52 protein-coding genes and 1 riboswitch (2 of these 53 only partly in view) are annotated in these 56,868 nt (G+C 63.2%); of the genes, 24 read left to right on the forward strand and 28 right to left on the reverse strand.

The genetic code is table 11. The features are described from left to right. Together N7568_RS05175 and N7568_RS05180 are read left to right on the forward strand one after the other, a co-directional pair. Window positions 1–290, forward strand: the 3' end of a protein-coding gene (locus tag N7568_RS05175; protein WP_261608829.1) for an FG-GAP-like repeat-containing protein. The gene continues 1,612 nt to the left of window position 1, outside the view; 290 of the gene's 1,902 nt are visible here — the last part of the coding sequence; its start codon lies off the left edge, out of view; it ends in the stop codon at window positions 288–290. 140 nt (window positions 291–430) lie between these two features. Next, complete coding sequence (locus tag N7568_RS05180; RefSeq protein WP_261608830.1) at window positions 431–1,888, forward strand: recombinase family protein; 1,458 nt, start codon at window positions 431–433, stop codon at window positions 1,886–1,888. A gap of 146 nt (window positions 1,889–2,034) precedes the next feature. Here N7568_RS05180 and N7568_RS05185 read toward each other — a convergent pair whose 3' ends face one another. Beyond that, window positions 2,035–2,634 (reverse strand): recombinase family protein, encoded by a 600-nt coding sequence (locus tag N7568_RS05185; RefSeq protein WP_261608831.1) that lies wholly within the window; start codon window positions 2,632–2,634, stop codon window positions 2,035–2,037. Between the two features lie 173 nt (window positions 2,635–2,807). Here N7568_RS05185 and N7568_RS05190 point away from each other — a divergent pair, with 173 nt between their 5' ends. Further along, a complete protein-coding gene (locus N7568_RS05190) occupies window positions 2,808–3,287 on the forward strand; it encodes a hypothetical protein (protein ID WP_261608832.1) in 480 nt (159 codons plus the stop codon). A gap of 2,228 nt (window positions 3,288–5,515) precedes the next feature. Continuing rightward, window positions 5,516–6,706 (forward strand): DGQHR domain-containing protein, encoded by a 1,191-nt coding sequence (locus N7568_RS05195; protein WP_261608833.1) that lies wholly within the window; start codon window positions 5,516–5,518, stop codon window positions 6,704–6,706. A 129-nt stretch (window positions 6,707–6,835) separates the two neighbouring features. Here the strand turns inward: N7568_RS05195 and N7568_RS05200 are convergent, their stop codons facing one another. After that, the gene (locus N7568_RS05200) at window positions 6,836–7,252 is read right to left on the reverse strand and encodes a MerR family transcriptional regulator (protein ID WP_306422594.1); all 417 of its coding nucleotides are present in this window, start codon (window positions 7,250–7,252) and stop codon (window positions 6,836–6,838) included. Window positions 7,253–7,394: 142 nt separating this feature from the next. Between N7568_RS05200 and N7568_RS05205 the strand changes: the two genes are divergently transcribed. The 3 genes from N7568_RS05205 to N7568_RS05215 all read left to right on the forward strand — a co-directional run bounded on the left by N7568_RS05205 (window position 7,395) and on the right by N7568_RS05215 (window position 8,840). Then, a complete protein-coding gene (locus tag N7568_RS05205; protein ID WP_261608834.1) occupies window positions 7,395–7,817 on the forward strand; it encodes an Hsp20/alpha crystallin family protein in 423 nt (140 codons plus the stop codon). A gap of 244 nt (window positions 7,818–8,061) precedes the next feature. Next, window positions 8,062–8,466 (forward strand): J domain-containing protein, encoded by a 405-nt coding sequence (locus tag N7568_RS05210; protein ID WP_261608835.1) that lies wholly within the window; start codon window positions 8,062–8,064, stop codon window positions 8,464–8,466. Further along, window positions 8,463–8,840, forward strand: a complete 378-nt coding sequence (locus N7568_RS05215) for a hypothetical protein (RefSeq protein ID WP_261608836.1) — start codon at window positions 8,463–8,465, stop codon at window positions 8,838–8,840. Before N7568_RS05210 ends, N7568_RS05215 begins: the two co-directional genes overlap by 4 nt. A 45-nt stretch (window positions 8,841–8,885) precedes the next feature. Here the strand turns inward: N7568_RS05215 and N7568_RS05220 are convergent, their stop codons facing one another. After that, window positions 8,886–10,580, reverse strand: a complete 1,695-nt coding sequence (locus N7568_RS05220) for a hypothetical protein (protein ID WP_261608837.1) — start codon at window positions 10,578–10,580, stop codon at window positions 8,886–8,888. A gap of 554 nt (window positions 10,581–11,134) precedes the next feature. On the opposite strand from N7568_RS05220, the gene N7568_RS05225 reads away from it, so the two are divergent. Next, complete coding sequence (locus tag N7568_RS05225; protein WP_261608838.1) at window positions 11,135–12,466, forward strand: cell division protein PerM; 1,332 nt, start codon at window positions 11,135–11,137, stop codon at window positions 12,464–12,466. A gap of 43 nt (window positions 12,467–12,509) precedes the next feature. On the opposite strand, the gene N7568_RS05230 is transcribed toward N7568_RS05225, so the two are convergent. Beyond that, window positions 12,510–12,959 carry a hypothetical protein gene (locus N7568_RS05230; RefSeq protein ID WP_261608839.1) on the reverse strand — a complete coding sequence of 150 codons (450 nt, stop codon included), beginning with the start codon at window positions 12,957–12,959 and terminating at the stop codon, window positions 12,510–12,512. Window positions 12,960–12,970: 11 nt separating this feature from the next. Between N7568_RS05230 and purN the strand changes: the two genes are divergently transcribed. Beyond that, entirely contained in the window at window positions 12,971–13,540 is a 570-nt protein-coding gene (gene purN, locus N7568_RS05235) for a phosphoribosylglycinamide formyltransferase (protein ID WP_261608840.1), read from the forward strand. A gap of 6 nt (window positions 13,541–13,546) precedes the next feature. Here the strand turns inward: purN and N7568_RS05240 are convergent, their stop codons facing one another. The 3 genes from N7568_RS05240 to N7568_RS05250 all read right to left on the reverse strand — a co-directional run bounded on the left by N7568_RS05240 (window position 13,547) and on the right by N7568_RS05250 (window position 16,841). Beyond that, window positions 13,547–14,899, reverse strand: a complete 1,353-nt coding sequence (locus tag N7568_RS05240; protein ID WP_261608841.1) for an MFS transporter — start codon at window positions 14,897–14,899, stop codon at window positions 13,547–13,549. A gap of 66 nt (window positions 14,900–14,965) precedes the next feature. Then, entirely contained in the window at window positions 14,966–15,916 is a 951-nt protein-coding gene (gene murQ, locus N7568_RS05245; RefSeq protein WP_261608842.1) for an N-acetylmuramic acid 6-phosphate etherase, read from the reverse strand. Beyond that, window positions 15,891–16,841, reverse strand: a complete 951-nt coding sequence (locus N7568_RS05250) for an N-acetylglucosamine kinase (RefSeq protein ID WP_261608843.1) — start codon at window positions 16,839–16,841, stop codon at window positions 15,891–15,893. Before N7568_RS05250 ends, murQ begins: the two co-directional genes overlap by 26 nt. 120 nt (window positions 16,842–16,961) lie before the next feature. Between N7568_RS05250 and purH the strand changes: the two genes are divergently transcribed. Then, window positions 16,962–18,632 carry a bifunctional phosphoribosylaminoimidazolecarboxamide formyltransferase/IMP cyclohydrolase gene (purH, locus tag N7568_RS05255; protein WP_261608844.1) on the forward strand — a complete coding sequence of 557 codons (1,671 nt, stop codon included), beginning with the start codon at window positions 16,962–16,964 and terminating at the stop codon, window positions 18,630–18,632. A gap of 121 nt (window positions 18,633–18,753) precedes the next feature. On the opposite strand, the gene N7568_RS05260 is transcribed toward purH, so the two are convergent. Continuing rightward, window positions 18,754–19,863 carry a trypsin-like serine peptidase gene (locus tag N7568_RS05260; protein ID WP_261608845.1) on the reverse strand — a complete coding sequence of 370 codons (1,110 nt, stop codon included), beginning with the start codon at window positions 19,861–19,863 and terminating at the stop codon, window positions 18,754–18,756. A gap of 75 nt (window positions 19,864–19,938) precedes the next feature. Then, window positions 19,939–20,526 carry a hypothetical protein gene (locus tag N7568_RS05265; RefSeq protein ID WP_261608846.1) on the reverse strand — a complete coding sequence of 196 codons (588 nt, stop codon included), beginning with the start codon at window positions 20,524–20,526 and terminating at the stop codon, window positions 19,939–19,941. A 243-nt stretch (window positions 20,527–20,769) separates the two neighbouring features. On the opposite strand from N7568_RS05265, the gene N7568_RS05270 reads away from it, so the two are divergent. Further along, a complete protein-coding gene (locus tag N7568_RS05270; RefSeq protein ID WP_261608847.1) occupies window positions 20,770–22,989 on the forward strand; it encodes an NADP-dependent isocitrate dehydrogenase in 2,220 nt (739 codons plus the stop codon). A gap of 103 nt (window positions 22,990–23,092) precedes the next feature. On the opposite strand, the gene N7568_RS05275 is transcribed toward N7568_RS05270, so the two are convergent. From N7568_RS05275 to N7568_RS05295, 5 genes are all read right to left on the reverse strand, one after another. Further along, a complete protein-coding gene (locus N7568_RS05275; protein WP_261608848.1) occupies window positions 23,093–24,202 on the reverse strand; it encodes an FAD-dependent oxidoreductase in 1,110 nt (369 codons plus the stop codon). Between the two features lie 154 nt (window positions 24,203–24,356). After that, a complete protein-coding gene (gene phnE, locus N7568_RS05280; RefSeq protein WP_261608849.1) occupies window positions 24,357–25,211 on the reverse strand; it encodes a phosphonate ABC transporter, permease protein PhnE in 855 nt (284 codons plus the stop codon). Then, window positions 25,208–25,987 carry a phosphonate ABC transporter ATP-binding protein gene (locus N7568_RS05285; protein WP_261608850.1) on the reverse strand — a complete coding sequence of 260 codons (780 nt, stop codon included), beginning with the start codon at window positions 25,985–25,987 and terminating at the stop codon, window positions 25,208–25,210. Before N7568_RS05285 ends, phnE begins: the two co-directional genes overlap by 4 nt. Continuing rightward, complete coding sequence (locus N7568_RS05290; RefSeq protein ID WP_261608851.1) at window positions 25,987–26,901, reverse strand: phosphate/phosphite/phosphonate ABC transporter substrate-binding protein; 915 nt, start codon at window positions 26,899–26,901, stop codon at window positions 25,987–25,989. Before N7568_RS05290 ends, N7568_RS05285 begins: the two co-directional genes overlap by 1 nt. Before the next feature lie 55 nt (window positions 26,902–26,956). Beyond that, window positions 26,957–28,174 carry a TIGR03364 family FAD-dependent oxidoreductase gene (locus tag N7568_RS05295; RefSeq protein WP_261608852.1) on the reverse strand — a complete coding sequence of 406 codons (1,218 nt, stop codon included), beginning with the start codon at window positions 28,172–28,174 and terminating at the stop codon, window positions 26,957–26,959. Between the two features lie 163 nt (window positions 28,175–28,337). On the opposite strand from N7568_RS05295, the gene N7568_RS05300 reads away from it, so the two are divergent. The 3 genes from N7568_RS05300 to N7568_RS05310 all read left to right on the forward strand — a co-directional run bounded on the left by N7568_RS05300 (window position 28,338) and on the right by N7568_RS05310 (window position 30,294). Next, the gene (locus N7568_RS05300; RefSeq protein ID WP_261608853.1) at window positions 28,338–29,105 is read left to right on the forward strand and encodes a GntR family transcriptional regulator; all 768 of its coding nucleotides are present in this window, start codon (window positions 28,338–28,340) and stop codon (window positions 29,103–29,105) included. Further along, window positions 29,102–29,773, forward strand: coding sequence for a phosphonatase-like hydrolase (locus N7568_RS05305; RefSeq protein ID WP_261608854.1), 672 nt, complete (start codon window positions 29,102–29,104; stop codon window positions 29,771–29,773). Before N7568_RS05300 ends, N7568_RS05305 begins: the two co-directional genes overlap by 4 nt. An 80-nt stretch (window positions 29,774–29,853) precedes the next feature. Further along, on the forward strand, window positions 29,854–30,294 hold the full coding sequence (locus N7568_RS05310) for a DoxX family protein (RefSeq protein ID WP_261608855.1): 441 nt from the start codon (window positions 29,854–29,856) through the stop codon (window positions 30,292–30,294). Window positions 30,295–30,355: 61 nt separating this feature from the next. Here the strand turns inward: N7568_RS05310 and N7568_RS05315 are convergent, their stop codons facing one another. Beyond that, the gene (locus N7568_RS05315) at window positions 30,356–31,426 is read right to left on the reverse strand and encodes a Gfo/Idh/MocA family protein (protein WP_261608856.1); all 1,071 of its coding nucleotides are present in this window, start codon (window positions 31,424–31,426) and stop codon (window positions 30,356–30,358) included. Between the two features lie 45 nt (window positions 31,427–31,471). Further along, a complete protein-coding gene (locus N7568_RS05320; protein WP_261608857.1) occupies window positions 31,472–32,410 on the reverse strand; it encodes a hypothetical protein in 939 nt (312 codons plus the stop codon). Window positions 32,411–32,612: 202 nt separating this feature from the next. On the opposite strand from N7568_RS05320, the gene N7568_RS05325 reads away from it, so the two are divergent. From N7568_RS05325 to N7568_RS05335, 3 genes are read left to right on the forward strand one after another with little or no spacing between them, the layout of a single operon-like run. Next, window positions 32,613–33,707, forward strand: coding sequence for an efflux RND transporter periplasmic adaptor subunit (locus N7568_RS05325; RefSeq protein WP_261608858.1), 1,095 nt, complete (start codon window positions 32,613–32,615; stop codon window positions 33,705–33,707). A 4-nt stretch (window positions 33,708–33,711) separates the two neighbouring features. Then, entirely contained in the window at window positions 33,712–34,431 is a 720-nt protein-coding gene (locus N7568_RS05330; RefSeq protein WP_261608859.1) for an ABC transporter ATP-binding protein, read from the forward strand. Further along, window positions 34,428–35,609 (forward strand): ABC transporter permease, encoded by a 1,182-nt coding sequence (locus N7568_RS05335; RefSeq protein WP_261608860.1) that lies wholly within the window; start codon window positions 34,428–34,430, stop codon window positions 35,607–35,609. The genes N7568_RS05330 and N7568_RS05335 overlap by 4 nt, the downstream gene beginning before the upstream one ends. Here N7568_RS05335 and N7568_RS05340 read toward each other — a convergent pair. The 6 genes from N7568_RS05340 to N7568_RS05365 form a co-directional block, all read right to left on the reverse strand. Next, entirely contained in the window at window positions 35,587–36,279 is a 693-nt protein-coding gene (locus N7568_RS05340) for an ABC transporter ATP-binding protein (RefSeq protein ID WP_261608861.1), read from the reverse strand. The two genes, N7568_RS05335 and N7568_RS05340, sit on opposite strands and share 23 nt — an antisense overlap. A 2-nt stretch (window positions 36,280–36,281) precedes the next feature. After that, window positions 36,282–37,748 carry an ABC transporter permease gene (locus N7568_RS05345; RefSeq protein ID WP_261608862.1) on the reverse strand — a complete coding sequence of 489 codons (1,467 nt, stop codon included), beginning with the start codon at window positions 37,746–37,748 and terminating at the stop codon, window positions 36,282–36,284. A gap of 188 nt (window positions 37,749–37,936) precedes the next feature. After that, window positions 37,937–39,034 carry a substrate-binding domain-containing protein gene (locus N7568_RS05350; protein ID WP_261608863.1) on the reverse strand — a complete coding sequence of 366 codons (1,098 nt, stop codon included), beginning with the start codon at window positions 39,032–39,034 and terminating at the stop codon, window positions 37,937–37,939. A gap of 54 nt (window positions 39,035–39,088) precedes the next feature. Further along, window positions 39,089–40,357 (reverse strand): multiple monosaccharide ABC transporter permease, encoded by a 1,269-nt coding sequence (gene mmsB, locus N7568_RS05355; RefSeq protein ID WP_261608864.1) that lies wholly within the window; start codon window positions 40,355–40,357, stop codon window positions 39,089–39,091. A 44-nt stretch (window positions 40,358–40,401) separates the two neighbouring features. Further along, the gene (gene mmsA / locus N7568_RS05360; protein ID WP_261608865.1) at window positions 40,402–41,958 is read right to left on the reverse strand and encodes a multiple monosaccharide ABC transporter ATP-binding protein; all 1,557 of its coding nucleotides are present in this window, start codon (window positions 41,956–41,958) and stop codon (window positions 40,402–40,404) included. 129 nt (window positions 41,959–42,087) lie between these two features. Beyond that, the gene (locus N7568_RS05365) at window positions 42,088–43,278 is read right to left on the reverse strand and encodes an ROK family transcriptional regulator (protein ID WP_261608866.1); all 1,191 of its coding nucleotides are present in this window, start codon (window positions 43,276–43,278) and stop codon (window positions 42,088–42,090) included. A 310-nt stretch (window positions 43,279–43,588) separates the two neighbouring features. Between N7568_RS05365 and N7568_RS05370 the strand changes: the two genes are divergently transcribed. After that, the gene (locus N7568_RS05370; RefSeq protein ID WP_261608867.1) at window positions 43,589–44,428 is read left to right on the forward strand and encodes a carbon-nitrogen hydrolase family protein; all 840 of its coding nucleotides are present in this window, start codon (window positions 43,589–43,591) and stop codon (window positions 44,426–44,428) included. Here the strand turns inward: N7568_RS05370 and N7568_RS05375 are convergent. The 3 genes from N7568_RS05375 to alr all read right to left on the reverse strand — a co-directional run bounded on the left by N7568_RS05375 (window position 44,425) and on the right by alr (window position 47,666). Further along, a complete protein-coding gene (locus N7568_RS05375) occupies window positions 44,425–44,688 on the reverse strand; it encodes a hypothetical protein (RefSeq protein ID WP_261608868.1) in 264 nt (87 codons plus the stop codon). The genes N7568_RS05370 and N7568_RS05375 overlap by 4 nt on opposite strands. A gap of 145 nt (window positions 44,689–44,833) precedes the next feature. Further along, a complete protein-coding gene (locus N7568_RS05380) occupies window positions 44,834–46,444 on the reverse strand; it encodes a PucR family transcriptional regulator (protein WP_261608869.1) in 1,611 nt (536 codons plus the stop codon). Further along, complete coding sequence (gene alr, locus N7568_RS05385; protein ID WP_261608870.1) at window positions 46,434–47,666, reverse strand: alanine racemase; 1,233 nt, start codon at window positions 47,664–47,666, stop codon at window positions 46,434–46,436. The genes N7568_RS05380 and alr overlap by 11 nt, the downstream gene beginning before the upstream one ends. A gap of 194 nt (window positions 47,667–47,860) precedes the next feature. On the opposite strand from alr, the gene N7568_RS05390 reads away from it, so the two are divergent. Together N7568_RS05390 and N7568_RS05395 are read left to right on the forward strand one after the other, a co-directional pair. Next, complete coding sequence (locus tag N7568_RS05390) at window positions 47,861–49,291, forward strand: amino acid permease (RefSeq protein ID WP_261609030.1); 1,431 nt, start codon at window positions 47,861–47,863, stop codon at window positions 49,289–49,291. After that, window positions 49,288–50,985, forward strand: coding sequence for a flavin monoamine oxidase family protein (locus N7568_RS05395; RefSeq protein ID WP_261608871.1), 1,698 nt, complete (start codon window positions 49,288–49,290; stop codon window positions 50,983–50,985). The genes N7568_RS05390 and N7568_RS05395 overlap by 4 nt, the downstream gene beginning before the upstream one ends. A gap of 132 nt (window positions 50,986–51,117) precedes the next feature. On the opposite strand, the gene N7568_RS05400 is transcribed toward N7568_RS05395, so the two are convergent. From N7568_RS05400 to purU, 3 genes are read right to left on the reverse strand one after another with little or no spacing between them, the layout of a single operon-like run. Then, on the reverse strand, window positions 51,118–51,636 hold the full coding sequence (locus N7568_RS05400) for a gamma carbonic anhydrase family protein (RefSeq protein WP_261608872.1): 519 nt from the start codon (window positions 51,634–51,636) through the stop codon (window positions 51,118–51,120). Between the two features lie 9 nt (window positions 51,637–51,645). After that, window positions 51,646–52,311: a class I SAM-dependent methyltransferase gene (locus N7568_RS05405; RefSeq protein ID WP_261608873.1), complete on the reverse strand. Its 666-nt coding sequence runs from the start codon at window positions 52,309–52,311 to the stop codon at window positions 51,646–51,648. A gap of 21 nt (window positions 52,312–52,332) precedes the next feature. Beyond that, window positions 52,333–53,184 (reverse strand): formyltetrahydrofolate deformylase, encoded by an 852-nt coding sequence (gene purU / locus N7568_RS05410; protein ID WP_261608874.1) that lies wholly within the window; start codon window positions 53,182–53,184, stop codon window positions 52,333–52,335. A gap of 35 nt (window positions 53,185–53,219) precedes the next feature. Further along, a riboswitch (ZMP/ZTP riboswitch) is annotated at window positions 53,220–53,305 on the forward strand. A gap of 115 nt (window positions 53,306–53,420) precedes the next feature. On the opposite strand from purU, the gene glyA reads away from it, so the two are divergent. From glyA to N7568_RS05430, 4 genes are all read left to right on the forward strand, one after another. Next, a complete protein-coding gene (gene glyA / locus N7568_RS05415; RefSeq protein ID WP_261608875.1) occupies window positions 53,421–54,716 on the forward strand; it encodes a serine hydroxymethyltransferase in 1,296 nt (431 codons plus the stop codon). A 133-nt stretch (window positions 54,717–54,849) separates the two neighbouring features. Next, a complete protein-coding gene (locus tag N7568_RS05420; RefSeq protein ID WP_261608876.1) occupies window positions 54,850–55,743 on the forward strand; it encodes a bifunctional methylenetetrahydrofolate dehydrogenase/methenyltetrahydrofolate cyclohydrolase in 894 nt (297 codons plus the stop codon). Between the two features lie 147 nt (window positions 55,744–55,890). Beyond that, window positions 55,891–56,820, forward strand: coding sequence for an ABC transporter ATP-binding protein (locus tag N7568_RS05425; protein WP_261609031.1), 930 nt, complete (start codon window positions 55,891–55,893; stop codon window positions 56,818–56,820). Beyond that, on the forward strand, window positions 56,813–56,868 hold the beginning of the coding sequence (locus N7568_RS05430; protein WP_261608877.1) for an ABC transporter permease. 808 nt of this gene lie beyond the right edge of the window; only the first 56 of its 864 coding nucleotides appear in the window; it begins with the start codon at window positions 56,813–56,815; its stop codon lies beyond the right edge, outside the window. Before N7568_RS05425 ends, N7568_RS05430 begins: the two co-directional genes overlap by 8 nt.

A 56,868-nucleotide genomic window follows, 5' to 3' on the forward strand; every position in this document is an offset into this window, starting at 1 on the left:
TCAACGGCGATGGGCTGACCGATCTGGTGGCCCGCGACGGGTCCGGCGCGCTGTGGCTGTACCCGCCCAACGGATACGGCAGCTGGCTGGCGCGGCAGACCGTTGGCCAAGGGTGGAATGTGATGGACTCCCTGGTTGGGCCCGGTGACTTCGACGGCGACGGACGGGCAGACCTCCTTGCCCGCAACGCTGCCGGCGAGCTGTGGCTGTACTCCGGTGCTGGCGGAACTGCTTGGCCCTCGGCTCAGCGCGTGGGTACGGGGTGGGGCGGAATGACGGCGATTCTCTAGCCGGTCCGCTGGCCTAAATGGGAAGTGCTGGCGTTATTCGAGGTTTGTCCGCGTTGACTGTTGCTCTCCGGGGATGGTGCACAGATCCGGCTTCCCGGTATATGTTCAAACGCAATACAAAGTAGGCTGTCACCACGGCGATGCAACGAGCAGCGATTTACGCCCGCATATCTGAGGATAGGACTGGTGCGGGCTTGGGTATTCAGCGTCAGCTTGAGGACTGCCGGGCGCTCGCAGAGGCACACGGACTGACGGTTGTTCAGGAGTTCACGGACAACGACACGAGCGCCTACTCAGGCAAGCCGCGCCCCGGCTATCAGAAAATGCTGTCGGCCATGGAGGCCGGTGATGTTGACGTGGTGTTGGCATGGCACACTGACAGGCTTCACCGCAGCAACCTTGAGCTTGAGGAGTACATCACGTACTCCGAAGAGATACCCACGGAAACGGTCAAGGCTGGCAAGCTCGACCTGTCCACGCCCTCGGGACGTATGACGGCCCGCATTCTTGGCGCAGTCGCTCGGCAGGAGTCGGAGCACAAGGCGGAGCGCATCCAGCGCAAGGCGCAAGAGCTTGCTCATGCTGGAAAATGGACTGGCGGCAGTCGCCCGTTTGGCTGGCAGTTCGAGGACGGTAGGCCGGTCATAGTTGAGGCTGAGGCGGCGATCATCCGAGAGGCACACCGGCATGTACTGGCCGGTCTGTCGCTCGGGTCCTTTATAGAAAGCCTCGCCGAGCGCGGAATCAAGACCGCGCGGGGTGGCTCCTGGTCTTATGCGACGCTGCGCCAAATGCTGATGCGCCCCCGTAACGCGGGCCTTGCGGAGTGGAAGGGCGAGATCGTCGGAGCTTCCGAGTTCCCGGCGATTGAGGAGCGTCACATTTGGGAGGCCACCTGCAACGTGCTGAAGGACCCAGCGCGGCGACGCTCCACCACAAATAGGGTCAAGTATCTGCTGGCGGGCATTGCGCTTTGCGAGTGCACGCGTCCTGTGAAGTCCGGTCAGACCACAGACCGTCATGGCGTCAAGCACATGATTTACCGCTGTTCTGAGCGCGGACCCGGCTACGTCAATAAGCGAATTAAGTACGTGGACGCGTTGGCAGAGCATGAGATTCTGTCGCACATGGCATTCATTGCAGCGCTGTCGCCAGCCGTGGAGGTGGAAACTGCGAGGCTGGGCGAACTCAAGACGAGCGAGACCGCCTATCGCGAGAAATTGAACGAGGCTGCCCGGTTGTTCGCGACCGACGTTATCAACAGCGAACAGTTCGCGATCATGAACCGAGAACTCAAAGCCAAGCTGGCGGGAGTTTCGGCGGAGCTGACTCAGCTCTCAACCGCTGGTGCAAAGAGTCAGTTGATCGAGCTATCAGAAATGCCGCAGTGGTCGGAGGAGTCCGACACCACAAAAGAGTGGCGCGGCTGGAGCTTGGAGCGTAAGCGCGCGTGGATTCGGGAACACGTGAACATCATCCTGCACCGTCATTTCCGTGGCAGCGCTCGCGTGTTCGATCCGGCGACGGTCCAGCTTTCGATCAAAGGTGTCGAGACGCCAGCAGAAGCTGTGGCGCGCTGGCGGACACTCCATTTTTAAGGCCCTCAAATCTGCCGGGGGTACCGAACCATCCCGACGTCTCCGATAGGCGCTAATTGCCCCTCACCGGGACGCTTTTAGAGGGTGCCGGTAGAGACGACGAAACCCCCGGCGCTGGCCGGGGGTCTGTTGTTTCGTACGTATTTCTAGGCGCTGGCTCTTTCGTTGAGTCCAAGCGCGTCCATCCTCCGATAGAGCGTAGCCCTGGACATCCCCATGTCCTCAGCTACGCGCTTTGCTGGCTCGCCGGACTGGATCAGCCGGTGAGCGTTCTTGATCTGACGATCTGAGAACGTCTGCTTACGTCCGCCCAAGTCCTTGCCAGCCGCGCGGCGCTTGCTCACGCTATCCGTGATGCGCTCGCGTTTGATCTCAAGCTCCATCTGTCCAAGTGCGGCCATGACCGTGAAGATCATGGCCCCCATTGGGGTGCTGGTGTCCATCACGCTGCCGCCCAAGTTGAGCACGCGGAGTCCCGCGCCCCTGTCCTTGATTTCCTCGGCTAGCTTGAGCATATTCATCGTGAAGCGCCCCAAGCGATCCAGCGTGGTGACAACCAGAGTGTCGCCGTCATGCAGAGCCTCCAAGGCTCTGTCCAGCGCTACGCGGGATGCCTTTGCTCCGCTCACGCCGTGATCAACGTACAGATCATCTCGCCGTACGCCAGCGGCGAGTAGGTCAATCTCTTGCCTGTCGGTCTCTTGGGCCTTGGTGGAAACTCGTGCGTAGCCGATCAGCTTCGCCATGGTGGAACTCCTAACTAAGTGTCTCGCAACAGTGTTTGCCTACCTCCAAATTAACAAGTACTTGCGAGACATACAAGCGAGACACTTTGTGAGTGCTGTGGATGGGTGATGGTGTCTCGCAAGGAGGGTGTCTTAAATCCCTTGGATTGCGAGACGCGGATATGCTGGCGTCCATGATCACGGTTGAGGGCGCTAAGCTGCTGGCTGCTTTAATCCCGGTCCTAGTTTTGATCCTTGCCGTCGAGCGTCGTGCGATGGGGCCAGCGCAGCGGCCCGTCTACTTCATGGGCTGGGTCTGGTTCTGGATCCTTGGCGTTCTCCAGTTCCTTGGTATCGCAGGGTCCATCATTGGACTGATGCCGCTCTTCTTGGCGGTGAACGAGAACCGCAATGTTGATACCGACTGGGCAGTGATCGTCCTTCTCTGCAGTGCCGTGTTGGTAATCGCCGTGGCCTTGGTTGCTATGGAGCTTGCGATGCGGGCATACCTTGGGGGCGAACTCATGGACGTCGGTGCCAGGCTCCAACGCGAGAGGCGAGTGGATGCCTACCTCACGGAACGCGCTCGCCGTGCGCGCAAGATCGCGGTCCGCCGTCTGGCTGCAAGGGGGAGGGGGAGGGAACCCCTGAAGGTACCTGTCCGCCCCCGGTAGCGATAGCGCCTCCCTACGCGTACGGGTTAGGAAGTCGACGGTTAAAGAGAGTGGAGCCCCGCGCTGTGAGGCGCGAGGCTCCTAAGATCCGGGCTAAGGCTCAGCCTTCCACGTACCCGTGTCCGGGTCGTAGGTTTCAATGAAGGGGTGAGGGTGATCGGGGGAGCCCCAACTAAAGCGCTGCTCTCCGTCGGTGTACTCGTATTTGCGCCGCCTGGTCATTACTTGCCCCTGCCTTTCTGGGCAAGAGCGCTGGCGGCGGCTGTTTTGGCAGCCTTGCTTGCGCTCGGACTCCGCAATACCTTGCTTGCGGCGGTAGCAGCTTTGCTGCTGGTTTGGCGAGTGTTCCTCGATGCCATGTTCGTTTCCAATCAGGCAAGACGGCGCAACTCTCAGACAGAGGACACGCCGATTCATTTGAATCGGCGCACCCTATGCCTGTAGGGTACTTTTCATATCCCGGTCAAAAGATATGCCTAGACCCCAGTTACGCAAGAACGCCGTCCCGGCCGCATTGTTACGGCTGGGGTTCTTTGCTTGCCACCACTAATCTTATCCGGCGGGTCCGACGCAAGCCCACTCGATGGAGCAACCGAATCCCAACCGTGTAACTAACCCACTGGCCGTCCACAGGACACGCTACGCGAAACCCTTGATTTCCCGCGGTTGTACGCTAGTCTTTCCACAGGGTGTGGACTACTTAGTCACATTAATTCTCCGGCGTGTCGAATTCTTCGGCGTGTCGGATTTCGCCATACCTGTTTGCGCAGAGACAACACTCGGTGTCCGCTAGGCACTTTCGTCCAATTCGCTTAGCTGCTCGCGGAGGTCGGCAAGCATCTCCTGCGGGGTTCGAAGGTCGGGCACGCGCCGAGGCTTCGCACTCGGAAGATCATTCTCAACGGCCCAAACGATCATGCTCAGTATGTTGGGCGTAATCCTCGTGTGCAGCCAGAAATCTTTCTCCTCCGCAGCGGCTCGCTGGTGCATCAAGCTGATGTTGTTGGTGTTGGTGATCGGCCAGACGTGATCTGGCCTTACGCAATTGTTGACATTGCATATGTGATCAAGGACCAACCTCGGAGCGTGGCCGCCGCGAAACCAGACGTAGGCGAAGCGGTGAGCCAGCCATTGCCCCCCAGTCGTACTGAACAGTCCATAGCCTTTGGCGTTGGTCGTCCCCGTCCATAGCCAACAGCCGGTCACAGGGTCGGCGCTAATCTGGCTCCTGAACTTCCGACGGGTTTCGGTCCGGGCCTCCTCGCTTCGCTGGGAGAGCGCCAGCCTCTCATGTGGGCGGCAGTGGTAGTGGGCTACTGCCACGCGATTACAGCCGTCGGCACGGCACACCGACTGGACTCGGTACCACTGTTGGTAATGCGTGCCGCAACGGCGCTGCGCCTTGATCGGCTTGCCGCAATTGACAGGCCTTCCGGACCCATCCTGCGCGCAAGTTTTCCTGGCCTTGCCTGCCTTGTTGCTCTGTATCGCTTTTTTCGCTCGTGGGGCTGGCCGTAGCCCCGCATCCCCCGGCATATCGGCGGGGTTTTTAGTCGGGTCTGGAGTCCTGTCTGTGACGCCTGGGTTATATATGGTGCTGGTGGTTTGGGTTGTGGTCCGGGTGTGGCCGTCGGAGCTCCAGGCGGAGACGCGGCGGGTGTTGGCAGAAATGGTGATGCTCCCACGTAGGCCGTCGCCGATGAGGCAGACGGCATGGAAAATGGAGCGCCCTTTCGACGGGCGCGATGGGAATCTGAGTCGGGGACTCGACGAGTGGGCGACTCCGGCATGGGCGGGTCGGCTCTCTTTAACTCGCTTCCAGCCTACATATAGTGCAAGCGCTGTTTCGAACGAATGGCGATTTGTCAAATCGACCTCCACAATCATGTCATTCAATCCACCGGTCGTCCACAGGTAACCGTCCATGAAATGTCCGTAATTGCCGATAACTCGCGGTGAATTCCACAACAGGCTCGGTGGCGACCCGGGCCATGCGCCCGGCGTGTCGCACGCTGCGAGCATGAAGGCGCGCCATGTTCAGGCGGACGCTGAGGGCATGCTCTCGTAGGAATGAAAAAATCGGCACTGGGAACCGCTTGTTGTACGACTTGACGGTTGCGGAGCATGGATGTTACAGTGTTAACCAGATGCACAACCGCATCTTAGGCAACCAGCCCTCGGGGCCAGTTGCGACGAAACGGCCTCTGGCCACTTTCTAAGGAACTAAATTGACTACTACATCAGTAACGCCCGCCGAGGCGTTCAGCACTTTTGGAACTCCGCTTCAGGGGCGTGACATTGCGCTCCTCGGAGTCTTGGATCCCTACAACGAAGCTTCAGCGGCCATGACACCGGCGGCGATGAAGAGGCTGTTCTTCATTAGCAACTTCGAAGACACCGACCCGGAGTCCCCGGCTCTCGACCGCCATGGATACCAGCGTCAACCGATGAGTGACCGGATTCCCAAAATCCGGGACTACTACCTGAAGCGCGAACCCGCCACGCGGACAACCCCCATCATCCTGTCGGTCCGCCTCAAGGGTGAAGCGGCAATCGATCGCTTTCTTGAGCTCTTCGCGGCTGGCGACATTGATCGGATTCTGAGCGAGTTTGATGAGCCCGTACTGTCCGTTGTGGACGGGCAGCACCGCTACCTTGGCCTGGTCCGGGCATGGGAAAAGGATTCGTCGTTCTGCCCGTTGGTGCCGGTGAGCCTGTACTTCGGTTTGGACTTCAACCAGGAAGCTACGTTCTTCGACGTCATCAATACAGAGCAGAAGAAGCTTCCGAAAGCGCTGATCGAAATTACCAAAGCGGACGCAGTGGAGTTGGGATTCACGACACACGCGCAGCGTATTCGCCTCATTGCCACCATGCTCGCGCGGCATGAAGACTCGGTATGGCATGGGCAGGTCAACCTGACGGGGGCACGCGACCCCAACAAACCTGTGACATTCGAGGGTCTGCGCCGCTCCTCTGCTTCGATGTTTCCTAGCGAGCTGCTGGGAAGGCTTGAGGCGGCGGACAGGGATGTTGATGGAGTGGCGCGTACGTACTGGGGTCTGGTAGCCGAGGCCTGCGCTGAGGCTTGGACCGGAGAGACTCGCGTTCGTATCAACGAGGATGGGGAAGAAGTTGAATACGCCCCTAAATACCGCATCAAAGAGCTTGTCGGTGTCGCGTCGCTGGCGAAGCTTGGCAAGGACATAATCAGCAGCGCGCTGGAGGCCCCCAATTTTGAGGAGCGCATGCGGAGTCTCGTTAGCTCGCTAGGGGCGGTGGACTGGGAAAAGGTCAACCTTGAGAATAATGAACGGAACCCCTGGATGGCGTCACAGGCTGGATTCGCTGGCCAGGCAGATCTGTACAAGACGCTTTACAGCTGGGTCTATTCAAACAAGAAGCCGCAAGTCCAATAACCGTAAGTAGATCGCTAAGAGGCCAGGAGCAATGTGCTCCTGGCCTCTCTGCGTCCAACTGGCACTATGCATTGCGTTTTAACTCATCTCGGGCTTGCCAGATATGTAACCGCTGCAGCGGCTAGAGCCTTACTCCCCGCCTCGTGCCCGCTTCAAATCCTTCCGCAACCCCCGATTGTCTTCCCGGAGCCCTTCGTTGTCTTCCGTCAGCCCCCGGTTCTCGGCCTCCAACTCCAGCACTCGCTTCACGCCGGCCAGGTTCAGCCCTTCATCCAGAAGCACCCCGATCCGTCGCAGCGTCGCCAGGTTCCGTTCGCTGTAACGGCGAGTGCCGCCGTCGGTCCGTTCCGGGGTGAGCAGGCCCTTGCGTTCGTACAACCGAAGGTTCTGCTGGCCGGTGCCCACGAGGTCAGCTGCTACGGAGATCGCGTAGACACCCAGCGCGTCGCGCTCGCCCCCGTCCCGTTCGCCAGTAGACGCAGAGCCGCCGCCCGGCGCAGACGCGACCAATCCGCCGTCGTGCTCCTCCGCAGCAGAACCCGCCATCAAGAACCTCCGAAAATCTTCGAAAAACCTACTTGCACCACACTCTCGCCGGTGTTATAAAAAATCTATACCAGCCACCACAGATCAGGAAGAGCTGGCACAACAACAGAATCAGCATCAAGACCAGAGGAGTGAGAACAAAATGCTGATGCGCACTGACCCGTTCCGCGAATTCGACAGGCTCGCCCAACAGGTTTTTGGCACAACAGCACGCCCTGCCGGCATGCCCATGGATGCCTGGCAGGAGGGCGAGGAGTTTGTCGTTGCCTTTGATTTGCCTGGTGTGAGCCCCGACTCCGTCGACCTCGACGTCGAGCGCAACGTCCTCACCGTCAAGGCAGAACGGAAGTCGCCGGTGGGCGAGAACTCGGAGATGATCGCCGCCGAGCGGCCGCAAGGCGTCTTCAGCCGGCAACTGATCCTGGGCGACACCCTGGACACCGACGGCGTCAAGGCCAGCTATGACGCGGGCGTGCTGACACTCCGCATCCCCGTCGCCGAGAAGGCAAAGCCGCGCCGCATCGAAATCACATCCAACGGACAACGGCAAGAGATCAACGCCTGACCCGTCCGCCCTGTCGGAAGGCTCACCCGGGGGTGGTCAACCGGCAGGGCGCCGATCGGGAACAGGCGCCGACCGGGAACAACGGAGGCGGCCGCATCGGAAAAGTTGGGCGCAGGCTTCGCGCCACGTCACCGCGTTTCTTAGCGCACATGAAAGCGGCCCCCGCCCGTCGTCTCCCGATTGATGGCCCCCGGTTCACGCCGGGGGCCATCCCCAAGTCCGCTGCAGGAAACCGGAACCAGCCGTGAGCGATCAACCTGACCACTACGCCACTTTGCACGTGCCGCCCGACGCGACGGCCCGCGACATCACCCGCGCCTACCGCGCGCTGCTCCGGACCCATCACCCGGACACACGTCAAAAGGTCGACGACGGCGGCACCACCTCCGCGGCCGACCTCAAGGAATTGCACGACATCATGCAGGCGTACGTCGTTTTGTCGGACCCAGGAAAGCGGGCGGCTTACGATCGTGAGCGGCGGAGCGGCGGGCCCACGCGAACGCCTGGAACGTCTGGAACGCCGGTGACGGTACGGGTCCAACGACATGAACCGGCAGGCAGCAGGGAAACCAAGCCGCCCCTGTCTTTCGGACCAACCCACTGGGAGCCTTCATCCCGAACCCTGAGAACACCGAGGAGCCATTCATGAGTGCTTGGCGTCCGTACGACGGCCACATCATTCCCGCGTTCTACGAACGATTCGAGAAGCGCTGGGGGAGAGGGACAGCACCGTTCCTCGACCCCGAAGTCCACGAGCAACCCATGCCACGGGCCCAGTGGATCAACCCGGACACGGGCGCGGCGGTAGCTGTTGTCCCCATCTGGACCGACGACCCCGAGCACAGGTCCTTCGGCGTCTTCTACCTGCCACCCGCCGGCGATATCTGGATGCTCCGCCCCGGCCCCACCACATTCCTGGAACCCAGTGCCGGATCCACTAAAGAGCAGGTGACGCTCCGCAACGATGCCTTCAAGAAGGCCGTCAACCACGCCAAGGAGTTCATCTACGGCCCGCAGCTGTAGCGAGCGCTGAGGGGATCTTGGCCGCTTGATTGTTCGCCAACATGATCACTTGACTTGGGGCATATCCAACTGAACCGAGGAGCATGGCTCTGCAGCTTGCTGCCCATCAAGAAACTGAAATGGCAGGAGGGCGAGAACAACACTGTCAGTGGGGAAGGAAGAGACTTTGCCGCCATCCTCAAGTGGCTCGGCAGTAGGGCTTCGTGAGGCGACGATGGTTTGATTGTCGCGTGTTCCCAGAACCCAAACGGGTTGAGAAGTCCCAGGATTAGAAAGTTGCTGCAGGCATGCCGGTGCCGGGTAGTTAGCTCGCGCGAATTCCTGGGTCCCTTGAAGCCGAAGGTTGTATCCAGCGTTTAGTTCAGTTTGGACGACGGTAAGCAGACACAGCAGCACGGTGGAGGCGGTAACGATACGCATGAAAAACAACAGCGAGCTACCACTCTGCTTGCCTACCCATACAAGTAACCACGACAAGGCAGCTGTGGCCGTCAGAGCAAGAAGTCCGGGGGTAAAAGAAAAGACTTGAGTCCACTCTATGGCGCTGACGAGGGGGCCAGCACCAACACCCTCCAAATAGGCCCACACCGGAAGCCGTGTAAACAGTGTCAGTGCTATTGCTGCCGTGCCTAGGTTGAGGGCCAATCGCGGTAGGGCTCGGCCGTTCAGTAGCCAATGAGCAGCCACTAGACGGGACACGAACCAGGCCAACGCCAGTCCGCCCGCCAACCAAGTTGCGGCTGCCAGACCTCCAGGCAAGCCCGCAGCAATTGACATACTGACCCACAGGATCCTCCCTACGAAGTAGCTCACTCCAGCCCCAGCCAGCAAACTGAAAACGGTTTGGATCTTCAGGTATGTTTTCGTGCCACTATCTGCCTTTGAGTCCTTGCCTGGCCAAGACCAGCCAGCAGCCTCGCGGGGCTTCTTCGGAAGAGGGAAGCGAATAATGACTTCGGATCCTTTGAACGCCCCAAACGGTACAACAGCCCAAAGTGCCGCGACGTAGATGAAACCACAAAACAATGTCCAGGCAAGAATCAGAATGTACGATTCCGCTGCAGACCACGATTCCTCAGGGAACCAGGACAGCAATCCATCCATGGCAGGGAGACCAGGAAGGGCAGTTTTTGTTGATTCGGTCCTGAAGAAGCCTAGAAGTAGGAGGACTATGAAGCCGGCCGCGAACCTCCAGTCGGGATTCTTGGCAGAACTTTGTCGAGCTAGGCGAGACGCTGCATTGGAAGGTCTAAGATCGCCGTCAGGGAAGGACTGGCGCACTTGTTGCAGGACGGGGCCATGCTCGCCGTAGATATAAAGAGGGCTCTTGTCCAACGGATCTGGACTTGAGTCGCCACTCCCTCTGTCCACCACCCATCTCGGCATCTGCCCGTAGTCAGGCTTCACGAAAGTTGGTTCAAGGACAACGGGAGCGTTGGGGATACTGGACAGAACTGTTCGGAGTTCATGAATGAACCGCTCTCGGGTGGCTGGGCCGACGACACGAGGGCCTGTCCGAACCAACGTCATACGGAAGTCGGATTCCCATGTGCTGGCATCCTCGATGACCCAGCCAGCGTTCACGACCACGGTCGCAATAGGTTCGCGGAAGCCCGATGAGGTGAATTTCACCTCGACGACCAGCGAACCGTAACCGTTGAGTTTGGCGTAGAGCCGTTCCCCAAGCGAGCCACCAAGAACGGAACCAACCTTGTTGTACCTTGTAGTCCACGCTGACAATCGATTTGCTCCTAAGTCTGACGGGGCCGATGCAGTGTCGTCCCTCTAACTTGAGTGAGCTGCTGTAGCAATAAGTGACGGGGGAATGGTTTTCGACCCGTTGTGCGCATCACAGGTCAGAACAACACTGACCGCCCCGGAACCAGGCCACCCGGCGTCGTGGGTTCCTATCGCGAGGGGCTGGCTCTCGGCACTAAACGGGCCCCAAAGTCCAGAGAAGTCGCCCCTCGGCGGAAGGCGCGGAACAAAGCAAAAAGAAGGCTGGTGCAGCCTATGAAGAGAATCCCAAGGCGGCTGCACCAGCTGCTAGTACGACTTTCTGTTATGAGTTTTGACACCTATCCATTGGCCGCTCCTAGTTCCCGGCTTCGATTGTTTCCGGGCCTTTCAAAGTCTGTGCAGGTGGGGCGGAGCTGAGGGGGTGGCTGAGGGCTCCGTGCCCCGGGAGAACACCTCCCATCTTACGGCGGCTCGCAGGAAAAAGCGCTGGAATTCGCGGTATTTCAGGGGCGCCTGCGGGGTGTCAGCTACCTGCCGTGGCACGATAGATCACGATGAAACTGCGCGCTGATCAGACCGGAAACCGTGGCCTCCCGATGCCCCTTTGGCTACAGGGTGGTTTGGAGTCGGCGCAGGCAGCCTTCATTTCAGCAATCGTTGTGGTGCTGCCTCTGGTGGGGGTGTGGGCTACGGATGGGTTCCAGGACCGGAACGTCGACTCTCTGGCCCGTTTGGGCGGCCAGGCTTGGCTGCTGATCCACGGTGTTCCGCTGGAGCTGGCGCAGGTCAATATAGGTACTGCGGGCCAGCCGGGCTCGGGCCTGTTGTCACTCATTCCTTTGGGCCTGACGCTCATCCCGTTCCTGCTTGCGTGGCGGGCCGGGCGCCGCCTGGCCCGGGCTTCATACACGGACCAACTGTGGCAGGCATTCTTTGGCGCATTCGTTGTCTACGCGGCTTTCGGTGCAGCTACCGGTTTCGTGTGCCGCACCTCCGAAGTGGTCATCAACCTCTGGCTTGCCATGACCATTCCGCTGATTTCGTTCGGCCTGGGCATGATCGTTGGCGCCCGACGCGAGGCCGGCTCGTGGAGCCGGTTGATTGGCGTCGACGCCGTAGCCTGGCTTGCGAAGACCAGCCAACACTCGCGCTGGGCGGGCTCATACGTCGGCTCGGCGTTGAAAGCCGGATTCGTCGCCGCAATGGCCGCCGTCTGCCTCGCCGCAGTGCTGCTGGCAGTGACCATCGTGTGGCATTGGACGGACATCATCGCCGTGTACGAAGGCATCCAGGCCGGCGCGCTGGGCGGCGCCGTCCTCACCATCGCGCAGCTTGGCTTCCTGCCGAACCTCGTGATCTTCGCCCTGGCGTGGTCCTCCGGCGCGGGCTTCTCGCTCGGCGTGGGTTCCACGGCGGGTCCGCTTGGTACCGCCGTCGGACCGCTCCCGGCCGTCCCGGTCCTTGGGGCCCTTCCCGCAGGTCAGCTCGACGCCGGGGCCATGGCCCTCGCGCTTCCCGTCGTTGCCGGAATCCTTGCGGGCTGGTGGTTCCTGCGCGAAGGCGAAAACCACTTCGACGAGTGGCTGTCCATCAAGATCAAAGCCCGTTGGTTCACAGCCACCGTCTCAACGCTGTTCCTGGGCGCTTTCATCGGCGCTGTTGCCGGTCTGCTGGGCGCTGCCTTGGCATGGATCGCGCGGGGTTCAGCCGGTATTGGCCGGCTCACGGAAATCGGACCCCACCCGCTGTGGACGGCAGTCTGGTTGGCCGTGGAAGTGGGCATCGGCGTCGTGATTGGCTACGCAGTGGGGCCGTGGCTGGAACGCCGCCAGAAGCTGCGCGAGGCGAACCTCGACGAAGTAGCGTACGACGACGAACACGCCTAGGCGGGTCAGGTCCGGTTAGCGCCGGGCTACCGCAGGGAAATAGCTACCGCAGCGACCCCGGCATCGAGTCCTCAAGCTGCGTCATGCACTGCGTTTTGGCGGATTCGGTCAGCGCCCCGCGCGAACAATCCTGGTACGTACTGACCTGCTGGAAGAACAACACCGATGTCAGGATGAGCAGGCACATCACCGCCGTGACGATCAGGCCCGAGATTGTCCCGAATAACATGAGCCGCGGGTGCTTGTACTTCAGCGTCCGCACCAGAACCACCACACCCAGCACCAGACCCGCGATGGTCAGAATGGCACTCAGCCACACGTAATTCACGTTCAGGGAGAACACGAAGAACGCGCCCAAAGCCGTCAGAAGGAATGCGCGGAACAGGATTTGGGTCACGCCGAGGGCGGACTTTTCGGCCTCGGAGCGGGGTTGCTGGCTCGGCTTGGGACCGACGTCGGGATTCATGTTTTCCAGCCTACGCGAGCCGCCCATAAGCTAGTGCAATGCGCATTGTTGTCCTCGTCTCCGGTACAGGTTCCAATCTTCAGGCAGTCATCGACGCCGTGAAGTCGGGTGAACTGGATGTCGAGATCGCCGCTGTGGGGGCCGACCGTCCTGATACCTACGGCGTGGAACGCTCCGACGAGGCCGGCTTTGAGACCTTCGTGGTCAACTTCAACTCGTTCGAAACCCGGGCGGAGTGGGACGCTGCCCTGCGGGACAAGGTCCTTTCCTACCAGCCGGACGTCGTGGTGTCCTCCGGTTTCATGCGGATCGTCAGCGAGGACTTCATCAACGCTTTCGGCGGCAAGTACGTCAACACCCACCCCGCGCTGCTCCCATCCTTCCCTGGCGCCCACGGCGTGCGGGACGCGATCGCGTACGGTGTGAAGGTCACGGGCTGCACCGTCCACTGGGCCGACGCCGGCGTGGACACCGGCCCCATCATTGCCCAGGAAGCCGTCACCGTGCTTCCGGAGGATTCCGAGGAATCCCTGCACGAGCGCATCAAGGTAGTGGAGCGCCGCCTGCTGGTCCAGACTCTCGCAGACCTCGCCGCCGCACCCAAGTAAGGACACTTACTCGAGGTCGCGCTGCTTCGTTTCAGGGGCGAAGAACGCCATCCACAGCACGGACAACAGCACCAGGCCACCTGCCATGGCGAACGACTGCGCCAACCCGAACTCCGGCCAGAAGAACGAGGCAAACACCAAGGGCCCAAAGCCTGCCCCGATGCGGGAGAACGTCGAAGCCCAGCCGAAGCCCGAGCCGCGAAGTTCGGTCGGGTACAGCTCGGACACATACGCATAAAGCACAGGGATGGCCACCTGGACCACGAACCCGAACACCAGAAGCCAGAACACGGCCGCCGAGGGAACGTCCACCACGAACGCCACGATCACCAACGTCAGCGCTGACAGCGGACCGGTGATGGCCAGGATCCACTTGCGGCCCACCCGCTCCACCAGCAGCGCTGCGACCACCACGCCCAAGAGTCCGACGGCGGCCATGCTCGCCGTCGTGACGAACGCCTTGTACTCCTCAAACCCGGCGCCGATGAGAATTCGGGGCATCCACGTGAGCGACAAGTAGTAGACCAACAGGATGCTGAAGAACAGGGCCCAGGCAGCAGTGGTGATCTTCCAGTTGAACTGCCAAATCCCCCGCAGTTGGGCCCACGCGCTTCCGGGGGAGAGGCGCGGAGCGGCCTGCGGTTCGGGCAGGCTGTACGCCCGCGGCGAAGCACCCGTTGCCTCGACCAAGCCATCGATGACCGCCGCCGCCTCTGCCCGGCGACCCGCGCGGATCAGGAACAGCGGGGACTCCGGAACACTGCGCCGGACCCAGAAGACAAGGAACGCGGGCAGCACCATGATCAGCATCGTGAGCCGCCAGTCGCCAAAGGCAGCCACGAGCCCGGCGGAAATGAAGCCACAGAGCGCGGCGCCGATCGGCCACCATCCGTCCATGGCTGTGAGCACCTTGCCGCGTTGCTTCCGTGGCGTGAATTCTCCCACCAGTGCGTAGTCCACGGGGATGCAGCCGCCCAGGCCGAAGCCGGCCATGAAGCGGAAGATGCAGAACCACACGATGTCCGGCGCAAACGCACCGAGGACCGTGAAGATGCTGAAAATCAGGAGGGTGGCAGTGAACGCTTTCTTACGCCCGATGGTGTCCGCGATGGTGCCCCACGCGAACGCACCCACAGCCATGCCGATCAAGTTGGCTGTGCCGATCCACGCGGCGTCCGCCGGCTGCAGCGACCAGTGCTTGGACAGCAGCGGAATCAGGATGCCGTTGAGTGTGACATCCCAAGCGTCGAACATGAACCCGAGCCCGCCGATGATGAAGATCCTGCCTTGGACCTTCCACCGCCACGGCAGTTCCTGCACAACTTGTTCGCCGCTGGGCACGGCTGTGTATGTATTCATTTGCCCTCCTGCATGCAACTTTATGCGCTGGGCACAGCACCCCGGTCCGCGTGAACGCCGTGAGGGTTACTTCTGGTTTTCGATCGCCCTCCGCAGGAACCCGCCGGCTTCTTCCAATGCGCCTTTGGCCTGCGAAGCCTCGATGCCGGTCAGCAGCACCAGGATGGCCGCCTTCACCGAACCGCCCACCGAATCCAACGCGGCAGCGGCTTCATGGGCATCAACGCCGGTTGCGTGCTGAACGGTGCGCTGCGATCGGGCCAGGAGCTTTTCGTTCGTGGCGCGCAAGTCCACCATGAGGTTGCCGTACGTCTTGCCGAGCTTCACCATCACCAGCGTGCTGATCATGTTGAGGACAAGTTTCTGGGCGGTGCCCGAGTTGAGCCGGGTGGATCCGGCAATGAACTCCGGCCCCACCACAACCTCGATCGCGGCATCCGCAAGATGACTCACGGCAGAGCCCTTGTTGCACGCCAGCGACGCCGTAAACGCACCCCGCTTGCGGGCTTCTTCCAACGCACCGATCACGTACGGCGTCCGCCCCGAGGCCGTAATGCCCACGACGGCGTCCGCTTCGGTCACGTTGATATCGTGCAGGTCGCGCGCGCCGGCAGTTGCGTTGTCCTCGGCATATTCCACCGGTTTCTGGATCGCCTGGACTCCGCCTGCAATGAGTCCGACGACGAGTCCCGGCGGGGTGCCGAACGTTGGCGGGCATTCGCTTGCGTCGAGCACACCCAGTCGCCCGGCCGTCCCGGCTCCCACGTACAGGAGGCGACCACCGCGCTGGAGCCGCTCCGCAACGGCGTCGACGGTTTGTACGATCGCGGGGCTCGCAGCCTCAACGGCAGCGTGTACTCCTGCACTGTGGGAAAGCATGGCGGCCACGAGTTCTTCCGTGCCCAGGATGTCCAGATTGTCCAAGCCCTCGGCCGTGGCTTCGGTCGCCAACCCGGCGAGTTCCGTGCGCAGGCCCGCAAGTTTGTCGGCGTCAGTCGGGCCAGTTTGTTCCGTCACGGTGGATGTACCTTTCCTGGATGAGCCCGCGGCGCGTCGCAGCGAGGGCAGCACCGTCCAAGCCATCGCCCAGCGGGGCCACCACCTCAATCCCAGCCGAAGCGAGGGACTTCCGCAAGAGCCCGGCGAAGAAGTCCGATCCCACCACTCCGCCGAGCATCGCCACGCGGGGTGTGCCGCCCTCGTCGCCGCTGGACGCGAGCTTCACGGTGTGGGTCAGAATGCGGCACGCCTCGCCGATGATGTCATGTGCGACGGCGTCACCCGCCTCCGCTGCGTGCAGAACCAGCGGCGCGAAACGGGCCATCGCCCGGTAGGGGTTCTCGTTGGCCGCGAGCCAGCCCGGCAGCATCTCGGGCGACTCCACCAGTGCGCCGGCCGCAGCAGACAACGACGTGGCAGGGCCGCCGTCGTGCGCTTCAAGAACCGCTTGAAGACCCTGCTGGCCGATCCAGCGGCCGCTGCCGCGATCGCCAAGATAGGGTCCCCAGCCGTCGGCGCGGTGCAGGACGCCGGCTTCGTCGAAACGGAAGGCCACCGCGCCGGTCCCCACGATGAGCGTTGTGCCCGGGGCGCCCTGAAGTGCACCGAGCTGGGCGGCCGTGGCATCGGAGAGGACGGCTGCCGGGACGCTGAATCTCTGGGACAGCATGGTGGCGAGTTCCTGCGACTTCTCGGCGGACGCTTCAACACCGGCCACGGCGGCCCCGATGCCGGTCAAGGTGCTGACAGGGAGGCCGGGCGGCAATTGGCTGACCGTCTCAAGGAGGAGGTCGAAAGCAAGGGTTGGTCCGTTCTCCACGTGCACTCCGGGGAAGCCGTGCTGGTCGGCGGCAGCCAGCAACTCCGTACCGCTGCGCAACTCGACGCGGCAGCGGCTCTTCCCTACATCGGCAACAAGTACGACATCGTTGGGCGCTTCCATGGATCAACCCTATGTTGCACGACGCAAAACCGGACCAACCACGAAACACGATAAACTCTCCGTATCCCCACACCCGCGATACCACCCGCGACATCTACGCGAACTAAGACGGAGACTTTTGTGAGCTTGACGCAGCTTGACCGTGTTCCCATCCGCCGTGCACTGATCTCGGTTTACGACAAGACGGGACTGGAGGAGCTCGCGAAGGGCCTGCACGCAGCCGGCGTCGCCATTGTTTCCACCGGCTCCACCGCCAAGAAGATCGCCGCCGCAGGCATCCCGGTCAAGGAAGTCGAAGAAGTCACCGGCTCCCCGGAAATGCTGGACGGCCGCGTCAAGACCCTGCACCCGCGCGTGCACGGCGGCATCCTGGCCGACCGTCGCGTCCCTGCACACATGGACACCCTCGCCGGCATGGAGATCGAAACCTTCGACCTCGTGGTGGTGAACCTCTACCCGTTCGTCGAGACCGTGAAGTCCGGCGCAGCGCAGGACGACGTTGTTGAGCAGATCGACATCGGAGGCCCCGCCATGGTGCGTTCGGCCGCGAAGAACCACGCCGCCGTCGCCATCGTCACGGACCCGCAATTCTACGGCGCAGTTGTCGACGCCGCTGCCCACGGCGGCTTCGACCTGAACACCCGTCGCCGCCTGGCCGCCAAGGCCTTCGCGCACACGGCAAGCTACGACAACGCTGTTGCCACTTGGACCGCCAGCCAGTTCCTGGACGAAGACGGCGACGGCATCATCGACTGGCCCGCCTACGCCGGTCTCGCACTGGAGCGTTCCGAGGTCCTCCGCTACGGCGAAAACCCGCACCAGCAGGCTGCTCTGTACGTGGACAAGGCTGCCCCGGCCGGCATCGCCCAGGCCGACCAGCTGCACGGCAAGGCCATGAGCTACAACAACTTCGTCGACGCCGATGCAGCCCTCCGCGCTGCCTTCGACTTCGCAGAGCCTGCCGTTGCGATCATCAAGCACGCCAACCCGTGTGGTGTCGCTGTTGGTTCCGCCGACGCTGCCGACCCGATCGCCGATGCCCACGCCAAGGCCCACGCCTGCGACCCCGTCTCCGCGTTCGGTGGCGTCATCGCCGCGAACCGCACGGTGACCGCCGGAATGGCACAGACCGTTGCCGGCATCTTCACTGAGGTTGTCATCGCACCGGACTTCGAGCCGGAAGCCGTGGAGATCCTCTCCAAGAAGAAGAACATCCGCCTCCTCGCCCTGCCCGAGGGCTACGGCCGCTACCCGGCCGAAATGCGCCAGGTTTCCGGCGGTGTCCTGGTCCAGATGAGCGACAAGGTGGACGCCGACGGCGACAACCCCGCCAACTGGACCCTCGCTGCCGGCGAAGCCGCTGACGAAGCAACCCTCGCGGACCTGGCCTTCGCTTGGACCGCCTGCCGCGCTGCCAAGTCCAACGCCATCCTGCTCGCGAACCACGGCGCCGCTGTGGGCATCGGCATGGGCCAGGTCAACCGCCTGGACTCCTGCCGCCTGGCCGTCGAACGCGCCAACACGCTGGGCGTGCAGGTAGAGTCCGACGTCGAAGGTGCCGGCGGCGCGTCCAACACCAGCGCTGCCAACGCACCTGAGCGCGCACGCGGTGCCGTTGCGGCCTCCGACGCGTTCTTCCCGTTCGCTGACGGACTGCAGATCCTGATCGACGCCGGCGTCCGCGCCGTCGTCCAGCCCGGCGGTTCGGTCCGCGACGAGGAAGTCATCGCCGCAGCCAACGCTGCCGGCATCACGATGTACTTCACGGGCGCACGCCACTTCTTCCACTAGAAGAGGAGCCCGCCAGGGCCCAAGCACCACAACGAACGGCGGCCGCCCCCGGGAGGGGACGGCCGCCGTCGTGCTTTATCCGCACATACTTAACAGGGACGTGCGTGGCGATTCAGTACTTTTACGAGGCCGCTGCTGCGGTGTTGTACGTGGACTGGATCACGGTGCCCCAGTACGGGCCGTACATGGTGGTGGAGTTGCTGCCGTATCCGTAGCTGTTCACGGAGTTCTGGTAGCCGGAAGAGCTGGTGCCGATGAACCACGGACCGCCCGAGGACCCACCGGTCATGTTGCAGGGGATTCCCTGGCTGTTGAACTGCGGGTTGTAGGGATCGTTGGTGGCCTTGCCGGAGCAGCTCTTGAGCGATTCACCGTTGAAGGGCGAGCCTGCCGGGTAGCCGAAGGCCTTGTAGCTCAGGCCGCGGGCGGCGTTGAACTGGACGCCGGAGGAACCTACGACGTCGGCGAGCTTCTGGCCGTTGAGGGTGTTCATGACAGCGAAAGCGGTGTCGTACTGCATGTTGCCGTTGGAGGCCCACTGGGTGGGGGCGTACAGCGCCTTTGCCGTCCACTTCCCGTAGGGTGCTGCGCCGTTGAGGTAGGCCGGTACGAACACGAAGTTGGTGGCGTAAGCGCCGGGGCCTTCGTTGAGGCAGTGTCCGGCAGTGGAAACGGTGCTCTTGTTGGCTGCGGTGACGGAGTTGCCGGAGCAGACGTAGTTGGAGCCGCCCAGTGTGAAGAAGATCTTGCCGATGTGCTTGACCGGCGTTTCACTCTGGTTGACCTTGCGGTCGATGGTCTTGGATTCGGTGGTGGCCTGCTGGCCGGCGATGCTGCTGACGGCGCCCGGGGCTTCGGTGACCGGGGCCTTGCCGAGGTTGAGGAGCTTGCCGCGGTCCAGTGCCTTGGCGGCAAGGATCTCGCCGGACTGGGCCGTCTGCATGCGTTCCGGTGTCCAGTAGTCTGCAGCGCCGGTGTCCGACACTACGTGGCTGCTGACCGCAGCGCCGCTGGAGTCTGTGGTGTTGACCGGAGCAGCGTTGGCGCTGGTGGTTCCAACCAGCGCCAGGATTGCGGCAGCGGACAGACTCAGCAGGCTTGTGGCCAGGGTCTTGGTTTTTGTCACGTTGTTCCTACCTATCGAGGGAGTGAGGCGGCCAGTGATGGCGACCGCCGACTGACGGAATTGAAGGTATCGAACGTATGACAAGTTTGTAAAGAGATGTTTCATAGTTTGTGATAATTTGCTGTCACTTCCTCGTCAAGTGGCGAGGTTCGTTTGGCGTGCGGTTGACCGGTTCAAGCGTCAGTCGACTTTGGCGGTGACATCGTCCGGGAGGGGCTTCGGCGTGACGCCCGGCCATTGACCGTCCTGTGTGAGCAGTGAGAGATTCCGCGCGCCCTCGGAGGCATCCGGGCTGAGCGGGATGACGACGCTGCTGTGCGGGGAGGGGGCACGGCTGAGGGGCGGGATCCAGCCCGAGCCGGTGGCAGCGGAGGCAAGGTCGAAGAGCGGCTCCCCGTCGGCGGTTGTCGAACTGATCTGGATCTGCGTGTTTGGCATGTAACCCTCGCCCACAGACCAAACGTTCCGGACGATGTAGTCCACCAGCACGTCGCCGTGGAGGACCGTGTATCCGGGGTCAACGTCGAACGCAACGGAGTACCCGGTGTTGCCCTTCACATTTGGAGGCCCACCTCCGACGAAGTCAGTAACCGAGATCCCGGGTACGGCGTCGATGGCCGCGCGGGCTTCCGCGAGCGTCTGGCCCGTGTCTGCGTCGTGCGGGATGGTCTGCTTTGGTGACGGCGTGGGAACGGTGCAAGCGGTCAGGGTGAGAACAATCCCGGCAACGATGGCAGCCCGGGCGAAGGATCGGTTCGTGCGGGTCATGGTTTCACTATGTTCGGTTTCGCTTGGAATTCGATAGTGACGCGCCCGGGAGCCCGCAGAAACCACAGCAGTCGACGCACGACGCCGGTCGGCAGCGACGGCGGTCAGGTCGCCGTCGGGCGTAAATCGCTTTCCCGGCGTGGTAACGAACACGTGATCCCGGACACGAAGGGCCGCCAAAACGGCCTGCTCGGGTAAGTTAGAGATGTTGAAATCTGCAGACTTTCAGGGAGAACCCCACCAATGGCCAAGATTATCTATACCCACACAGACGAAGCGCCGATGCTGGCAACTTACTCATTCCTGCCGATTGTGGAAGCGTATGCCTCGACCGCAGGTGTAGAGGTGGAGACCCGCGACATTTCGCTGGCCGGCCGCATCATCGCTGTCTTCGGCGATTTCCTGACCGAAGAGCAGCGCACGGGCAACGCCCTTGCTGAACTTGGTGAACTGGCAAAGCGGCCGGAAGCCAACATCATCAAGCTGCCCAACATCAGCGCCTCCGTACCGCAGCTCAAGGCTGCCATCGCCGAACTCCAGGCCCAGGGCTACGCCCTCCCGGACTACCCGGACAACCCCTCGTCGGACACCGAGACGGACATCCGCTCGCGCTACGACAAGATCAAGGGCTCCGCTGTAAACCCGGTGCTGCGCGAAGGCAACTCGGACCGCCGCGCCCCCCTGTCGGTGAAGAACTACGCCCGCCAGAACCCGCACTCCATGGGTGCCTGGTCCGCTGATTCCAAGACCAACGTTGCCACCATGGGCGAGAACGACTTCCGCTCCAATGAGAAGTCCGTTGTCCTCAAGGCTGACGATTCCCTGAGCATCCAGCTGGTCCGCGAAGACGGCACCACCAAGGTCCTCAAGAAGGACTTCCCCGTCCTGGCCGGCGAAGTGGTGGACGCTACCGTCTTGCGCGCCGACGCCTTGGACGAGTTCCTCAAAGCACAGGTTGCCCGTGCAAAGGAAGAGGGCGTCCTCTTCTCCGCACACCTGAAGGCCACCATGATGAAGGTCTCGGACCCCATCATCTTCGGCCACGTGGTCAAGGCTTACTTCTCCGAACTGTTCGACACCTACGGCAAGCAGCTCGCAGCCGCAGGGATCAGCCCGAACAACGGCCTCGCTGCCATCCTCAGCGGCTTGGACGACCTGCCGGAGGACGTCCGCGAAGGCGTCAAGGCAGCCATCACCAAGGGCCTCGAAGAGGGCCCCGCACTGGCCATGGTCGACTCCGACAAGGGCATCACCAGCCTGCACGTACCGTCGGACATCATCGTTGACGCCTCCATGCCTGCCATGATCCGTTCCTCCGGCCACATGTGGGGCCCGGACGGCAAGGAAGCGGACACGCTCGCCGTTATCCCGGACAGCTCCTACGCCGGCATCTACCAGGTTGTCCTGGACGACTGCCGCGCCAACGGTGCGTTCGATCCCACCACCATGGGCACCGTTCCCAACGTGGGCCTCATGGCACAGGCAGCCGAGGAATACGGCAGCCACGACAAGACCTTCGAGATCCAGGCAGCCGGCACCGTCCAGCTCGTGGACAGCAAGGGCAACGTCCTGACCGAACACCAGGTCTTCCCCGGTGACATCTGGCGCGCATGCCAGACCAAGGACATCCCGGTCCGTGACTGGGTCAAGCTGGCCGTCACCCGTGCCCGCGCGTCCCAGACCCCGGCCGTGTTCTGGCTGGACGAGACCCGCGCGCACGACGCAAACCTCATTGGCAAGGTCAACGAGTACCTCAAGGACCACGACACTGAGGGCCTGCAGATCGAGATCCTCTCTCCGGTTGAGGCCACGGCCTTCACCCTGGAGCGCATCCGCAAGGGCGAGGACACCATCTCCGTCACCGGTAACGTCCTCCGCGACTACCTCACGGACCTGTTCCCGATCCTCGAGCTTGGCACCAGCGCCAAGATGCTCTCCATCGTTCCGCTGATCAACGGTGGCGGCCTGTTCGAGACCGGTGCCGGTGGTTCCGCTCCCAAGCACGTCCAGCAGCTGGTCAAGGAAAACCACCTTCGCTGGGACAGCCTGGGCGAATTCCTGGCCCTCGCGGTCAGCTTCGAGCACCTTGCCACCACCACGGGCAACGCCCGCGCACAGGTTCTGGCTGACACTCTGGACCGCGCAACCGGCACGTTCCTGCTGGAAAACAAGTCCCCGCGTCGCAGCGTTGGCGAGCTGGACAACCGCGGAAGCCACTTCTACCTGGCCATGTACTGGGCACAGGAACTGGCCAAGCAGACCGAGGACGCCGAGTTGGCCAAGGACTTCGCAGCAATCGCTGAAGCCCTGACCTCCAACGAGGAGACCATCGTCGGCGAGCTGGCCGCAGTCCAGGGTCCCGCCGTCGACCTTGGCGGCTACTACCGTCCGGACGCTGCCAAGGCCGCTGAGATCATGCGCCCGTCGGCTACGTTCAACAAGGTCGTCGCGACGCTGAAGTAGTCCCTCGAGCCCGGGTGCCTTTCACGGGCGCCCGGGCTCCGAGTTTTTGTACAGATAATGCCCCCAAGACGCGGTCTTGGGGGCATTATCTGTACAAAAACTCCTAGCGTTCCGCGCGGAATCGCTCCGGTGCCACACCGCCGTCGACGATGTCCTTCAGCACCCGGCCGATAGCCGGCGTGAACTTGAAACCGTGCCCGGAGAAACCTGCGCCCACCACCAGCGGACCGAAGTGGTCAAGTACGAAATCCTCGGTGGGCGTGGTGGTGTAGGTGCAGCTGATGGGAACCGCGGTGGAGGGGTCGACGCCGGGAAGCCACTCTTCTGCGTACCGCACCAACGCTTCCATCTGGTGGGGGATCGGCTCAAACGTGCGTTCATCCGGATCCATGACGGGGCCCACGCCGTGCCAGCCGGCCTTGACGCCTTCGCCCGGGGTGAGCATGCCGTAAACGGGGCTGTACCAGTAGTCGTAGAGTTCGTTGTTGGGATCGGGATCCGGGCTGTGGTTGAAGCTGGGCCACACCAAGGTGTTGTCTGTTGGAGTGAAGTGGGCCGGCTGCTCCTGGGTGACCACCAGTGCGGGCAGGTCCGTGAGCTTGCCGATGAGCTTCGGAGTCCATGCGCCGGCCGTGACCACCACGCGGCTCGCGGTGTATTCGGTCTCTTCGGTGACGACTACCACCGATTCGCCGCCGGTGACGCGGATGTCCCGGACCGGCGTGGAGTACTTGAAAACGGCACCGTGGGTCTCAGCTGATTTACGCAGCGCCACCAAAGCGTCAGCGGCGCGGATCCGGCCCGAGCCCGGAACGAAGAGGACGTCGGTGGCGAAGTTCATGCCCTGCCAGCGGTTGGCGGCCTCATCGGCGGAGATGAAGTAGCTTTCGATTCCACGGGCCTCGTGGGCTTCCCGGACCTGGTGCAGCCGGGGAAGGTTGCCGTGGTTCGCGAGCCCCACCATGTCCAGGAGCGGCGCGCCGTGCTCAGCGGCGAGCTCGTCCCAGAGGGTTTTGGACTCGGCGAGGAGGTCGAGGTAGTCGTCCTCGGCGTAGGCGGTGTTGAAGTTGCGCGTTGCTCCGTGGGAGGCGCCGATGTGGTGACCGGCCTCGAACTGTTCCAGGAGAACCACCGAGCGACCCGACCGGGACAGTTGCCACGCAGCGGCTGATCCCATAGCTCCTCCGCCAACAACTACAACATCAACTTCCATGCCTGCTCCATCCACAACGTCCGCGAGTCCAACCGGGTCCCCGAGAAGGGCCACCTCCCATTCTGCCCCCACTCACCCAACTGGGTAGCAGATCACGCCGTTTTGAGCGTTCAGAACGGCGTGATCTGCTGCTTACTTGGGCCGGCGACGGATGTTACGCAGCCAGGCGCCGCCGGATCCACGCGGAGAACTGGTCCACCACAATGATCAGGACCAGCACGATCATGATGTGCGTGAGCATGGAGTCGAACTGGAAGGACTTGATGGACTGGTTGATCAGGAGCCCGATGCCGCCCGCACCTACCAGGCCAAGGACCAGTGATGACCGCACATTGACGTCGAAGCGATACAGCAGCAGGCCCACGAATTGGGGGACCACCATGGGCAGCGTGGCATTGGCGACCTGCTGGATCCGGTTGGCACCGGCCGTGCGGAGTGCTTCCTGCGGCCCGGCGTCGATCTCTTCCATGGACTCAGCCCACAGTTTCCCCATGACACCCGTGTTGTGGCAGATCAGGGCGAGCACACCGGCAAAGGGACCGAGGCCCACGGCGGTGACGAAGATCAGCGCAAACACGATGTCCGGCACGGCTCGGAAGAAGGACAGGATGGAACGTGCGGCTTGATACACCAGCCGGTGCGGGCTCGTGTTCTCGGCGGCCAGCGCAGCCAGGAGCAGGGCGAACGGCACAGACAATGTCGTCCCCAAGAGCCCGATCCACAGGGTCACGAGCGTGGCTTCCAGGCCAGGCTTCAGTGTCTTCTCCCAGCTCAGGTCCGGCGGGAACGCATCGCCAATGAAGGCTGCCATGCCTTTCCAGCCGTCCACCAGCAGCTCGGGTTTGAAGTCCGTCCCTTCGATGGCCACCGCGTGAAGTCCGACGACGGCGGCCGCCACTGCCGCCGTCGTGACCCACCGCAGCGGCTTCTTCGGGCGGACGAGGGCCACGCGGGTTTTAGGTGTTGAGTCCCGGCGGGCGACGGCCGTGGTCAAGGTCTGGGGAGTCATGCTGCCTGGGTCCTGTCTGAAACGTCCCTGTCCGGGGCGTACAACGTGTCGAGATGTTCAGCCGTGACCTCTGTGGAGGGGAGGTCGAAGGTCATGGAGCCCTGCAGCAGCCCGATGGACCGGTCGGCGTACCGCAGCGCGAGATCGGGTTGATGCAGGACCGCGGCCACTGCAAGCCCTTCGGAGTGGGCGAGTTCGCGCAGCAGAGCCATCACTTGCTCTGCGGCGTGCGGGTCCAGTGCGGAGACAGGCTCGTCGGCGAGTACGACGTCGGCGCGCTGGCACAGTGCCCGGGCTACGGCGACGCGTTGCTGCTGTCCGCCGGAAAGGCGGCCAACCCGGTCGAAGGCGCGATCGGCCAAGCCCACGCGGTCCAGGCAGTCGAGGGCCTCCTGCTGGACGTCGGCCGGGAACAAGAGCGGCGACAGCGAACGCACAGTGGGAATCCGGGCGAGGGCTCCGGCGCAAACATTGTCCAAGGCCGTGCGGCGGGGGACCAGGTGGATCTTCTGGAAGATCATGGCCATTCGCTGGCGTGCCTGCTGCAGCTCCCGGCCTTGCAGGGAGTCCAGCGCAGTTCCGTCGATGCTGATGCTGCCGGAATCCGGAGCGCTGATACCCATGACGCAGCGCAGGGTGGTGGACTTTCCTGAGCCATTGGCGCCCAGGAACGCGACGAGTTCGCCGGGGGCAACGGAGAAGTCCACGCCTTGAAGGACAGTCCTGCCACTGAAGGACTTCCGCAAGCCTTGGACGGCGAGAAGGGGGTCAGGCATTACAGGTCCTTCTCGGTAAGGCCCATGGTCTCGGCGAGCTCGAACAGCGGCGTGTAGTTGTCCTTGGTGACCTCCAGCAGCGGGCCTGGAGGGGTGACGTCCAGGAACTCGCCCACCTTGGCCACGTCGGCGGGTTCCAGGCTGAGGAAAGCGTCCTTGACGGCTGCCTTGAACGCGGGGTCGGCGTCGCCGCGCACGGTGATGGGGTCGTTGGGGATGGGGTCGGACGTCCACACTTGGCGGAAGTCGTCCCGCTTGAACGTGCCGGCAGCAATCGCAGTGGCGAGCGTCTGGGAGTTGATCTCTGCCGCATCCACCTTGCCGTTGGTCAGTGCCAGGAGTGCTTCGGGGTGGCCGCCGGTGTAGTCCATCTTGATGTCGGCGTCGGCGATTCCGGCTTCACGGAGGCCGAAGCGGGGCAGGACGTCGCCAGAGGTGGATCCGACGCTGCCCAGGGCGAGGGACTTACCCTTCAGATCCCCGATGGCCTGGATGGGGCTGTCCTTGGGAACCCAGATCCCGGCCGTGTACGTGCTGAGTTCCTTCTCGGCAGTGCCAAAGGAAACCAGTGGTTCGGCGCCGGCCTTGGCGTCGGCGAACACGTACCCCAAGGGACCGAACTGGCCCAGGTCCAGTTTGCCGTTGCGCATGGCCAGGACCTCGGCAGCGTAATCCTCAACCACCTGGACGCTGACGGGGCATTCGAGCTTCTTGGAGAGGGCGGCCGCCAGGACATCGTAAGCGGGCTTCAGCTTGGCCGGGTCCTCGTAGGGCTCGATGCCGAACTTGATCTCCCCATTGGGGCAGGTAGCGGACGTTGCCTCAGGGGAAGACTGGGCCGAACCACCACAGGCAGTGAGCGCCAGAACGGTGGCTAGGGCTAGCGCGGAACCGGTGAAGAGCGTGGTTTTCATGGGAATCCTTATGCGAAGGGGATGGGGAGAACGGGGATATTCAGTGCAAGGTGAGTCAGTACAGGCGTGATACGTTGCGGTGCGCCAGGCCGAAGGACAGGGTCATGCCCACGCCGGAGGTCACCGACACCACCGTGACGCCGGGCTGGATCTCGCGGACAAGGATGGGGGCCACGTCCGAGGACGCGTAGATGCCCTGCCAGCGTTGGACGATCTCCAGTGGCTCGCCGATCCGGCCGGTGATTTCGGTGTTGAGTGTGGCGGTGACGCCTTCATCCAGGAACGGGTCCGCAGTGCGGTGGTAGTGGTGGGAGTCGCCCAGGATGATGGTGCCGTCGGGACGCTGGGTGAACATGACGTTGGCGCCGATGTCCAGCAGTTCAGGCTGGTTTTCCAACACCTCGGAACGGAGGGCAGCCGCAGCGGGCATGTCCGTGAACGCCGGGTACCGGAGCATGGAGGTTGCGGTCAGGACTGCAGGGGCGAACTCGACGCCCGATGGTTTCGCGGCCAAGGACATCTGCAGGGCGCACCGCTGGATCCGGTGTTCCGCGGCAAGGTCCGGGAAGAGGTAGTCCACGTCGTGGCCTACGCACACGAAGACCTGCCGGGCCTGCAGCTCGCCCCGCGACGTTTGAACAGTCACGCCGTCACTGGACTGGCTGAAGCCCAGCGCGGCCGTGTTCCAGTGAAGTTCGACGCCGGGTTGCCGGCTCAGCCATTCGGCCAACTTTGCGACGGTGGTGCGGGGGTCGACGCGGAGGTCGTCCCGAAGGAAGGCGCCGCCAACGAGGCCGGGCCATGATGCACCCGAAGTACCTACGTCGTCGTGCGTTTCTTCCCCAGCGGAAGCTGAGGCGCCCAGCCGTTCCCGGGTCCCGGCAGGGGAGAGCAGTTCAACCTGTCCCGGCTCGCGGACTGCAGAGAGTTCCCGCAGCACGTTCATCTCGGCGTCAGTGCGGGCCAGGACTACTGCACCCGCTTCAGAGGCCCAGAAGCCAGCCTGCTCGGCGAACTCAAGCCAGTACTTCCGGGAGGTCTGTGCGAGCTCGTACAGTTCGCCGGACTGGGCTGTAATGCAGCAGTGCCCAAAGTTGCGGACTGAGGCGCCGGCTGCGTGGTGGTCGCGTTCAATGATGGTGACGGTCAGGCCGTTGGCAACAGCGTGGGCGGCGTGCGCAAGGCCCACGATTCCTGCGCCGACAATCACGATGTCGGTGGGCTGGCCCGGGGTGCTGTCGGCGGCTGAGGGGGGAGTGCTTGGGTTGTTCACACCACTGACAATGGCGGGAGAATCCGGGGGAATCAAGCCAAAATGGCACTTGTATATACAAGTTAACCTGATTTTAACTTCTGTTCATTTGAGTTCATGCCAAGTTCATCTGGAGGCGCTCAAATCCGGAGTTAACAGCTCCCTGGACTTGTATTATCAACTTGTGAGCACACAGCAGAACGCACCCCTCCACGTCAGGCTGAGCGAAGAATTCATGCGCCGGATCACCGACGGTGACTGGCCGCCTGGATTCCAACTGCCCAGCGAGGCGGAGCTGTGCCGCGAGTTCGGTACCTCCCGTGGCCCGATCCGCCAGGCGCTCGCGTTCCTGCGTTCGGAAGGTGCCGTCACGGGCGGCCGGGGGCGTCCTCCCATGGTTCGTTCGTCCGTTCCGTCCCAGTCGTTCTCCACGTTCAACTCTTTCACCGAGTGGGCCAGCGGGATCGGCAAGACGCCAGGACAGAGGACTTTGGAGGTGGCCCGTCGCGAAGCCAGCCCGGAAGCGGCGGATGCACTCGGCCTGATGCCCGGGACCACCGTGGTGGAGGTCCTCCGGGTCCGCTACCTGGATGAGTCCCCAGCCATGATCGAGCGCACCACGTTCATTCTGGACGTGGGCCGGAAGCTGTTCGACTTTGATACCGACTCCGGATCCATCTTCGCGTTCCTCAAGGAGCAAGGGGTGGACCTGCACAGCGCGCGGCACACCATCGACGCCGTTGCGGCCAGCGACGAAGACGCCGAACTCCTGGAGCAACCCGAAGGCATTCCGCTGCTTCGCGAACGCCGCATCACCCGTTCCGGCGACGGCCAGCCCCTCGAATACTCCGAGGACCGCTACCTGCCGGCACTCACCAACTTCACCATCGACAACACGGTGGAACGCCGGGCCGCCCTGGTCCGCATCCACACTGAAGGAGCCACTCCATGATCAAGCTTGTTGCCTGCGATATGGCCGGAACCACCATTGACGAACACGGCGACGTGTACGTTGCCCTGGCACGCTGCGTTGAGGAAACCGGCGTAGCCACCACACCGGAGGCCGTCCAGGAATGGATGGGCGCGGACAAGGTGGAGGCCATCACGGCGCTCATCCAAGCTGGTGGCGGGACCGCTACGCCGGAAGTAGTGGCTGCCGCGTTCAAGCGCTTCAAGGAACTGCTCGTCGAGTTCTACGACGCCAACCCGCCTGTGGCGCTCGAAGGCGTGGAAGACGCGTTCCGCGAACTCCGCCGACAAGGCGTCAAAGTGGCGCTGACCACCGGCTTCTCGCGCGACGTCGCGGAGCCCCTGCTGGAGCGGCTGGGCTGGAGCACCGACGACGATAACCTGCTGGACGCCGTCGTATGTTCCGACGAAGTAGCCGCCGGCCGTCCGGCGCCGCACATGATTCACCGCGCCATGGAACTGACCGGGGTGCAGGATGTCCGGGCCGTGATCGCTGCCGGCGACACCGTGAACGACCTCGCCGCTGCCAATAACGCAGGCGTCACCGCCGTCGGCGTCTTGACGGGCAAGCTGGACCGCGAAGCCCTGGCCGCGCACCCGCACCACCACATCCTGGACGGTGTGAAGGACATCCCGGCGCTGCTCTCCTGACACCCGGCGCTGCTCTCCTGACACCCGGGTTTGGCGCCCTCCGTTTGGCGGGTGGCGCCGGGCATGGAAGATTGGGACGGGTGAAATTCCTTCACCCGTCTCCCAAGTCCTCCGCCCGCGGCGTCACCATCCTGCGCGTGGTCTTCGGCGCGCTCATCATGGTCCACGGCATCCAGAAACTCATGGCCGGGCACGCTGCGTTCGCTGCGTCGGTTGCTGCCATGGGCGTTCAGAAGCCGGAAATCGTGGCGTGGCTGGTCATCGCCGGTGAGGTTGGGCTGGGCCTGCTCCTGGTTCTCGGTGCCCTGACCCGCGTGGCCGGGTTCCTTGCCGCGATCATGTTTGCTGGGATCTGGTTCGTGACGGAAGCTGGGAAGCCCTTGCTCACGGATAGGGCAGGCGTGACGGCCGAGCTCCTGATTATCTACGCAGCCATCTCGGTGGCGTTCGTGTTCCTCGGACCCGGTGCGTTGTCGCTGGACCGCAAGCTGGCCCGGCAGTCAGCGGGCCCGCGGCGCTAAGCCATCGCCGTTAACCCTCTTGGGTTAACTCACGACGGCGGCACTCACCACCGGTGGCGGGTCACCGCGCATCGTTCGGATACCGGATCCCCAGCTGGGAGCGGACGCCGTCAAAGAGGCGCATGACGTTGATGGAGTCTTCCAGCGGCATGACCGGGCTCTCGGTGAGGCCTTGCTGGATGCAGCGGGTCACTTCGCGGAGTTCATACGTGTAGCCGATGCCCACCACGTCAAAGTGCTCGTGCCGCGGCTCGTCCCAACCAATCCGGATCATCAATTCGCGTGGATTGTTGACGGAGCCCACGGTCTGCAGGAATCCGAGCCCCCCGGCCACGGTTGCGGTTCGGGGTCCGTGTGCCATTAAGGACGACGTCAGTTGGACCTGGGCGCCGCTGGAGTAGCCGAGGGTCAGGGCGTTTTGGGTGTCCACGCCGTCTTCGTTGAGCGTGCCGATCGCTGTGACGGACTGCGGGAAGCCCAGCGTTCCCAGCGCCCAGAGCAATGGATAGACCGTGATGTCCAGGAGTGCGCCGCCGCCGTCGTTGAGTGCCCAGATACGGGCTGAGGGGTCATATGGCGCGGGGAAGCCGAGGTCTGCGCTGACCCACTGGATCTGGCCGAGCTCCCCGGATGCAGCTATCTGGAAGGCCCGCTGCATGCTCGGCAGGAAGCGGCTCCACACCGCCTCCATGAAGAACACGTTCTGCTCCCGCGCCAGCTTCACCAGCCCGGCGGCTTCACGGGCGTTGATGGTCAGGGCCTTCTCGCACAGCACGTGCTTGCCGGCACGCAAGGCGGCAGCGGCGATCTGGAAGTGCTGGGCATGGGGCGTGGCCACGTAGACCACATCCACTGCCGGATCATCGAACAAACGCTGGTAGCCGGGCACGTCGCCGTCGTCCCCGTATGCCTTGGCGAAGCCAAGCGTGTGCGCGAAGGCGTCGGCGGCGGCCTGGGTCCGGGAACTCACGGCGTAAAGCTCCGCGTCTTCCAGCAGTGCCAGGTCCTGGGAAACGCTGTTGGCGATGTTGCCGGTGGAAACCACTCCCCATCGCAAGGGACGGCCTGTGGCCGACCTGGGATCCTGGTTGGTCTGGGTGGACAGCCATGGCACGGCGATAGGGAGCGTCATGCCTGTCATCCTCTCATTCCGTCCGCGGTGACCGGAATATTGGCGCTAGCCGGACAACTGCAGTTGCTCCAGGTCAGCCAAGGTTCCCGTTGATTCGAACGTCAGCCTGACGTTGACGTTGTACGCGCCCGGCCTTCCAAGGTCCGGGATCCATATTTCCGCGACCCCGGCATCGTGGGCTGTTGTTGCCACGATCCTGTAAGCGAGATTTTCGGCCTTCCAACTCTCGGACACGTCCACGCCATCCAAGGACCACGTCAGGAGCATGGGGACATGGGCCAGTCCCTCAAGGTCCAGCTTCACTGCAACAGTCCACCCGAGCGGATCCTTTCCCTGGGTGCCGTCGATTGCCAGTACTTCCTCCAAGGCCTTGACCAGTTCCGCCGCCACCTGGGCTGGTGGAAGCAGTTCGCCGGCATCGTTCACGGTCACCGGCGGGAGGAGCGCGGGAAGGACGATGAGGGCTCCGGGAACATAGCCTTCCAACACTTTCTGTTCCTTCACCGCGGAGCGGTACTCCTCCGGCGGACGTGTAGTGATCTTGTTTGCCTTGGTGGGCGATCCAGTGGACGTGCCCTGGGTGGCGGATGTTGTCACGGGGGTTGTGGGAATGGTGGGGGTGATGGTTGCCGTGGATGTCGTCGGGGGAGGTGTGGTGGTGGGCGGAAGCGTGGTGGGAGTCGGCTTTTTGGTCCCGGCAGACGCGGCACGATGCACGGAATACGGCTCAAAGGCAGCTGCGGCGGCCGGGTTGAGGGTCAGGTCCTTGCCCAAGTCCGCCGGGGCGAACGCCGCAAGTGAGGTTTGCTTGATGATGGTGAGCGATTCGATGTCGGCAACATCTTCGGTATTGGGCGGAATGATCCGGTCCCACAGGGCGATGATGCTGATGAGGGCTGCGGCGATGGCTCCCGCGGTGATGATCCATGTCTTGCCGCGTCGATGCCAGGGAGTCTTTTTTCCTTTTTTCTTGTGTGCGGACACGGCCGCCACCTCCTGCCCCTGATCACAGATTGCTCCCGTGCCGGAACAGCGTCAACCCCGCGCCGCAGAGAATCATGAGCGACACTTCTGTGTCGTGTGCTGTCAAGTCACACGAATGTCCGGGCCGAAGATTTTCCTCGCCTAGGCTTAGGCCATCATCCCTCGCAGAGGTTCTGTGGGGAGTTACCGAAATGGAGCAGGGATGGGTACTTTTCGGCGCGTCATTTTGCCGGTTGCCTGGTTGGTGGTTTTCGCGATTATCGCGGTGGCCTTGGTCAAGATCGCTTTCGTGGATGGCCTTGAATCGTCCGCTTCCGAGCCGGCACCATTGGCCCAGGTGGATATCCCGGTGGTCCCCGCCACCCGCGCAACTGTCACCAACACCGTGCAGATCAAGGGAACCGTCCAGAGCGACGCCGCCGACACCGTCCGCAGCACCTCCGCCGGCAAGGTCATCAAGATTTTCGTGGACCAAGGTGCCACCGTAGCCAAGGGAGACGCGCTCTTCCAGGTCAAAGCCGAGCGGGCAGCCCAGGCCCCGCAGCTTTCCAAGGACGGCACCCCCACTACACCCAAGCCCGTCTACGACTACTTCGACATCGCTGCCCCCAGCGCCGGAACGCTGCAGTCCTTGTCAACACTCATTGACCAGCAGGTCGCCGTGGGCGAGGCCGTGGGCAAGATCGATCCCGGAACGTACACCGTGACCGGATCCGTTACCGCGGCCCAGCAATACCGATTGCTCGGCAAGCCCGGCCCTGCGGAGATTGCCTTGGTAGGTGGACCGGCGCCCTTCCAGTGCACCGAAGTGACGCTCAAGAACAACGCATCCGACGGCGGCACTGCTTCGGGCGGTTTGGCCGCCACCGGCGGAGGTGCCGGAATGGGCGTGGGCGCAGCGATGGTGGGTCCCGGAGGAGGCGGGAGCCAGCCGGATGAAGGCGGCACCCCCACGGGAACACTGAGCTGCGCGATCCCTTCCGAGCAGCAGGTTTTCGCGGGCCTCGGAGCTACCATGACGGTCAGCGCAGGAGTGGCCCCGGACGTGGTGACGGTTCCTTTGACCTCGGTAAAGGGCAGCGTCAAGGACGGGATCGTCTGGATTGCAGGCCCGGGCGGGGCAGGGGCGGCTCCCGAGCAGCGCACCGTCCAGTTGGGCCTCAACGATGGTTCCGTGGTGGAAGTGACCTCCGGGCTGGCCGAGGGTGAACAAGTCCTGGAATTCGTTCCCGGTGCACCGGCTGCTCCGAACCCCATGATGGGGCCGGGCCAGATCGCCTACGCTCCGGCGGGCTAGGGCCATGGAGGAAGCAACCAAGGAAACGCTGGTCAGCCTGCGTGCAGTAACCCGATCTGTCACGCTCCCCGACGACCAGCAACTGCACATCCTCAGGGGCATCGATCTTGAGGTGCACAGCGGCGATCACACTGCCATCGTGGGCCGTTCCGGTTGCGGCAAGTCAACGTTGCTGAACTTGCTGGGGCTGCTGGACGTCCCGACGTCAGGGGAACTGGAGTTCCTGGGACAACCCGCGGAACGGCTGGGCAACAATGCCCGTGCCCGCTTGCGGGGTTCCACCGTGGGCTTCGTTTTCCAGCAGTTCAATCTGTTGCCCGGCCGCAGCGCCTTGGACAACGTGATCACGCCTTTGTTCTATGCCAAGGGCAGGGAGTTCTGGCGCCGCCGGGAGATCGCCATGGACAGGGTGGGTCTCGCCGCGCGTGCCAACACCATGCCGAACATGCTCTCCGGCGGTGAGCAGCAGCGCGTGGCGATTGCCCGTGCTTTGGTGCGGAAGCCCCGGCTGATCCTTGCCGACGAACCCACCGGAGCACTGGACGTCGAGACCGGCCAGTCCGTCATGGCACTGCTGGACACCGTTGCCACGGAGACCGCGGCGGCCCTGGTGACCATTACCCACGACACCAATGTGGCCGCCCTGGCCCGTGCCTGCTACCGGCTGGATTCCGGTGTGCTGAGCCCATTGTCAGTGCCGGAATCTGCTGGGGTAGGCGCATGACCGGCTTCGTTTCCACGCTGGTGGAAGCGTGGCAGGAACTTCGCATCAACAAGGTCCGGATCCTCCTGGCGCTCGTTGGCGTAGCCCTGTCCGTTGCGGCGTTGACGTCTGTGGTGGGGGTCGGCAGCCTGGTCCGTGAGGGCATCAAAGTCCAGTCCGAACGTAACGGTGGCCGGGTGGCCACGTTGTCCCTGAACGTCGGCGGCCCCACCACGCCAGACCCTGCAAAGCTTGAACAGGCATATCAGGGCATCCAGCAGCGCTATGGCATCACCACCTCCACCCACGTGGGTCAGGCGCAGGCAGGATTTCAGTTCCCCCGTGGAGTCGCCAACGTCAACATGACCATCGTGGACATCGGCTATGGAGTCATCCACCGCGTCCCACTCCTGCAAGGAAGCTGGTTCGCTGCCGATGATGGAAAAAGGCTCGCGCCCGCCGTCGTGGTGTCCGAGGCCTTCTACAACCAGGCCGGCAGGCCCAATCTGACCACCCATCCCACAGTGAGTATCCCCGGTGACCGGCCGGCCACGGCGGTGATTATCGGCGTCGTACCTGATGCTTACCCGGACATGCCGCCTGCCGGGTTCATCCTCACCGAGGGTGCGGCCCTGGTGGGTATGGCACCACAGATGTCCGAGTTCAAGATGTGGGTAGGGGAGGAACAAGCCGAGGCCTTGAAGGCGGCAATTACTGCCGACCTCCAAGGCCAGTTCCCCGGCTTCTACGCCCAAGCCGACCGGAGGGATTATGCTGCCTGGGGCGACCCCTTGGGGCCGGCCCAGTGGATCGTCGGCGGAGTAGCCGGCCTGGTGCTGTTGCTCGGAGCCGTGGGGATGCTGAACATCTCCATGGTCACGGTGCGCTACCGGGTCCGGGAAATTGGCATCCGGCGCAGCTTCGGGGCAACCTCGGGAAGGATCTTTGTTGGCGTCATGATGGAATCCGTGGTGGCCACCGCCGTAGCCGGCCTGGCTGGGGTGATGCTTGCAGTGGCCGTGGTGAAGAACCCCTGGATCGAGTCGAAGGTGGCGCCCGGGCTCACCGAGTACCCGGCATTCCCCATCGACGCGGCGCTCATGGGTTTCGGTGCCGCAGTCCTTGTGGGCGCACTCGCCGGAGCCATTCCTGCGCTCGTGGCGGTGCGCGTCAAGGTCATCGACGCGATTCGGTTCTGACCTCCTCGGTGAGCCGGCCCTGCTGCAGGCGGAAACAGCGTTCAGTCTTTTTCGCCAGGCTCCTGTCGTGGGTGACCACCAGGATGGTGGTGTTGTGGTCGCGGCTCAGGGAGCTCAGGAGCTCGATGATGTGCTCACCGGTTTGCTCATCCAGATTTCCGGTGGGCTCATCAGCGAGGATCAACTTGGGTTCGTTGGCCAGCGCCCTGGCGATCGCCACGCGCTGCTGCTCGCCACCGGACAGCCGGTTGGTCCGGCGTGAGTGCTTCTCCGGATCCAACTGAACCTGCTCCAGCAACTCCTTGGCCCGCTGCAGCCTGGCTGCCTTGCGGACACCAGCGAACTCCATGGGCAGCATGACGTTGTCCACAGCGCTGAGGTTGGGGATCAGGTTGAACTGCTGGAACACGAAGCCGATGTCCCGTCGGCGGTACTCGGTGAGCTTGCCGTCCGGCAGCCCGGCCAAGCTGACGCCATCCACGACGACGTCACCTGAGGTGGGCTTGTCCAGCGCACCCAGGAGGGACAACAGCGTGCTTTTGCCGCTGCCGCTCTTGCCCACGATGGATGCCAGCGAGCCCTTTTCTAGTTCGAAGCTCACTCCGTTGACGGGTTTGATGGTCCGGTCGCCGGACTTGAACTGACGGACCAGGTCCTTGACTACGATCACGGCTATTCTCCTCGGAGTACTTCGATGGGACGGATACGGGCGGTCAGCAACGCCGGGACCAGCGCGCCGATGATCGCCACCGCGAACACTGCTGCGATGCCGGCAGCGAGCACGCCGGGGGAGACGCTGGCCGTTACAGAGGTGAGCAGTTGGCTGGCGCCGCCGAAAGGACCACCCTGGCCGCCGGGCAAGCCGCCGCCGGGCAATCCGCCGCCGGGGACTGCGCCATTCGGCATGGCACCCGCAAGACCGCCGCCGCGCTGGGTAGTGGTGGCCGCCGTCGTGGTTGAATTCGAACTAATCAGCGCAGACGCGATCCCGCCGCTGGCCAAAGAGGCGATCACTGCACCCACCACGCTGCCGAGGGCCACCAGGACCAGGGATTCCAGCACGAACTGCAGGCCGATGGTGCGGTTGCGGGCACCGATCGCCTTCAGGACACCGATCTCGCGACGGCGCTCGCGGACCAGCATGACCATGATCAGCAGGATGATGATTCCGGCAGTGGCGAGGGCCGCGATGAAGGCGACCATTGAGATGTTCTTGACGCTGTCCAGGGAGCTGACGGCGGTTTCGAGGTTGCGCTGGCCTTGGGTGACGTCGGCCTTGTCTGTGCCGAGAGCGTCCTGGACCGCGGTCTTGGTGCTGTCCACGTTCTCCATGCTGTTGACCGTGACGATCATGCTGGAGAGCTCGTCCGGCGTCTCAGCCAGCGTTTGGGCTTCCGGCAGGGTGACGTAGACGGCGTTGTTGCCGAACGTGGTGCCGGCATCGAAGATGCCCGCAACGGTGAAGGTCTTGTCCTGGATGGTGAACGTGGAGCCCACCGTCAGGCTGTTCTTCTCCGCAAGCGAGGTGCCCACAAGTGTCTTCGCTTCGGCTGCGGTGTAGTCGCCCAGCCCGGTGCCGCTGGTGATGTCCAAGGCCTTGCCCGTGCTGTCCACTTCGGCGCCGATACCCGTCGCGGTGATCGGGAGGGCCCGCACCGGCTGGGTGCCTGTGGTACCTGTTGTTCCGGCGGAGCCGTTGCGGTTGCCCAGCGTACCGGCGTCGACGGCGGCCGTCAGGTTCGTGGTGACCGTCGCCTGTTGTCCGCCGGGACCGAAACCGCCGCCCGGACCCTGCTGGGTGGTGCCGGTGGCTGAATCCGTTGTCCCCGCGGTTGCCGTCTGGAGGCGCAGTGCCTTGGTACCAACGACCGAGGTCACGTTGGCGACCGACGCCGCAGTCTCAGCTTCCGCCGTCGTGAGTGGTTCGCCGCCGCCTTCAAAGCCCTGTCCGCCGGCCGGGTTCACCGTAAGGGTGGTGCCCACGGAAGCGTTGAGCTCCTGGACCTTGGCACCCACGGCCTGGTTGGCCACGAGCATGGCCAGTGCCAGGCCGATGGCTACGGCCAGCACGGCGACAACCGCTGCCGTTCTGATTTTGTTGCGGAAGGCATTGCCTACGCTTCGGGCAAGGACGCTCACGTTTCTCCTCTTGACCTGCAAGTTTGTTGGGCCCACTGGGCGTGGGCTGCAGATTCAAGACTCGTGAGTGCTGCTGTGCTGGAAGCCTGCCGAAGCTATGCGTGGGCTGTGAAAGCGAAAGCCCCGGCCCGCCAGTGGCGGACCGGGGCTTGCTGTCTTGCTATGAAGAGCTGTTACTTGGTGATTACTTACTTGGTGATCGGGCCGAGTACCGGATCGTCGACGTAAGCGGTCTTGACGTTCTCCATGGTCACGATCTGTGGCTCAAGGAGGTAAGCCGGGACGGTCTTGACGCCGTTGTTGTAGGAGTCCTTGTCGTTGATCTCCAGTTCCTTACCGGCCTGGAGGTCCTTCACCATGGTGATGGCGTGCTCAACGAGCTTGCGGGTGTCCTTGTTGATGGTGGAGTACTGCTCGCCGGCCATGATCGACTTGACGGACTCAACCTCGGAGTCCTGGCCGGTCACCACGGGGAGCGGCTTGCCGGCGGCCTTGACGGACGTCAGCACTGCACGGGCCAGGGTGTCGTTCGGGGACAGGACGCCGTCCAGCGAAGCGCTGCCGTAGCTGCCGGTGAGGAGCGTGTCAGCGCGACGCTGGGCGTTCTCTGCCTTCCAGCCCTGGGTAACAGCCTGCTCGAACGAGGTCTGGCCCGACAGGACCTTGAGGGTTCCGTCGTCGATCTTCGGCTTCAGGACGCTCATGGCGCCGTCAAAGAAGACCTTGGCGTTGGCATCATCGGGAGAACCGGCAAAGAGTTCGATGTTGTATGGGCCGGAAGCCTTCTTGGCTTTCATGCCATCCAACAGGGCCTGGCCCTGCAGTTCACCAACCTTGAAGTTGTCGTAGGCCACGTAGTAGTCCACGTTCTCCGTGTTGAGGAGCAGACGGTCATAAGCGATGACCGTCGCGCCGGAGTCCTTGGCCTGCTGAAGCTGCGTACCCAGCTGGGCGCCGTCGATGGCTCCCACGATGATGACCTTGGCACCCTTGGTGACCATGGCACTGATCTGGTTCTGCTGCTCGGATACGCCGCCGTTGGCGAACTGGACGTCGGCCTTGAAGCCGGCGCCGGTGAGGCCATCGTTGAACAGCTTCTCCGCCAGGACCCAGTTCTCACTGGTCTTCTGCGGAAGTGCGACGCCGATCATCGAGTCTTTGGGGAACGCTTCCCCGCCTGCTGTGCTGCTGCTTGAGCCGCTGTCCGTGCGGCCGCAGGCTGTCAGCGCCAGTGCCGCGATGGCAGCGACTGCTGCTGCCTTTCCTGCTTTACCAAACATTCGCATATTTAGGTTCACTTTCTGTGTGGGTGGGGTGGAGCGAGTCTGTCAGGAAGCCGGTCAGGCTTCCTTGGAGATGACCTCTTTGGTGGAGGTGGTTTCGTCCGGCTTGAGCTCGTTGTTCCGGCCGAAATTCTTCAGCAGCAGGCCGGTGATGGACCTCTTGCCCTGGGACTTGTTGTAGACATCGAAGGCGACAGCTGCCAGGAGCACCAGGCCCTTGATGATTTGGGTAAGGTCGGCGCCAACGCCAAGGAGCTGGAGGCCGTTGTTGAGGACAGCCATGACCAGGCCACCTACGATCGAGCCGATCACGGTACCAACACCACCGGTAACAGCGGCGCCACCAATGAAGACGGCTGCAATGGCATCCAGTTCCCAACCAACACCGTCGAACGGGCCGGAAGCGGTGGAACGGGCCACGAAGATCATGCCTGCCAGGCCAGCAAGGATGGACATGTTCATCATGACCATGAAGTTGACCTTCTTGGACTGGACGCCGGAGAGCTCGGCTGCGTGGCGGTTGCCACCCACCGCGTAGACGTGCCGGCCAAGGACCGTTTTGTCAGCGATGAAACCGTAGATGAGGACCAGCACTGCCAGGATAAGGCCGGGGATGGGGAAAGAGGTCCCGGGGCGGCCGGTGGCGAAGAGGTACGTTGCGTAGAGGATGGCACCGCAGATCAGGACCAGCTTGGTGACCTCCACCCAAAGCTCAGGAACATCGGCACCGAGCGCCTTGTTGGTGGCACGTGCACGCAGGGACATGATGACCACGAACGCGACGGCCACCAGGCCCAGCAGCACTGTCAGGTTGTTGAAGCCGGTGTCCGGTCCAACTTCCGGCAGGTAACCGGAGCCAATGAACTGGAACTCCTTGGACACCGGGATGGTGTTGGACTTGCCCACGAACTGGTTGAAGCCGCGGAACAAGAGCATGCCTGCCAGCGTCACGATGAAGGCGGGTATGCCCACATACGCTGTCCATAGTCCTTGCCAGGCACCGATCACTGCTCCAAGGAGCAGGCCGAAGAGCACGCCTGCCCACCAGGGCAGGCCCCAGTCCCGCATGGCGAGGGCTACGGATACGCCCACGAATGCTGCCACGGAACCCACGGAGAGGTCGATGTGCCCGGCGATGATGACCAGAACCATGCCGATGGCCAGGATCAGGATGTAGGAGTTGCCGTTGAACAGGTTGATCACGTTGCCGGGGGTCAACGTACGGCCCCCGGTGAAGATCTGGAAGAAGACGATAAGTGCCACCAGGGCGAAGATCATGCCAAACTGGCGGGTATTGCCACCAAATAGCTTCTTGAGCGCGTTCATTGTTTTGGTCCTTGTGTCAGGAAGGGGTAAGGCTGGGCCAACGGTCAGGCTGTCTTGCGGGCGGAAGTCATGAGCTTCATGAGGCTTTCCTGGCTTGCTTCGTTTTTATCCAGGACACCGGTGATGGCGCCTTCAAAAATGGTGTAGATACGGTCGGACAGGCCCAGGAGCTCAGGAAGCTCCGAGGAAATGACAATCACTCCCTTGCCTTGGTTCGCCAGCCTCTGGATGATGCCGTAGATCTCGAACTTTGCGCCGACGTCGATTCCTCGTGTGGGCTCGTCCAGTATCAGGAGATCGGGATCAGTGAACATCCACTTGGCGAGCACCACTTTCTGCTGGTTGCCGCCGGAAAGCTTGGCTACGCCTTCCTCAACCGATGGGGTCTTGGTCCGCAGGGATTTCCGGTATTCCTCCGCCACGGAGAATTCCTTGCGGGTATCCACCACTGTGTAGTTGCTGATCTTGTTCAGCGCCGCCGAGACCGTGGTGGTCTTGATGTCGTCCAGCAGGTTCAGGCCAAGCGACTTGCGGTCCTCGGTGACGTAACCGAGTCCGGCGTCGATGGCGGCCCGGACGCTGCGGAGATTGACGGGCTTGCCGTCCTTGTAGACCTGGCCCTTGATGAACCGGCCGTAGGAGTGCCCAAACAAAGATCGCGCCAGTTCCGTGCGCCCTGCGCCCATGAGCCCTGCAAAGCCAACGATTTCGCCGCGGCGTACGTAGAAGTTTGAGCCTTTGCAGATCAGGCGGTCCTGGATCTGGGGGTGCCCCACCGTCCAGTCCTTGACCTCGAAGAAGACCTCGCCGATCTTCGGTTCGTGGTCCGGGAAGCGGGACTCAAGCGTCCGGCCAACCATTCCCTTGATGATGCGGTCCTCGTCCACACCGTCCCGCTTGACGTTCAGCGTCTCGATGGACTTGCCGTCGCGGATGATGGTGATCTCGTCCGCGATCTGCTCGATCTCGTTGAGCTTGTGGGAAATGATGATCGAGGTGATGCCCTTGCCCTTGAGGCCCAGGATCAGGTCCAGCAGGTGCTGGGAGTCCGATTCGTTCAGTGCGGCCGTGGGCTCGTCCAGGATCAACAGGCGGACTGACTTGTTCAGCGCTTTGGCGATTTCCACCAGCTGCTGCTTGCCGACGCCGATTTCCTTGATGGGGGTGTCGGGATCCTCGCGGAGCCCAACCCGGGCCAGCAACTCAAGGGAGCGCTTACGGGCCTCTGCCCAGTCGATCACTCCCCACTTGGTGGGTTCGTTCCCAAGGAAGATGTTCTCCATGATGGACAGTTCCGGGATCAGCGCCAGTTCCTGGTGGATGATCACGATGCCGGCCGCTTCGCTCGCGCGAATGTCCTTGAATTGCTGCGTTTCGGCCTGGTACACGATGTCGCCTGTGTAGCTTCCGTATCCGTAAACGCCGGAAAGAACCTTCATGAGCGTCGATTTGCCGGCACCGTTTTCCCCGCAGATTGCGTGGATTTCACCGGCCATCACGCGCAGGCTCACGTTCGACAAGGCCTTCACGCCGGGGAATTCCTTCGTGATCGAGCGCATCTCCAAAAGGATGGGATCACCTTGCGTGTCGAGGGATGTCATCAGCCCTTACGCCTCCAATGCATGACTTCGTTGTCGGCCCCGCAATGGCGAGGCTGTCTGATGAAAAAGTAAACTGGATCACCCGTCTTGTCGTCAAGACTTGAACGCAAGAACCAGCTAACGATTTCGTTACCTACCGGTAATACCGGCGTGTTGGAACACCAATGCCGCGGCGCCGAGGGCTTCCGCGCGTGCCCCGAGGGAGGACATGGCCAAGTGCGTCGTCTCGCCCACCACGGGCACTGCGTGCCGTACGAGACCGCGCCGAATGGGGTCAAGGAGCAGGTCGCCGAGGCCAGCCAGGGGGCCGCCCACCACAATCACTTCAGGGTTGATCAGGTTGGAGACGTTGCCCAGTGCGCGGCCGACCGCCAGCCCGGCGTCGTCCACAACGCGCTGGGTTGCTGAGTCGCCCTGGAGACAGTTGCGGACGATGTCCTGCGGCGTCAGGAGCGTTTCCTGGCCGCGCCCCAGCAGCTCGATCATGGTGGTGGTGGACGCTATCGTTTCGAGGCAACCTCTATTGCCGCACCGGCATACCAAGCCGTGCTCATGGATGGTTGCGTGGCCGATTTCGCCCGTAATGCCCACGTTGCCGTAATAGGGGAATCCGTTGAGGATCAGCCCTGCGCCGATGCCTGAGCCGATCTTCAGGAACATCAGGTTGGAAACTCCACTGTGAGGCCCCCACGTCACCTCCGACAACGCGCCAAGGTTGGCGTCGTTGTCAACAAAGACGGGGCAATTGAGCGCTTCCTCAAGCCTGTGAAGAATGTCGATGCCCACCCATTCCGGGAGGATGGCGCCTTGCGCCACGGTGCCGGTTCGCCGGTCGATGGGGCCTGGAATGCCCGCCCCGGCTCCCACCACGGCTGTGCGGTCTATGCCGTTTTCCTGGAGGAGTTTTTCCAAGAGCCGGACGGCCGCCGCGATGCCTTCCTCGGCGTGATGACCAAGTGGCAACTCAATGTAATCCTCGGCTATCACGTGATAGCCCAGCGAGGCCAGGACCACCCGTAGGTGGCGGCGTCCGAAGTCGATTCCGACGGCCACCGCACCGTTGCTGTTGAGCCTCACGTTGGTTGCCCTGCGGCCGGAGCTGGTGGTGGGTTCCGTGGAAACCAAGCCGGCGTCCTGCATGATTTTCACGATGTTGGACACTGTTGCCGTGGAGAGCCCGGTCTGCCGGGAAAGTTCAGCCTGCGTGGAAGGCCCGCTCAACAAGCATTCGATAATGCGCTGTTGATTCAGGTGGCGGAGCGCCGACTGTGAGCCGGGTTTTCTTGGATGGCTCTTCGTTGAGCGCTGTGTAGCGGGCATGACAAGAAGATTGCCCCACAGACGACGTTGTAGTCAAGAAGTGAACACAAGAAGTCAACCTTGCGAGACATACTCCAACGCAAGAACACCTGTTATGTACCCCTTGTGATGCACGCTATGCACCGTATGATCGGGGATTTTCCTGCAGACCGGGCCCCGCGACGGGAGGCGGGCGGGCATTGCGTCCCGATTCGGAGGCCCGCAGGTCCAAATGCCTCACCCACTGCAACCGGCAGGTGCCTACGCTGGAAGCAAGAAACTTCCCGGGCACATGTATTCGGCATCGGGAAAAGGCGAAACCTAGGTGGTAATGATGCTGCTCTCAGTCCTGCAGGCGAACGCTTCCGTCATGGACGTTGAAGCCAACCTGCGCACAATCGACGACGCCGCGCAGCGCGCCGCCCAGGCGGGCGCCCGCCTGCTCCTCACCCCGGAACTGTTCCCCGTTGGCTACGCTCCGCTGCGCCTGCACGCTGAACTGGACCCGAACACGCTCCCGGAAATCCGCGAACGCCTGGCCGACATCTCCCGCCGGCACAGCATCGGCCTGGTGTACAGCCTTCCGGCCGTGGCCAATGCTGAGTCAGCGCACGACGACGCCGCGCAGCCCGCTCACGCTGAAAGCGCCTGGCACATCACGGCTACTCTGCTGGACGGGTCCGGCAACGAGGTCCTTAACTACGCCAAGGTCCACCTCTTTGGTGCGGAAGAGCACAAGGCGTTCGTCGGCGCCCAAGCACCTCCCGCCGTCGTGGATTTCAACGGAATCCGGACGTCGATGCTGATCTGCTACGACGTCGAGTTCCCGGAGGCTGTCCGGGCGGCCGCCACCCGCGGTGCCGAACTCCTACTCGTCCCGACGGCCCTGTCCGCTGGCTTTGACAACGTCCCGCAGGTGCTCATCCGCGCCCGTGCGCTGGAAAGCCAGCTGAACGTGGCCTACGCCAACCACAGCGGGCACGAGGATGTGTACAACTTCCTGGGTGGCAGCGTCGTCGCCGGTCCCGACGGATCGTTGTTGGCCGCGGCAGGGGAGTCGCCCACGTTGTTGTTCGCGGAGGTCGGCACTGAAACTGTGAAAGCGGCACGCGACGAAGTCCCGTACCTGCGCGAACGCCGGCCGGAACTCTACCGGAAATGGGAAGGCTAGTCCCGCAGGCGCTTTTTACTCCACAGGCGGGCGACCAAAGCTACAAGGGCCAGGCAGGTCAGTCCACCGAAAATGACTGTATACGAGGCTCCAAACTCAAATTTAAGGCCGCCATCGGCGAGCTCGTGGCGCGCGAGGAAAGCGGAGCCGGACAGGCCTTCCTTGGACGAAACTGCAGCTGCCAAGAGTCCGATCGCTGCGATCAAGGCGATGGCGACAGTGGCTCGGACACTCGTGGCAACACGTTTCAGAAAGTTCATTCCTCATCCTTTGCTGAACTGGCACGCTAAATGATCGAAGCCTAATCTGCCTTGGGCAACGGGGGTGCGACAAAGCCATAACTAGGTGGTGATTGGACCCAAACTGAGTGCTGAAACGGCCAACACCTAGGCGTTTTTCGCTGATCTAGGTGGTGGCGGCCAAGTCAGTGGAGTTCGCCAACTCGTCCACGTACTGCAACGCGAACCATAGCTCTGCACGCACCTGTGCTTGGTTGAGGTCCATGTCCAGCAGCTCACCGAGCACGCCGATCTGCCGCCGGACGCTGTTCCTGTGCAATCCCAGCAGTTTCGCCGAGCCGTCCCAGCTGCCGTTTTCGCTGAGCCAGCCGCGGAGGACAGCCAGCAACGGGTCGCGCCGGTCCGGTTCGAGTGAGAGCACGGGCGAAAGGAGCCGCTCCGCGAGCATGGTTCCGGCTTCGCGCCCCAAAAGGCCAGCAACGGACCACGTCACTTCATCCACGCGTGCGCTCACGCCGCTGGAAAGTACCCGGCTGCGGAGCGAACTGGCACGCTGATATGCCGCAGTGAGCCCAAGAAGTTCCGTTGGTTCGCCGATCACCAGGCGCCACCCCAGCTTCTCGACGTCGGCCAGCAGGGAATCATCAACCCTCAGGCGTGTGATGGCCGCGAAGCCGTACTCGGTGATCTCTACAAGTTTGGTGTCGAACAGCCTCCGCCATTGCAGTAGCTCGCGAACCGGGCCGTCGTCGGCGGCGCCTTCCACCCTGACGCCTTGCACCACGCGCATCTGTGCCGAGCGGGTGGAGGACAGGCTCTGCGCCAGCAGGTCCTTGAGCCCGTTGAGGTGCTTCGTCCCGCCCGAAGCCAGCGAGTCCGGGTGCAACAGAACCGCTGTCGCCAGCTGGCTGGGTGCCAGGGATCCACTGGTCCGCTGCCGCACCAGCAATTCCAGCAGGCCCACGGCCGATTGCACCACATTATTCTGGGCAGGCGTCAGCGGCGCATCCGAGCCGAGGATCAAGGCACCCAGGTTGGCGTCCTTGGTACTCCGAAGTGGATGCCCGAACACCAGCGCCGATCCCGGCTGATCAAAGCCGTCCATTTCAACGCGCGGGCCGCTGCCGGACAGCAGCCGCTCCAGCATGGGTGCCAGCAAGGAATGTTCGACGCCGTTGCTGCCGCCGGTATTGTGCCCACGGGCCCGGACCCGCCCGTCCGCGCCAACAAGGACAGCCCACACGGGCACTCGCTGAACAAGCGCTGCAAGCAGTTCGTGTTCCGGCCGGGGGGAGAGGACCGCCCGCATGAGTTGGCGGTTGGTGTCGGCCAGCTGCCTGAAGACCCTCGCATTGTCTGATTCCAGAAGTTGCGAGAACTCCAGCCCGATCGCCGCGAACGGCAACGACTCCGGCACTTCGAACAAGGTGAGATTGTGCCTGCGGCAAGCGTCGACCAGCGCGTCCGGGACGGCGTCAAAATAGGGCCTGATGCCGAACCCGAGCGCCGCCACCTTGGCACCCACGAGCCGTTGGACGTAGGCGTCCACCTTCGCCGCCGAGCCACCCTTCCCAAGGAAAGGCAGCCCGGCGGTCAGGAGGAACTCACCCTCCGGGAGGTAGGGCGTGGGGTCCTCAAGCTCACTGGGCTCCACCCACCGCAGCAGCGAGGCGCCGCTGCCGCCGTCGTGAAGTAGTTTCAACTCCGGCGGCAGCTGCTCCAGGAACTGTTCGAGCGTGACGAAACTCAGGCGGGCGGTGGCGGGCTCAGGCGACATTGCCCTGCCCGGCGGCGGCCGGCTCCTGGTAGTCGGGGCACTGGTACGCGGTAGTGGCATAGGCGCGGGGGAGCCGGGGCGCGATCCTGTTGATGATCTCGTCCCCGTGGCTTCCTATTGCGGCACCCCAGTCATCGGCGCTGGCCGCCCCGCACGCAGGGTCACCGAACAGCACAGCGGTGTCGCCGACGTCGATTCCCGCCGCGTCCGGTCCCAGGTCCACCATGAACTGGTCCATGCAGACCTTGCCGATCACGGGCACGCTGCGTCCTCCGATGTTCACCACGGAGCGGCCGCTGATGCCCTTGGGGATGCCGTCCGCGTAGCCGAGCGGGATGAGGCCGAGGTACCGGGGTTCGTAGGTGATGGCCTGGTGTTCGTAGCTCACGCCTGTCCCGGCGGGAACCTTTTTGACCATCACCAGCGGCGCCGTCACGCTGAGCGCGGGCCGCAGGCCGAAGTCTGCGGGGTCGAGGTGGTCAGCCGGTGCCAGGCCGTAGATGGCGAGCCCGGCGCGGACCATGTCGAAGTGGAATTCGGGCCGGTCCAGGATATTGGCAGAGCTGGACACGTGCCGGAGTTCGGGGGTCAGACCGGCCTCGCGGGCTTCGCGGACGGCGTCCTCGAACTCGGCGACGGCGGTGGCGTTTCCTGGGTGGGCAGGCACATCAGCCCACGCCAAGTGGGTCCAGAGGCCGCGGACGCGGAGAGTCCCATCGAGTTCAGCTTGCCGCGCCCGGGTCACAAGTTCGGCCCAATCCTCCTTGCGCGCACCGCCGCGGCTCAGGCCGCTGTCCAGTTCCAGATGTACGACGGCGGGACGGCCAAGGCGTTTCGCGATCCCTGCCAGCACCTCCAGTTGGTTGACGCTGCCGAGGGAAACATCGATGTCGTTTTCCAGCGCCTCAAGGATGGTGGAGCTTGTCTGGGATGCCAGATAAAGCCAAGAAAGGATGGGTACGGTGATGCCCGCTTTGCGGAGCGTTATGGCTTCGGTGAGCTGGGCGGTTCCGAGCCAGTCGGCCCCCGCCGCCACTGCGGTTCGGGCCACTTCCACCAGCCCATGGCCGTAGGCATTTCCCTTCACCACGGCCATGAAGTACGGCGCCTCGGTGCGCTGTTTCAGTGCTTTGACATTGTCTGAAATCGCGGACAGGTCCACGGTGACCTGTCCGGAAAGGGCAGCCGGAGCGGCCGCTTGATAGTGTGCATTACGTCTCATGGTTGAACACTATAGGTCATTTTGCACCGCGGTGAGAGGTGGCTCACATGCCAGTCTTGTGGAGGGGAAATCGAAACTACTTTGAAGGGACGTCAAGGGTGACTGTGCCTGTGAACACCAAAAATGCGGCGGCGGCGAGCGTCACGAGGCCCAGCCTCGGAGCTCAGCTCCTGCGTCGCAAGCCCATTGGCCAGATGGTCAGCGAGGCCGGAAGCAGCGAAGGAGGAACGCCGCTGGTCCGCAGCTTCGGCGTCCTCCAGCTGACCATGATCAGCGTCGGCGCCACACTTGGCACCGGCATCCTGGTGATCCTTGGCGAGTCCGTGCCGCTGGCTGGTCCGGCCATCTGGATCTCGTTTGTGATCGCGGGTTTGGCCGCGCTGCTCTCGGCTGTGTCCTACGCCGAAATGGCGGGGCTCGTTCCGGTGGCAGGCTCCAGTTACTCCTACTCCTACGCCACCATGGGCGAAGGCATGGCCTGGATCTGCGGTTGGTGCCTGGTGCTGGAGTACGCCGTCTCCGTTGCGGCGGTTGCGGTGGGGGCGGGGCAGTACGTCAACGAGACCCTGGCAGCCTTTGGGCAGTTCCTCCCCGACGCTGTCAGCCAGCCGCCGGGCGATGGCGGAGTGGCCAACCTCCCCGCGATGGTGATCGTGGTCCTGGCCATGATCCTGCTGGTCCGCGGAGCCCGCGAGAGTGCATGGATCAACACTGCGATTGTCATCATCAAGGTGGGCATCCTGATCTTCTTCTGCGCTGTGGCCTTCACCGCCTTTAACGCAGGCAATTTCGAGCCGCTGCTGCCGATGGGTGCCGCTGGTGTTTCTGCCGCCGCATCGAGCGTCTTCTTCTCTTACATCGGCTTCGATGCAGCCTCCACCGCAGGCGAGGAAGCCAAGAACCCCAAACGTGATCTTCCCCGGGCCATCATGCTCTCCATGGTGATCGTCACCAGCATCTATGTCCTGGTTGCGGTCGCCGCCATCGGCGCACGGCCGTGGGGCTGGTTCGACGGCACTGAAGCCGCCCTGGTGCAGATCCTGCACGAGATCACCGGGCAGCCGTGGATCGCCCTGGTCTTCTCCGTGGGTGCAGTTCTGGCCATCGCAAGCATCGTGCTGACCGTTCTCTACGGACAGACCCGCATCATGCTCTCCATGTCCCGTGACGGCATGATGCCCAAGGTTTTCGGACGCGTCTCCCGCCGAACAGGAACCCCTGTGGCCGGAACGCTGATCGTCGGGATCGCCGTCGCTCTTGCCGCTGGTTTGGTCCCGCTGGGCGCGCTGGCCGACGCCACCAGCATCGGCACGCTCTTTGCCTTCGCACTGGTCAACGTGGCAGTCATCTACCTGCGGCGCAACCGGCCCGACCTTGAGCGCAGCTTCCGGGTCCCGCTGTACCCGATCACGCCGATCCTGGGCACCCTGATGTGCGCCTACCTGATGCTCAACCTCGGCGCCGATACCTGGATCACCTTCGGCGTGTGGATGCTGGTGGGTATCGCCATCTACTTCGGCTACGGACGCCGGAACTCAAAGGTAGCCGCGCTCAGCGAGCAGGACTACCGTGAACTAACCACCAGGGCCGTGAGCCCGGAACCTGTGAAAGCAGAAAACTCATGACCATCGCCACCGAACTCCCTGTCGTCGAGGAACCGGGAGCGCCTGCCGGCGCCCCGATCACCATGCTGAACCCGGACTTCCCCTTCAGTTACGACCACTACCTGGCCCACCCGGACGGTTTGGGCTCCGTTCCCGAGGAGCTCTTCGGCACGGAAGTGGCGATCATTGGTGCTGGCCTGTCCGGGCTGGTCACCGCCTATGAGCTGATGAAGCTCGGCCTCAAGCCCGTCATCTACGAGGCCGACCAGATCGGCGGCCGCCTCCGGACAGCCAGCTTCCCCTCAGCGCCCGGCGTCGTGGCAGACCTTGGCGGCATGCGCTTCCCGGTCTCCGGCAAGGCCTTCTACCACTACGTGGACCTGCTTGGCCTGGACACCCAGGACTTCCCGAACCCGATGGCGCCGGCTACGTCCAGTACGGTGATCGAGCTCGCGGGTAAGAAGCACTACGCCACCACAGCCGATGAATTGCCGGAGTTCTTCCGCGAAGTGGCCGACGCCTGGAAAGCCGCAGTCAACGATGGCGCCGCTTTCGCTGAGATGCAGGATGCCATCAAAGCCCGCGACACCAAGCGCATCAAGGAACTGTGGAACGCGCTCCTCCCGGAGCTCGACGAGCAGACCTTCTACGGCTTCATCGCTGCCAGCAAGTCCTTCAAGGAGGCCGGCTTCGCACACCGCGAGGCGTTCGGCCAAGTGGGCTTTGGCACCGGTGGCTGGGACACCGACTTCCCCAACTCGATCCTCGAGATCCTCCGAGTGGTTTACACCGACGCCGATGATCAGCACCGCTCCATTGCGGGGGGAGCGCAAAGGCTCCCCGAGGCACTCTGGAACCACGCGCCGTCGAACCTTACTTACTGGCCCCAAGGCACCTCCCTGGCATCCCTGCACAGCGGTTCCCCGCGCGGAGCCGTGGACAACATCCGCCGCGCAGAGAACGGCGACCTGCTGGTCCGCGAAAACTGGGGCCGCGAAGCCACCTACCAAGCAGTGGTGACCACCTGCCAGTCCTGGCTGCTGTCCACGAGGATCCACACCGAAGAGGCGTTGTTCCCGGCGGAGCTGTGGACCGCGATCGAACGCTCCCACTACATGCAGTCATCCAAGACGTTCGTGATGGTGGACCGCCCGTTCTGGAAGGACATCGACCCCGAGACCGGCCGCGAAGTCTTGTCCATGACGCTCACCGACCGCCTCAACCGGGCAACGTACCTGCTCGACGACGGTCCGGACAAGCCTGCTGTCATGCTCCTGTCCTACACATGGAACGATGACGCGCTGAAGTGGCTGGCCCTGAGTGCGGAGGAGCGGGTCAAGCTGATGCTGCATTCGCTGCAGCAGATTTACCCGGGCGTGGACATCGCCAGCCACATCGTTGGACAGCCGATCACCGTGTCGTGGGAGGCCGACCCCAACTTCATGGGCGCCTTCAAGGCCAACCTGCCCGGGCACTACCGCTACCAGCAGCGGCTCTTCACACATTTCAAGCAGGACCAGCTGCCGGAAAGCCAACGCGGCATCTTCCTCGCCGGCGATGACGTTTCCTTCACCGCCGGTTGGGCCGAGGGTGCCGTGACCACCGGCCTCAATGCTGTGTGGGGTGTGGTGAACCACCTGGGTGGCTCGTCCGCTGCCGGTAACCCCGGCCCGGGTGACCTCCTGGACGAACTCGGCCCGATCAGCCTGGACTGAGTTCCCCGGATACGTTGCGAGGCCCGCTCTGCGCCCCCAACCAATCGCAGGGCCCACACGGCCCGGGTTCCCTGGCTAAGCTTGCGAAGTCAGGGAGGCGGTGGGGATGCAGAGCGGGCCTCGCGTTCGGCGTTAAGCGTGCATCTCCCGGTGCGCAGCCGCGAGTTCCTTGTAATGGGCTGCGTTGTGCTTCACGCCATCGAACTCCTCATCGGTTAGCTCACGGCGAACCTTGGCAGGGACGCCGGCAACGAGGGAGCGCGGGGGAATCACTGTGCCCTCCAGAACCACGGCACCTGCGGCAATGAGCGATCCAGATCCGATCACTGCGCCGTTGAGGATGGTGGCACTCATGCCGATGAGGCAGTCGTCCTCAACAGTGCAGCCGTGAACTACTGCGCTGTGGCCTACGGAGACGCGCTCGCCCACCGTGCAGGGGAACCCGGGGTCGGCGTGGAGGACTACGTTGTCCTGAAGATTGGAGCCGGCACCGACGCTGATCGCGGCGGTATCGGCCCGGACTGAGACGCCGTAGAAGGCGCTGGAGTCCTCGGCCAGAGTGGCCTTTCCGATGATCGATGCAGTGGGCGCCACGAAAGCGGATTCATGGATGGCCGGGGTGTCCCCGGCGAAAGTGTAAGAGGGAGCCATTGAGCCAGCTTAGTTGGGCAACGGGGTGCGGAGGACCAGGAATTGGTAGTGCTGGACCCAGTTGCCCGCGCCGGGACCGGACTCCACTCCCACACCCTCGGGCCACGTCCGGAAATGCTCAACCGAACCATGCTCGCCGAAAATCCTGAGTACGGTGTCATCACTGCGGCGGCTGAAGAACCGCCGCGGTTCGTCCAGGTCCTCCGGGTTGAGGACCTCACAGTCCTCACCTGACCAGAGTCCGACGGCGATTGGCGCACCAGGTGCGGTGACCCGCACCAGTTCGCTGACGACGTCGTGAATTCCGCTGTTGGGGACGTGCAGAAGCGTGCTCATGGTCCACGCAGCTGAAAAGACGGCATCCGCGAAGGGCAGGCTGCGGCCGCTGGCAACGGTAGCCTCCAACCCGGCCGAGCGCGCCAGGTGGACGCTCTCAGAGGACAAGTCCACCCCGGTGTAGTGCAATCCGGCGCGGACAAACTCCAAGCCCTCAACGCCCGTGCCGCACCCCAGCTCGAACAAGGAATGACGGTGTTCGGATTTCAGGAGCCGGATGAACCATTTTCTGCACTCGACACGGTGTGGCGTGAGCGCGCGGGTGTTCCGGACAGGCGCCTGACGGTCGTAGTAGACCGCCAAATCAGCTTCGTGCTCGGCGTGAGGAATGCCCCGCATACCCCCAGCATAGGAGCGGCGTTAGTTGAACACCACGGTCCGGGTGCCGTCCAGGAGCACGCGGTGTTCGGCGTGCCACTGAACTGCTTGGGTCAGCGTACGGCCTTCGACGTCGCGGCCCATCTGGACAAACTGTGCAGCTGTGCGGGCGTGGTCAACGCGGATGACTTCCTGCTCGATGATCGGGCCCTCGTCGAGGTCCGCCGTCACATAGTGGGCGGTGGCGCCAATGATCTTCACACCGCGGGCGTGTGCCTGGTGGTACGGCTTGGCGCCCTTGAAGGAGGGTAGGAACGAGTGGTGGATGTTGATGGCCTTGCCGTTCAACTCCGTGCAGAGATCGTTGGAGAGGACCTGCATGTAGCGGGCAAGTACGGTCAGTTCCACGTCGTGTTCGGCGATGAGCTTCAGGAGCTGCGCCTCGGCCTGGGGCTTGGTTTCCGGCGTCACGGGGATGTGGTGGAACGGAATGCCGTAGAACTCCGCCAACGACTCCAGATCGCGGTGGTTGGACACGATGGCCGGAACCTCAATGGGCAGGGTTCCGGTGCGCTGCTGGAACAGCAGGTCGTTGAGGCAGTGCGCGTCTTTGGAGCAGAGGATGATGGTGCGGACCTTTTCCCCCACGGGGTTGATCTGCCAGGTCATGCCGAAGGATTCGGCTACCGGACGCAGCGCGGTCGCCAGTTCGTCCTGGGAGGACGACGTCGATGCCTCCACGCGCATGAAAAAGTTACCTGTGCTGGGGCTTCCGTACTGCTGGGAATCGGCAATATTGCAGCCGGCCTCCAAGAGGGCGCCCGCGACAGCATGGACGATGCCGGGGCGGTCAGGGCAGGACAGTGTTACAACGAAAGCGGTGGAGTCAGTCACACGATCAAGCCTACCTGTGCCGCGTTGTTGTACTGTTAACGGGTCGCAACTGGCGTTGGGTGGACTACCACCAGGGAGCGGCAATCATGAAGACCACGGATCGTACGCCTGGGCCGAGGGTCATGTCTTACCGTTGCACGCACGTGACCGATCCCTCCGTCAAAAAGGGGACGCGGGAATGCTGCTGCCGGTAGCCTGACCTGTAGCACCACCCGTTGCCTAGCCAGGAGATTTCCGTGACTACCACAACCACTTCCGCGTCTGTCAGCAACCAGTCGCTCGCCGATCTCGATCCCGAGATTGCAGCAGTCCTCAACCAGGAGCTTGGCCGCCAGCGCGGCACCCTGGAAATGATTGCGTCCGAAAACTTCGCCCCCCGCGCCGTCATGGAAGCCCAGGGCTCCGTCCTGACCAACAAGTACGCCGAGGGCTACCCGGGCCGCCGCTACTACGGCGGTTGTGAATACGTAGACATCGCTGAGCAGCTCGCCATCGACCGCGTCAAGGAACTGTTCGGCGCCGAGTACGCCAACGTCCAGCCGCACTCCGGTGCCCAGGCAAACGCTGCAGCACTGTCGGCCATGATCACCCCGGGCGACAAGATCCTCGGCCTGTCCCTGGCACACGGTGGCCACCTGACCCACGGGATGAAGCTCAACTTCTCCGGCAAGCTCTACAACGTAGCTGCTTACCAGGTTGAAGAAGACAACTTCCGCATTGACATGGACAAGCTCCGCGAGCAGGCCATCGCCGAGAAGCCGCAGGTCATCATCGCCGGCTGGTCGGCCTACCCCCGTCACCTCGACTTCGCTGCCTTCCGCTCCATCGCCGACGAGGTTGGCGCCCTCCTCTGGACTGACATGGCTCACTTCGCCGGTCTGGTTGCTGCCGGCCTGCACCCGAGCCCGGTCCCGCACTCCGACGTCGTCACCTCCACGGTGCACAAGACCCTCGCAGGTCCGCGTTCCGGTGTGATCCTTGGCAAGCAGGAGTGGGCCAAGAAGCTCAACTCCAACGTCTTCCCGGGCCAGCAGGGCGGTCCGCTCATGCACGTCATCGCGGCCAAGGCTGTTGCCTTCAAGATCGCCGGCAGCGAAGAGTTCAAGGAGCGCCAGGAGCGGGTCCTCGAGGGTGCCAAGATCATCGCTGACCGTTTGAACCAGTCCGACGTCGCCGAAGCCGGCGTCTCCGTCCTCACCGGCGGCACCGACGTTCACCTGGTCCTGGTTGACCTCCGCAACTCGCAGCTGGACGGCCAGCAGGCCGAAGACCTCCTGCACTCCGTAGGCATCACCGTGAACCGCAACGCTGTTCCGTTCGACCCCCGCCCGCCGATGGTCACCTCCGGCCTCCGCATCGGTACGCCTGCCCTGGCCACCCGCGGATTCGGTGCCACCGAGTTCACCGAGGTTGCCGAGATCATTGCCACCGCGCTGAAGGCGGGCGCCGCCGCCGACGTCGACAGCCTCCAGGCCCGCGTCGACAAACTGGCCGCTGACTTCCCGCTGTACCCGCAGCACGAGCAGTGGTAAATCCGCGTTTCCGCGGCTAAGCAACGCATCACCCGGTCCTTGAACCGGAGCCCACGGGATCCGCCGCCACACCTACGGCGGCGGGTCCCGTTGGCATGAGCCATTAGGTCACCCACCAGAAAGAGCAGATGGAATGACACAGTCCACCGCACAGATCCTTGACGGCAAGGCCACCGCCGCAGCCATCAAGGCAGAACTGACCACTCGCGTTTCCGTCCTGGCTGCCAAGGGAATCGTCCCCGGCCTGGGCACCATCCTGGTGGGTTCCGATCCCGGCAGCACCTGGTACGTCGGCGGCAAGCACAAGGACTGCGCCGAGGTTGGCATCCAGTCCATCCGCCGCGACCTCCCCGAGGACATCAGCCAGGAAGAGCTCCTGAAAGTAGTCCGCGAGCTCAACGACAACCCGGAATGCACCGGCTACATCGTCCAGCTTCCGCTGCCCAAGCACATTGACCAGGACGTCATCCTGGAAGCCATGGACCCCGAGAAGGATGCCGATGGCCTGCACCCCATGAACCTTGGCCGCCTGGTGGCCAACGTGAACGGTGAGATGAAGTCCCCGCTGCCCTGCACGCCCAAGGGCTGTGTGGAGTTGCTGCGGCGCCACAACATTGAACTCAAAGGCAAGCGCGTCCTGGTGGTGGGCCGCGGCGTCACCATCGGCCGCCCCATCGGTCTCCTGCTGACCCGCAAGGAAGTCAACGCCACGGTCATCCTCGCGCACACCGGAACGGTGGACCTGCCCGCGGAACTGAAGCAGGCCGACGTCGTGATCGCCGCTGCCGGCGTGCCGCACATGATCAAGGCTGAAGACCTCAAGCCGGGTGCAATAGTGCTCGACGTCGGCGTCAGCCGCGTGGACGACGGCAACGGCAAGGCTGTTGTTACCGGAGATGTGGACCCGGCAGCTGCCGACGTCGCCGCCTGGCTGTCCCCGAACCCGGGTGGCGTAGGCCCGATGACCCGTGCCATGCTGCTCGCGAACGTCGTGGAGAGTGCTGAGCGCCAGGCGGGCATCGCCTAGGTTTACACGCGCTAAACGAGAGGGCTCTTGCAAGATTATGTGCAAGAGCCCTTTCACATGTCGGTGGGCGCTACTAGTCTGCTGAGGGTGCACAATGAAGCAACCCGCTCCGCAACTCCCACTGAATCGTCGCAAACCAGCTTCGACATGAACCGACCAACCGTCATCAGCGCGCAGAACCTCACCAAGACCTATGGTGACCTCACTGCCGTGGACAACATCTCCTTCGACGTACCGGCGGGGGAGTCCTTTGGTCTGCTGGGCCCTAACGGCGCCGGCAAGTCCACCACCATGAAGATGATCGGTGGTGTCTCCCAACGCACGTCCGGCTCGCTGGCCATCATGGGCCTGGACCCTGAATCCCACGGCCCCGAGGTGAGGGCACACCTGGGCGTGGTCCCGCAGCAGGACAACCTCGACGAAGAGCTGAAAGTCCGTGAGAACCTGATTGTCTACGGTCGCTACTTCGGTTTGCCAATGAGCTACCTGAAACCGAAAGCCGACGAGCTCCTTGAGTTCGCGCAGCTGACGGACAAAGCCAACTCGAAGGTGGACGCCCTGTCAGGCGGCATGAAACGGCGGCTCACCATTGCCCGGTCGCTGATCAACGAGCCACGGATCCTGCTCCTCGACGAACCCACCACGGGCCTTGATCCGCAGGCCCGGCACATCCTCTGGGATCGCCTGTTCCGGCTCAAGGAAAGCGGCGTCACCCTTATCCTCACTACGCATTACATGGACGAGGCCGAGCAACTTTGCGACCGCCTGATCGTGGTGGACAAGGGCAAGATCATGGCCGAAGGTTCGCCGGCCACCCTCATCCGCGAGCACTCGTCGCGCGAGGTACTCGAGCTGAGGTTCGGGTCCGAGCGGAACGCGACCATCGGCGTCGAACTTCAAGGCATCGGCGAGCGGTTGGAAACCCTCCCGGACCGCGTGCTCATTTACGCTCACGACGGCGAAGCCGCGTTGGAGCAGGTCACTGCCCGCGGGCTCCGGCCGATGACCTCGCTGGTGCGCCGCTCGTCGTTGGAGGACGTGTTCCTGCGGCTCACGGGTAGGAGCCTTGTTGACTGACTCGGCGAACAAACCACTTACGACGGCGGCGCCGCCGCTGCGCGCACA

Source organism: Paenarthrobacter aurescens (assembly GCF_025421775.1).
Classification (GTDB): Bacteria; Actinomycetota; Actinomycetes; order Actinomycetales; family Micrococcaceae; genus Arthrobacter; species Arthrobacter aurescens_B.

Excerpts from the sequence above, each read along its gene's own strand:
- N7568_RS05180 (WP_261608830.1), top strand. The coding sequence starts at position 431 with ATGCAACGAGCAGCGATTTACGCCCGCATATCTGAGGATAGGACTGGT.
- N7568_RS05185 (WP_261608831.1), bottom strand. The coding sequence starts at position 2,634 with ATGGCGAAGCTGATCGGCTACGCACGAGTTTCCACCAAGGCCCAAGAG.
- N7568_RS05190 (WP_261608832.1), top strand. The coding sequence starts at position 2,808 with ATGATCACGGTTGAGGGCGCTAAGCTGCTGGCTGCTTTAATCCCGGTC.
- N7568_RS05200 (WP_306422594.1), bottom strand. The coding sequence starts at position 7,252 with ATGGCGGGTTCTGCTGCGGAGGAGCACGACGGCGGATTGGTCGCGTCT.
- N7568_RS05205 (WP_261608834.1), top strand. The coding sequence starts at position 7,395 with ATGCTGATGCGCACTGACCCGTTCCGCGAATTCGACAGGCTCGCCCAA.
- N7568_RS05215 (WP_261608836.1), top strand. The coding sequence starts at position 8,463 with ATGAGTGCTTGGCGTCCGTACGACGGCCACATCATTCCCGCGTTCTAC.
- N7568_RS05225 (WP_261608838.1), top strand. The coding sequence starts at position 11,135 with ATGAAACTGCGCGCTGATCAGACCGGAAACCGTGGCCTCCCGATGCCC.
- N7568_RS05230 (WP_261608839.1), bottom strand. The coding sequence starts at position 12,959 with ATGGGCGGCTCGCGTAGGCTGGAAAACATGAATCCCGACGTCGGTCCC.
- purN (WP_261608840.1), top strand. The coding sequence starts at position 12,971 with ATGCGCATTGTTGTCCTCGTCTCCGGTACAGGTTCCAATCTTCAGGCA.
- N7568_RS05240 (WP_261608841.1), bottom strand. The coding sequence starts at position 14,899 with ATGAATACATACACAGCCGTGCCCAGCGGCGAACAAGTTGTGCAGGAA.
- N7568_RS05250 (WP_261608843.1), bottom strand. The coding sequence starts at position 16,841 with ATGGAAGCGCCCAACGATGTCGTACTTGTTGCCGATGTAGGGAAGAGC.
- N7568_RS05260 (WP_261608845.1), bottom strand. The coding sequence starts at position 19,863 with ATGAAACATCTCTTTACAAACTTGTCATACGTTCGATACCTTCAATTC.
- N7568_RS05265 (WP_261608846.1), bottom strand. The coding sequence starts at position 20,526 with ATGACCCGCACGAACCGATCCTTCGCCCGGGCTGCCATCGTTGCCGGG.
- N7568_RS05270 (WP_261608847.1), top strand. The coding sequence starts at position 20,770 with ATGGCCAAGATTATCTATACCCACACAGACGAAGCGCCGATGCTGGCA.
- N7568_RS05275 (WP_261608848.1), bottom strand. The coding sequence starts at position 24,202 with ATGGAAGTTGATGTTGTAGTTGTTGGCGGAGGAGCTATGGGATCAGCC.
- phnE (WP_261608849.1), bottom strand. The coding sequence starts at position 25,211 with ATGACTCCCCAGACCTTGACCACGGCCGTCGCCCGCCGGGACTCAACA.
- N7568_RS05285 (WP_261608850.1), bottom strand. The coding sequence starts at position 25,987 with ATGCCTGACCCCCTTCTCGCCGTCCAAGGCTTGCGGAAGTCCTTCAGT.
- N7568_RS05290 (WP_261608851.1), bottom strand. The coding sequence starts at position 26,901 with ATGAAAACCACGCTCTTCACCGGTTCCGCGCTAGCCCTAGCCACCGTT.
- N7568_RS05305 (WP_261608854.1), top strand. The coding sequence starts at position 29,102 with ATGATCAAGCTTGTTGCCTGCGATATGGCCGGAACCACCATTGACGAA.
- N7568_RS05315 (WP_261608856.1), bottom strand. The coding sequence starts at position 31,426 with ATGACGCTCCCTATCGCCGTGCCATGGCTGTCCACCCAGACCAACCAG.
- N7568_RS05325 (WP_261608858.1), top strand. The coding sequence starts at position 32,613 with ATGGGTACTTTTCGGCGCGTCATTTTGCCGGTTGCCTGGTTGGTGGTT.
- N7568_RS05330 (WP_261608859.1), top strand. The coding sequence starts at position 33,712 with ATGGAGGAAGCAACCAAGGAAACGCTGGTCAGCCTGCGTGCAGTAACC.
- N7568_RS05335 (WP_261608860.1), top strand. The coding sequence starts at position 34,428 with ATGACCGGCTTCGTTTCCACGCTGGTGGAAGCGTGGCAGGAACTTCGC.
- N7568_RS05350 (WP_261608863.1), bottom strand. The coding sequence starts at position 39,034 with ATGCGAATGTTTGGTAAAGCAGGAAAGGCAGCAGCAGTCGCTGCCATC.
- mmsB (WP_261608864.1), bottom strand. The coding sequence starts at position 40,357 with ATGAACGCGCTCAAGAAGCTATTTGGTGGCAATACCCGCCAGTTTGGC.
- mmsA (WP_261608865.1), bottom strand. The coding sequence starts at position 41,958 with ATGACATCCCTCGACACGCAAGGTGATCCCATCCTTTTGGAGATGCGC.
- N7568_RS05365 (WP_261608866.1), bottom strand. The coding sequence starts at position 43,278 with ATGCCCGCTACACAGCGCTCAACGAAGAGCCATCCAAGAAAACCCGGC.
- N7568_RS05370 (WP_261608867.1), top strand. The coding sequence starts at position 43,589 with ATGATGCTGCTCTCAGTCCTGCAGGCGAACGCTTCCGTCATGGACGTT.
- N7568_RS05375 (WP_261608868.1), bottom strand. The coding sequence starts at position 44,688 with ATGAACTTTCTGAAACGTGTTGCCACGAGTGTCCGAGCCACTGTCGCC.
- N7568_RS05380 (WP_261608869.1), bottom strand. The coding sequence starts at position 46,444 with ATGTCGCCTGAGCCCGCCACCGCCCGCCTGAGTTTCGTCACGCTCGAA.
- alr (WP_261608870.1), bottom strand. The coding sequence starts at position 47,666 with ATGAGACGTAATGCACACTATCAAGCGGCCGCTCCGGCTGCCCTTTCC.
- N7568_RS05390 (WP_261609030.1), top strand. The coding sequence starts at position 47,861 with ATGGTCAGCGAGGCCGGAAGCAGCGAAGGAGGAACGCCGCTGGTCCGC.
- N7568_RS05395 (WP_261608871.1), top strand. The coding sequence starts at position 49,288 with ATGACCATCGCCACCGAACTCCCTGTCGTCGAGGAACCGGGAGCGCCT.
- N7568_RS05400 (WP_261608872.1), bottom strand. The coding sequence starts at position 51,636 with ATGGCTCCCTCTTACACTTTCGCCGGGGACACCCCGGCCATCCATGAA.
- N7568_RS05405 (WP_261608873.1), bottom strand. The coding sequence starts at position 52,311 with ATGCGGGGCATTCCTCACGCCGAGCACGAAGCTGATTTGGCGGTCTAC.
- N7568_RS05420 (WP_261608876.1), top strand. The coding sequence starts at position 54,850 with ATGACACAGTCCACCGCACAGATCCTTGACGGCAAGGCCACCGCCGCA.
- N7568_RS05425 (WP_261609031.1), top strand. The coding sequence starts at position 55,891 with ATGAACCGACCAACCGTCATCAGCGCGCAGAACCTCACCAAGACCTAT.